Origin of the sequence: Pseudomonas sp. AP42 (genome assembly GCF_001728935.1) — a bacterium.
GTDB classification, from domain to species: domain Bacteria; phylum Pseudomonadota; class Gammaproteobacteria; order Pseudomonadales; family Pseudomonadaceae; genus Aquipseudomonas; species Aquipseudomonas lactis.
Genome location: NZ_LYSO01000024.1, coordinates 1 through 56,822 on the forward strand (window position 1 = coordinate 1; position 56,822 = coordinate 56,822).

The window sequence follows — 56,822 nt, forward strand, 5'->3', positions numbered from 1 at the left end:
GACCGTGGGCTCTTGGGCGCAAGAACTGGCTCTTCGCCGGGTCGCTACGCAGCGGAAAACGGGCGGCGGCGATCATGAGCTTGATCCAGTCTGCGCGGCTGAATGGTCATGATCCGTATGCCTATTTAAAGGATGTTCTCACGCGCCTGCCGACGCAGCGGGCGAGTGAAATCGAGCAGCTGCTTCCGCATAAGTGGCAGCCGGTTTAATCACGCAAGGCGTGATGCCCGGACGCATACGATTTTGCCCCCAAATTTCTGCAGCTTTACGATTGTAGGCAACCAACACGCCGAGCTGATCACAAAGGTACACCCCCACGGGAAGGTGTTCGATCAAGTCATGATTAAGGTGACTCGCGATTGTTGAGCCCGCTGGCACGCGTAATCTGATTTGACTCATTAAATTAGGCATTTCAGACTCAAAACGTAGGGTTGGATTCTTTGAGCCTACGCCTTTGCGCCCCGAAAGTCGTGGCACATCTCAGCGCCCGCTTTCCTACCGGAAAACAACATGCCGCCAGTCGGGTAAGCTCTGACGCGGTCATGGCGGTACTACGCTTTCGAAAATGTTGTTGTACTTGAGAATGGAGGCCATTGATGAAGCACATAAAGGTTTTCGAAATCCGCTACCGATTCAACGCCCAGCGTAAAAGGTTTTTCATGCAGATGGCTCATCTCTGCGACAGTGATGCATGTCATTTCGCCGCTCTCCATGCAGGAGTAGATTCAGTGACCGAGACCGCTTTTAGGCCTATGTGCCAAGCTAAAACACAAACGGAAAAACTCGGCATAACTGATGTGTGGTGGGGCTTAGCACGAGAATTCAGTCAGAAAAATGACAGCTCGCTTACCTAAAGCCTTAGCATTCGTGCTGTGATGATTCTAAAGCAATTATTTGACCGCTATGGCCCACACATCTTTTAGTGAGCTTCGAATTTAATAGATTCCGCATCTGTAGGATTTCTTGTCGATCAGGCATTGCCGCTAATGTCATATCTCAGTCTGCGTTAAGTTTTTTTGTAGAATTTCTACGGAAAATTTGCAGGGGGTGAGGGTTGCCCACACGATACAGTGCGATTTCGTTAACAAGCTTCTTTCATGTCCATCGCGGCAATGCGGCTCATTGGTTTTTTCTTGGGTTTTTCCTGATCACGTTGGCCGTAAGCATGGCGATCTCCCATGATTACGCTAGTCGTTTATGAGCGAAGCGGCGAGCTCTCTGTCCTCCTCTGGTCTAGCCTGATCACGTTGATTTCTGGACTCATGCTCATTGTGCGGGGACGGCCAGAGACGCCGCAGCTTAGACCTGAGACATGTACATTCTGGCGACCGCCAGTTGGGTTGTCGTCTGCTCCGTTGCCGCTTTACCGATGGTATTCGTCCACCATATCAGCTACACCGACGCGTTTTTCGAAACGATGTCGGGCATCACTACAACGTGCTCTACCATCCTCGCCGGTTTAGACACTTCCTCCTCTGGTTTGCTGATATGGCGCTCAATGCTTCATTGGTTGGGTGGTATTGGCTTTATCAGTATGGCCCTGGCGATCCTTCCATCCTTCCACTTCTGCGAGTGGGCGGCATGCGTCTGTTTGAGATTGAGTCTTCAGACGGGTCAGGGAAAGTAACGCCCGTTCCCATGTGGCTGCCATGTATATCCTATGGATATACCTTGGGCTGACTCGTGGAGTGGTCTTGGCCCTTTGGTTAGCAGGTATGACGCCGTTTGAGGCCATCGATCATGCGATGTCGTTGATCTCTACAGGTGGGTACTTGACATCAGATGCATCGCTGGCTCACTGGCCGCAACCGGCTATTCATTGGACGGCGGTGATCGTCATGATTTTGGGCAGCCTACCGTTCACGCTGTATGTCGCGACATTGCGTGGCCATAGGAGCGCGTCGATAAAAGATCAACAGGTACGAGGATTCATCAGTTTTCTCGTGATTACTTGGCTAGTTGTTGGTACCTGGTTGAGCTTTAGCAGTGACTACAATTGGTGGGACTCCGTACGTATCGTCGCCATTAACGTGACCTCTGTCGTGACCACCACAGCGTTGCATTGGGTGACTACACACTGTGGGGCAGTTTTGCCGTTCTGCTTTGTTTTACCTGACGGTTGTTGGGGGATGTTCAGGCTCTACAGCTGGTGGCCTCAAAATCTTTCGTTTTCAGGTGGCAGGAACCCTGCTGTTGAGCAGCCTAAAACAACTTATCCATCTGATTCAAAAGAAGTACGACGGTAATTCTATAGACGAGGAGATTGTCCGCTCGCTTTTGACGTTTTGCTTTTTCTTCACCGTCACGATTGCAGCAATCGCCTTAGGCCTTGCTCTCATTGGACTCGATTGGACGACGGCTTTGAGTGGCGCAGCAACTGCTGTGTGCAACGTTGGGCCGGGCCTCGGCGACATCATTGTCCCTCCAGGTAATTTCTCATTACTGCCGGATACTGCAAAGTGGCTTTTGACGATTGGGATGCTCTTGGGCCGGTTGGAAATTCTCACAGTATTGGTGCTTGACGCCGGTCTTTTGGAGATATTGAACTGAAGTAGCCACGTTTAGTCACAGGAATCAACGTTGCCGATCTTGCAGCAAATGTAGACCCCTGGTTGGTAGCTTGACCAAAGCCAACCGGCCGGACAGGCATTGCTCTCAGTTGGCGGATTGTACGAAATCGAACGCTGAGCGAGGGAGATGATCGAAGATCGCAGGCGAGTACGCTAGGGAAAAGCGGCACCGTTTAGCCTACAACACCGAGATTTCATGCGCGATCATCGAAGACGATCGGGCTGATGCATTTCAGTTTCTGACCATTGAGGACGAGGGGATGAGCAAGGTAATTTTCACAGTGGGTCATTCGACTAAGCCAATTGACGTCTTCGTCCAGATGCTGCAGAGCTTTGATGTGAACGCTGTGGTGGACATTCGGACTGTGCCACGCTCCCGAACGAATCCCCAGTACAACCTGGATGTCCTGCCAGAGCTACTGGCCCAATCCGACATCTTGCATTACCAGATTGCAGCTCTAGGTGGATTACGCAAGAAATCTAAAACCGTCCAGGATGAGGTCAATGCGTTCTGGGACAATCGAAGCTTCCATAATTACGCTGACTACGCTCTCTCGGACGAATTTGAGGAAGGGTTGCGCCAATTGTTGGAGCTGAGCGACACCAAGCGCTGCGCCATCATGTGCTCCGAGGCGGTTTGGTGGCGATGCCATCGTCGAATAGTCGCGGACTACCTGCTGATCCGAGGGGTCGAAGTGCTCCACATCATGGGCATCGGAAAATCTACGAGGGCGGCGCTTAATCCTTCTGCCGAAGCATCTGGCATAAAACTCTCATACTCTCGATCAAAATAGAAAGGCAGACTTGAGAACCTATGCAGGATCTCTAGCCTTGTACAGGAGTCGCGGACAATTTTCCGATATAGGAGTCGATTTTGAAGCAGTCCGTTGCGCCATCGCGTCTCTGCGCTATGGTTAGTTCTCTAACATCCATGACTAAAGTGTAGGAGGGCTGGGCATGCGAATTCGAGGGGGCGTATTCTGGCAATGGGCTGATCCGACGTTTCACCATCGGACACACGACGAGACGTTGGACGACGGCACCTTCATCGATGTCCAGGTGAGGCTTTCGCCCACGGGAAATACGCAGATGTTCATCGGGGTATATGCGGCAAGCGGCATGCCTCTTCATGAAGAGGCCTTCGATTCCCGGCCAGGCGAATCGATGACCCGCGCTTTGGCTTAGGGTGTGGGATGTGCAAGGCGAGTCGCCATCGGCCTCAAGCCTACTGAGAGGCACGTGGCGTAGGCTTGCTAGCTCCAGCTTGGATATGTTGGAGGGATTCATTTAAGGGATTGCAACCGGCGGCTGAAGCGGACGGCGGCCACAACAGGCTGCTCTCAGCCAACGCGGCAAAAGACCATAGATGAGTCATCAGCTGGCGAAAACGCTTCTGGATCTTTTCTACTGTTCCCCCGGCCCGGATGAATGGGATCAGGGGACAGCACATAGAGTAATTGTCGTAGCAGCTCCCGGATGGAGCTGATGTGAATTTCAATATCAAGTTGTTACTTGGCAAACAGCTTCTATATTCACCCCGTCAGGTGTCAGCACATAAGCTGCGTAATAATTGGCGTGGTAATGAGGCCTAATGCCCGGCGCTCCATTGTCTTGTCCGCCAGCAGCTATGCCAGCCGCATGGAAAGCATTGACCGCCTCACGGCTCTGCGCAATGAGTGCTACGTGCGCCCCGTGACTGGGAACGACCGCGTCATGCAACCAGAGAAATGGCTTTGTTCCAGAACCGAACCCCAGTCGGCGAGACTTCGAACGTTGAGAATCTTGCTTATTGCTCATCACCAATGTAATCCCTAATGGTCTAAGCATTGATTCATAGAAGGCTTGAGCATGCGAGATGTCACAAACACCGATACCCATATGATCTATTGTCGAACCAACGAAATTGCTCATGGGATGACTCCATAAATGCAGATTGATCGGCTGGCATAGTTTGTTATTACCATCACGTGGCTGCTCGGTGCCCGACTAGACCTGGGATGCGCCCCCGTCGGCGAATAGCTCGGCGCCGTTGATATAGCTCGATGGCGTTGTTTCCACTAATCGTTCCACCGCAGTTGACCCTGCAAGCCGCCGCTTCCAGTCCGAGCAGTCAAGTTTTCATGTTGGTCGGATTCGCGGTTTTGATACCGGTGACTCTTTTGTACAACACCTATGGCTTTAGCGTCTTTAGTGGAAAGGTTCATCCCGCTGGCGACTGACTACTTTGTTCTGAGTCGCGAAGAAATCGTGTTCACGAATCCGTCGATTGTCAAAAGTCGGGCTGAACCAAGCTCTCATCGCCCCGGCTGCGTCAAATGAATAGCAGGCCGAAATTCTCAGCGGCGCGACTGAGGTTGCTTGAGGCCTGATCGTCCCCGATTAGCTGCTGTACCGGTTGTCTTCCGGGAATCAGGCTCCCCGTTGGTGCTGATCAAGCCAGTCTTCGGCGGCCCTAATTGCTTCAGACGCAGCCTGTTGGTAATCGTCCCAAGGCCCTGCCAATTCAAAAGCAATTTCTCCCAGACCCTTGATGTCACCTTCAATAACCACTCGGGCCGCTGCTGGGATCTGATCGTTAGGTTTTTGCCAACCGAATTTCACAATAAAATTTCTCCCTCGGTAGTTGTGAACTAAGGGCAAATCCATCAGATGGGACACGACGCCTCCGATTACGCAGGGAAATAGGACGCACAGTTGTAGGCACTTCCAACCGTTTTCGCTATCGAGGCATCTAGCCATCATTGGCCTGCTCTAGCTTTAAAGCTCTTGTCATATGAGCAGCCAAACAGAGGGGGTCGCCCGCTCTGCGAGAAAAGCGTCTACAGTGAATGCGAGACTATGGAGGTAGACGTGACGGATGGGCTGGATGTTGACGTACGAAACGTCGTGGTCATTGGTGCCTCGGCAGGAGGCGTGCAGGCACTCATTTCGCTGTTTGAAAATTTGCCTTCTCATGTGCCCGCTGCGTTTCTCGTGGTACTGCATATCCCTGCATACGAGCCCAGCGTGCTTCACAAAATTCTTTCCAGATCGACCAGCATGCGAGTGGTTGCAGCGCGAGACGGCGAGCGCATCCAGCCGGGTACCGTCTATGTCGCCGTTGCTGATCGTCACCTAATGCTGATGCATGAAGGCATACGACTGACGCGCGGGCCAAAGGAGTGTCGCGTCCGGCCTGCGGTCGACGTATTGTTCCGCTCAGCGGCGGCCAGTTACGGCGCCAGGGTCATGGGCATGATCTTGTCAGGTGCTCTAGATGACGGCACTGCGGGTCTTTGGGCCGTAAAAGATCGAGGCGGTATGACCTTCGTTCAGGATCCGTCGCAAGCCATGCTCAGCTCCATGCCTGAGAGCGCAATCCAACACGTCCAGATCGATCTGATAGGTTCGATTGCGACCATCGCTCAGCAGATCGCTGAAACGGTCGGAAGTCGCGCTGACCGTTTGCCTCATAATGGGCAAACACCTCACGAGATCGAAAATACCATTTCCTTGAAAGGCAACGGTCTCGAAGCAGGCGTAATGGGGCTCGGTAAAGTGTCTCAATTCACCTGTCCGGATTGTCATGGCGTGCTGGTGCAAATCGAAGAGGGTTCCATCGTTAGATTTCGCTGCCACACGGGACATGCTTTTTCTATGAAGTCGCTCATTTGTGAAGTCAATGCCGCCATTGATATCGGACTTTGGGATACCTTGAGAGCCGTGGAAGAGAGGATTTTGCTACTGCGTCAGATGTCCGACCAGGCGACCGTCGTCGGCGCATCTCACGATGCCGCCGATTGCCTCAAACAAGCTGATGCAGCCGAGAAGCGTCTGCAGCCACTACGCGCGTTGGTGCTTGATCCAACTTTCTTCGGTCACGACGATGCGAAGTGACGTCAAGCCGCAGACCGCAAAACATCCATAAATGGCTTACTTCCAAGGACGAAAAACCTGATGATATCCACACTTGAACTCCGCCATATAATTGAGTGTGGGTTCCTGCCGCTCTCTTGCACCTGCACCTTGAATTCGGACGGCTCGCTTATGGTGAGAGTTTTTGAGGCTTCTTCGGGTCGCGTAGAGTTATTGGCCACGGGAATCTCAGTGACAAGACTTTCTTCAAGTCGTGCGATAGCAAATTTGATCGGCGAACTTCGGAGTGAAATGGTGGCTCGCCAAACAAATTTCGATAGATCTGCGAACCGATAAATAGACAAATATTTACATATAGTTCTCAACAGAGCGAACTCATATGATGGCAGTCATGGCCATCGCTCATCGAACAAGCCTCCTGCGATCATAAGCGCCGCCCGGCAGCGAGGACTGAGCCGAGACATGATGTTTGCTCAAGTGACGGAAGGATTGGTGTCTGACTGGTTTGGGTATTGGGCTGACTCAGTACCGCGATTCAGTTGTCTGCATTAATACCCTTCCTCCGTCTGTCCGTAAATTTGACTCTCAATGAAACCTTGCGCACAGATTTTTTCTCCACCTTCCTACGTACTTTATAGATATGACGAGGTGAGAAGATGAAAGCTGTCGTATTCCATGGCGTGGGGGACATCAGGCTGGATGAAGTCCCAGAGCCAACAATCCAGTCACCCACGGATGCCATCGTAAAAATTACCGCGTCGGCAATTTGCGGAACGGATCTGCATTTTATCCGGGGAAGTGCTCCGGACATGCAAACAGGCACCATCCTTGCCACGAAGGCGTAGGTATCGTCGAAACGCTTGGGGCAGACGTGCGCAATCTAAAAATAGGTGACAGGGTCTTGATCCCTTCGACCATCGCCTGCGGTAACTGCTCGTATTGTCGTGCTGGATATTTTGCCCAATGTGATATTGCGAATCCCAATGGCAAAACAGCAGGTACCTCCTTTTTTGGCGTCCCTAAAAACACTGACCCGTTCGATGACCTCCAAGCAGAGAAAGCCCGCATTCCTTTCGCCCATATAGGTTTGATCAAGCTCCCAGATGAGATCACCGATGACCAGGCGATTGCAATGTCGGACATTTTTCCGACAGCTTGGTTTGGCGCTGAAATGGCTGGGATCAAAGATGGCGATACCGTTGCTGTATTCGGTTGCGGCCCGGTGGGGCTTTTTGCAATTGTCAGCGCCAAGCTGATGGGCGCCGGCAGGGTGTTCGCCGTTGATTGCTTTGACGACCGACTCGCTCGTGCACAGGAGCTTGGTGCCGAATGCATCAATTTTGAAAAGGAAGACCCGGTCAAAACCATCGCTCGTCTGACCGCCGACATCGGCGTCGATCGGGTTATTGATGCGGTCGGTATTGATGCCAATCATGCTCACCATGGCGAGGTGCACGAGACTGCGCAGTGGCAGCCTGGCGATGAGCCCTCCCAAGCGCTGCAATGGGCCGTAGAAGCTGTGGCCAAGGCGGGTACGATATCGATTATCGGGGTATATCCTGCCGGGTTTGACGTTTTCCCAATCGGCGCTGCGATGAACAAAAACGTCCGCATCAATATGGGCAATTGTCATCACCGAAAATACATCCCCAAGCTCATCGAGATGACGCTCGCAGGACGAGTTGATCCTGCAAAAATCCTCACCCAGACCGAACCGCTGACGGATGCGATTTCCGCCTTCAAATCATTCGATAAACACCAATCGGGCTGGATCAAAGTCAAGCTCGAACCGTCTGCGTCTTCATAACAAGAACTCAGGATCAGATTTTTCGATAACCAATTGATGCGATGTTGAAGTGCATTCAATGAATGGCAGGCTGCTCATTCATGGCGTTGGCTCGGTCAAACGATGGCAGGAGGATTTCAATGAACAGTTATCCCGTGCCACCCTTCAAACCTCAGCAACAACCTATTCCCGGTGACCAAAGCAGAATGGAACCGTACCCCGATTGCGGAGAGAATAGCTATCGAGGATCAGGCCGACTTGGCAATAAAATCGCGTTGATTACCGGTGGTGATAGCGGTATTGGGCGCGCAGTCGCCACGCCTTTGCGCGTGAAGGGGCTGACGTTGCTATTGCCTATCTGGATGAACACGAGGATGCAAAGGAAACCGCACGCAGGGTAGAAGACGCTGGACGTCAATGCATTCTATGCCGGGAGAACTGGCGACCCTTACGAATTGTGCCGGGGTCGTGAACGGCACCGTGACGGAGTTCGGGCGCATCGATATCTTGGTTAACAATGCAGCATTTCAGATGACTCATGAAACGTTGGAAGAGATACCTGACGAAGAATGGTTAAAGACGTTCGACGTCAATGTCACGGCGATGTTTCGCATCTGCAACGCCGCGCTACCCAACATCGCAGCCAGCAGTTCCATCATCATCGCCAGTTCCGTCAATTCCGACGCACCAAGTCCCAGCCTGTTGGCGTATGCCATCACAAAAGGCGCCATCGCGCACTTCACCGCTAGTCTTGCCCAGATGCTTGGCAAGCGTGGTATTCGTGTTAATAGCGTCCCCCCGGGCCAGTTTGGACACCCATGATTGTGTCCACAATGTCCGAAGAGTCGGTGTAAAATTTCGGATCAACAACCCCTCTAGGTCGTCTAGGGCAACCTGTCGAGGTCGCGGCGATCTATGTCCTGCTTGCGTCAGATGAGGGCAGTTATATCTCAGGCGAACGCTACGGGGTAACCGGTGGCAAACCCATTTTGTGAGCTTCAGCGAGGGGCCTGTGAGACTTGATTGCATGCGCCGATTAGCATTTTCAGCGGGGGCAGTTAGCATAGAACGCATTCCGTTCCAAGGCCTCTAGTGCTGTACTGATGACTGCTGGCTCGCAAAACCCGCTACAGCGACGGCACTGCCATACCCATAAGTCGTCCACTCAATACCGCCGACTCGTCCATCGAAGGAACCGGAAACAGATAATGAAACACCGAAACAAAACAATGAGGGCGATGATTGAACTTCAGCGCCTACATTTTCAGCATCATTTTTCAATAATCATTCGGGTAAGTCCCGTTGGGCGTGCCACCGGGACGAAGACGCATAATACTACTCATACAAAGGAGATGGCGTGACTCCGTCTTGAGGATGTAGGTAAATACTGACCTACAATCGGCGTCGGAAGCCGGTCGTGAAAAATGACTAATTTATTCTTTGTATTGGTTAGTGACGTGGCGCAGCGCACTAACTAGAACGGATGAAAGCTCATCTATTGAATAAGGTTTTCGCAAAACCTCAAATCCAAAGCTCCCCTCTTGGGCAAGAATATCGCTGTAGCCAGACGTAAGTACGACAGGTAAAAGCGGATAAAATTTTCGAATCGCCTTGGCTAAATCTATCCCATTCATCCCTGGCATGACGACATCAGTCAGTACAATCGCGAAGCGATTCTCACAGCCGGCCAATTGCTCTAAAGCCGTCTCAGCATTCGATGCCAAGACGGGCCGGAAGCCAAGTTCTGAAAGAATATTGAGGCAAAATGCACCTACGTCGGGATTGTCCTCAACCAGGAGGATGCACGTTCCATGGTTTGCGTTCAGGCTTGCGGGTTCAGAAGTTCTGTCTAACTGCACATCTGTTTGCGCGTCCACGCGTGGAAGAAAAAGCCTGAAAGTAGTACCTTCGCCAACCTGACTTTCCACCAAAATTTCCCCCCCTGACTGCTTGGCGAACCCAAAGACTTGAGATAAGCCCAAGCCAGTGCCTTTTCCTTGCTCTTTTGTGGTAAAAAAAGGCTCAAATATAGTCTCCAAAATATCTGAAGAGATCCCGCTACCGGTATCGGTGACTGATACAACAACATAGTGACCAGTTAAAACCGGCTGTCGTCCGTCTGCGGGAATATGGTCGACGGATTCTACGCGAATACAAATTTTACCTAATCCGCCCATCGCATCACGAGCGTTAAGTACTAAATTCACAAGCGCAGTATCAAACTGATTAGCATCTGCAAAAATGAAACATGGTTTTTCTGATATTTCCATCACGATCGCGATCGTACTGCCTGATAGAGTTTCGAGCATGTCTCCTAAACCTTGGATGCTTTCACCTGCGGCGAACACCTCCGGTTTCAATGTTTGTCGCCTTGCGAATGCCAGAAGCTGTCCGGTAAGTCTTGAGGCGCGGTCGACCGTACTGGAAATAGCATCGGCGTACCGTTGGCGCTTATCTTCAGAAATTGTGGGACGCTTAAGCAAGTCACTGCAGGATTTTATTACCGTGAGAAGATTATTGAAGTCGTGGGCCACGCCGCCAGTAAGTTGTCCCACGGCTTCGAGCTTTTGCGCTTGCCGCAGGGCTGATTGAACAGCTTCAAGCTCAACCCTGGATTTGATCTCGTCAGTTACGTCGTGCGCAAAATAAAATGCGCCGATCACCCTTCCTGTTGAATCCAAGAGGGGTGTATAAGAAAAGTCGAAGCTACGTTGGTTAATCCCTTTTTCGCCAAATTCAGCAATCACGCGAAAAGTCTCTCCGTTCAAAGCACGGGCCATATGCGCATGGAGGCTGGCTCCTTGTACCGGGGACATCATATCCGGTAAAACCTCTCCATCCTTGGGTCGCACTCCATGTAACCGTTCAAATACGTCGAGATGCGCACGGTTAAACGCAACCTGGCGGAAATTAGTATCAAATACGCAAGTTGGAACCGCGTTAGCTTCAATGACGTCTCTGAACAAACGTAGCTTTGCTGTCCTTTCGGTAATTATATTTTCTAAGTTAGAATTGAGAATTCGAAGCTGTGCTTCATTTTCTAGTAGCGCCGCTTCTGCACGTTTACGGTCAGTAATATTGGAGGCCGCGCCCAACCATCCGGTGATGGCGCCGTGCTGATCGATCAACGGCACGGCACGCACATGCGCCCAGCCGACCGTTCCGTCTACTTGATTGACCGGATGCTCTATATGGTAGGTCGTTCGGGTTTGAATCGCGCGTTCGTATTCTGTGCGCACGGCATCCCGCGCATCGGCCGGAATATATTTCTCGAGCCATTTAGAGTTCGTGTCGTCGGTATTGCGAATGAAATCGCCACCGGTCAGCTGATGCAGTTGGCTCCAATCGGCGCTAATAGAGAAGCGCACCTCAGAGGACGATCTGATCAGTGCATCAAGCCTTTGCTCACTATCCATAAGAGCAAGAGTGGCTCTAACGTGATCAGTGGTGTCTTTGGCAAAACAGAGGACGCCTTTGATGGATCCGGCGTCGTCCCGGATAGGTGAGAACGAATAGCTCCACCAAGTGGTTATCTCTGCGCCACCCCTGACTGTGATGCTGGGAGTATCTGTCATTCGGTTAGCGCGGCCCGCAAGCGCTTCCGCCATTGAGTCCTGAACCGAGCTCCATACATTCTCCATTGAAACGGGGAATGGTGTTCCTACGAGATCCTGTAACCGCATTTCCTGAGCAGCACGATACGCATCATTACAAAAAAATAACAGCTTAGGCCCCCAGACAAGATACATGCTATCGCAAGAGCTGAGCATGAGTCCGAGGGCGTTACGAAGCGCACTAGGCCAACGTTCTGGAATGCCTATCGAGGTAGCAGACCAATCGTGACGGCGGATAAGCTCACCACTTTTGCCGCCTCCGATCAAAAATTGCCGTTCATGTTCTGGATTCACGTTGATCAGTCCCTTGTTGTCGAAAAAGGTCAAAGTGAGTTCTACCCATTCTAAATGCAGCGACGGACAAGCTGTAGGTTTTGCGCCGGAAGTGGGCAGGTAAAGCGGTTGCCGCCATGTTTACTACGTGACATTTTGTTTTCGCAGCTCAGGTTGCAGCGAACAAAGATGGAGCGTGTAGTCTGGCTTGGGAGAGGAGCCCGTCGCTGCCGGAATCTGTAATCTGCGCTCTTGAGTAGCCAGACTGGAAGCTTAGCTCGCCCGCCAGCTCACATCAGTTATGCCGTATCTCTCGGCCAGAGGCTTGGATATCATTTTCAACGGCGCCTTTCCTGGCTTTGGTATCGGGGTGATGCCCGCATCGCAGCTTGCCCAATGCCAAGCGTCTGCATTCTGCATCGTTTTGCTGCGGATGATGAAAGACTTGGGTTTCCCATGGAGCTTGTAGTCAATATGAAAGTTACTGGTCATAAGCTTCCGTGTTCCCCAGACGCAGATAATTAGGTCTAAATGATACGGGTCGAGCTTAGTATCAAGCGGTGATCCAAAAAATCGTCCCATCACCGTTTTAGACCATTTTCTCCGTTGCGGCTATCAGGGCATTTGGCCACTATTTTTTCTATCTGACCTTATTTTTAAATCTCATGCGCTCTTCTCTGGATGGTGGGGTGAGAAGCTAAGAGGTGCGCATAGCGGACGAGTAGGTGTAAGCAAAAGTCGTCACGAGCTCTTTTTCGGGGGCGTTCAGGTGCTGAGCTAGGACGGCGAACGTATCAGGGCAAGTTCCGTTTATGTTACCGTTGCGGATCGTCACCAAAAAGCGACTTGAGACGGAGTAAGGGTGACGCGTGGGCCGAAGCCATGCCGCGTCCGACTAGCTGTCGACGTATCGTGTCGCTAAGCTGCGGTAAAATATGCGCTACGATTATAGGTGGTAGTCTTTCAGGCGCGTTGAATACCGGCGCTGCAGGTCTGGCGGCAAGCTGAGGGAACGTGTGTCGCGGGATCTGGGCAGATGCTCAGTACAAATAATGGTGCGATCAACTAATCGATGGATTTCCGGTGGCTCCGTCTTACAGACGAAACCGACCAGAAGCAGCTAACCACATTCAAGGCCTGGGAATAGTCAAACGGGGTGCAACATAAATGCGATAGCGCCTATCAGATCTTCCATCGACCAAGGCTTATGTAGATAGATGGCCGTTGCCGGTATCGTCGCCGGGTCTATCAGATATCCTGATGTCAGAATGGCAGAAATACTAGGCCACCTTCCTTTGATCATCTCGATAAAATTCAGTACCTTGAATTTGCCCTAGCACCCTATGATCTGCAATCACAAGTCTACACTGACCATGTGCCTGCAACAGATAGGTTAACGCCTCGTCCGCCGTTTCAAACACCACTGCGCTTGCGCCCAGCTCCACCACGATATCTTTCATCAACGAGCGCAAAGTCGCATCGTCTTCGATGACAATCACCTCCCTTAGATTGGCGGTAGGCCTTCCAAATTTAGCTTCATTTGTCATTCCTCAGTCTGAGAACGAATCGGCATCTTTGATCAACGCCAGAGTCCAGGCCCTATGCTGAAAAGCCACACTCAGAACGATTCGTTTCGGTGCCTAGGTCAACGGATCCGTATTTGTTACAAGCCGAAGGTTGCCACTCATTGTTGATTTACTCGCTACGGGCCGAGGTATGCCGGGTCAAAAGGCGACTTTTCCTAAGCGTCATGCAGCGAGCCAAAATCTCAAAGGTCTCACATTTTTCATGCAATTGGTGCTCTCGTGACCGGGTAACGAAAAGATCTGCACCTTGGTCAGCCGTCTTCTTGGTCTCCTTAACGTCGTATCCAATGGTCTGGAAGATCTCAACCAGGAAGGCTTCAAACTGAAATCCATCCATGGCATCCACTAGGTACATGGTGATGAACTGGTTGGGATTGAAATGCTCCAGCTGGGATCCCAGCCGCTCGACGAGAATAGGGAGATCCATTCCGGTTGCCAATGGCAGTCCCTGATCACGCCGGTGCTGGCCACCGCGCTGGGTGTGAAAGAAGAACAGGTCACTATCCGCGCCTACATGCTGGGTGGTGGTTTCGGCCGTCGCCTTAACGATGACTACACCATTCCGGCGGCGCTGGCGTCGAAGGCGCTGGGTGGCAAACCGGTAAAAATGGTCATGAGCCGTTCACAGGATATGCAGTTCGATAGCCCGCGTTCCGCATCGGTGCAGCAGTTGAAGATGGCGTTCGATGCGGACAAGCGCGTGATTGCCACGGAACCCCACGCGACGGCGGGCTGGCCCACGCAAGTGATGGTCCCGGTCTTTATGCCCAAAGGTATCAATGGCCAACCGTTCGACCCCTTCGCCATCGCCGGTGCCGATCACTGGTACACGGTGGGCGCACAGAGGGTTCGCGCGGTATCCAACGACCTGGCCAACGCTTCGTTCCGTCCTGGCTGGCTGCGCTCGGTAAGCGCCGGCTGGACCGGCTGGGCTGTGGAAAGCTTTATGGACGAAGCGGCCCACCAAGTCGGCAAGGATCCGCTGGTATTTCGCCTGGATTTGTTGACTGCCGAAGGTCGCAATGCCGGCAGTGGTCCGATAGCCATTGGTGGTGCTTCCCGTCAGGCTGCCGTGTTGAAAAAGGCCGCTGCCATGATTGGCTGGGGGACGCAGCAGCCGACAGATACAGGGTTGGGTATTGCCTCGATCTTTGGCCAGGAAAGGGAGATGCCCACCTGGGTTGCCTGTGCCGTGCAGGTGCATGTCGATAAAGTCACTGGCCTGGTCGATGTACAGAAGCTCTATATCGTCGTGGATGCCGGTATTATCGTCGATCCCGATGGGGCCGAAGCCCAGTGTCAGGGCGCGGCACTATGGGGGCTATCGATGGCGTTGTTTGAAGGCAGCGAGTTGGTGAAAGGTAAATTCAAAGACTCCAACTTTGATACCTATACGCCGCTGCGTATGTTGCAGACGCCACCAGAGATCAAAATCGAGTTTATATCCAGCAAGGCAGCACCGTCCGGCTTGGGTGAGCCTGCCGTAACGCCGGTGGCCCCAGCCATTGCCAATGCCATTTACAACGCGGTAGGTGTACGTTTACGCAAATTGCACATGACGCCGGATGATGTGAAGGCGGCACTAAGCAAGGTGTAAACCAGTAAAGCCCGGTGATTTCATCGGGCTTTTTCATGGTGCGCCAGGCATGACGCGTAGCGCCGTGACTGGCGCTGTTCAGCTCATTATGGTGATGAGTTGGATGACTTGGAGGTGGAAGTCCTCTACACACCCGGCAAGGGGAAGTGTTAGCCGAAGGCAAGGGTGTCGCGGGCGACTGCGAATCTGAAGGAAGCCTTAGGCAAAATGCTGGCCTGACGAACAGGAAGCGGATGAGGCTGCGTAGCGGGGTGAGATGGCCATAATCATCAAAGCCCAATACTTGCACGGAACGCTACGACGTATATCCGACAGGCATAAGCAGGAAGGTCGCGCGAATTACCCTTGGAGATCTGCACGTTTGCCAGTGTGCTACCGAGCGCCGCGAGGCGACGGGATGAGCGTGCAGAAGTCAGCCGAGGCCGTGGTAAGTGGCAAGTAACTCTGCCACCAAGGGCCGCGCCAGTAGGCGTCAGAGTCTCGTCGAATACCGAAATGCAGAAATTTCTCCCAGAGAAGACTGTTACTCCGAATCCCGGACTGAATCCGAGGATGACGGCTGACAGCGCACAGGTATCGACGGCGTCTGTGACGTGGACGAACGCGGAGCCGGACACGCTGATGGAGCGGGTGCTTGCACCCGCCAACCTCAAGCGTGCCTATCACCGCGTAGTCAGCAACAAGGGCGCGCCAGATGCCGATGGCATGACGAGGGTTGGCCGGGATTCGCGCCAAATTCGCCAAAATGCAATTAAGCTTATGATTTAAAAGCTAAAACTGAATTTTGTAATCAATCGGTTTGATCTTCCGATCGAGGTCCAGGGCGTAGTCGCCAAAACGATTGATGTGGCTTGTCCGGTACGGCGATAGCGCCTTTAGGGGAGCCCGCAGAATTCTGAAAAGTGCGACACGAAGTCGCTTGCAGAAGTTGTTCCCACTTAAGTGGAGGGAACCGTCCGTGTCACCGGGTGAACCTACGGGCCTGAATCAAGAGCGGCCCGGACAATGCAACGAAGCGCCGGAAGGCGTGGGGTACCAATCGTGAGATGCGTACCTTTCTGGTAGCCATAAACTGGATGAGTGCTAGGTAGTTGGTATGGTGAAAACATTTGAACCCGCGTTAAAGATCGTGAATTCTAACAAGCGGAAATGGCTAACACGCTTGAGCCAAACGGCAATGGAGGTGGGAAGAGCGCCTTTTTCCTGCGCCTTCGTGACCCATATACCTTCCGGTCAATAGCGGGCACCTAACCCGACACACTTCAGCAGGCGGAACGTGGAAACTCCGTATCGCTCCCATGTGGGACAGCGGACCGTAAGGTCTACTTATGGCGGTGCGGAAACAGGAATGAGGACAAAGCGAATGCCGCCCTGTAGCGGGGCGGATAGGGGTTGAAACATCATCCCACGCGAAAGCGGGCCCACTTCCTTATGGTCTTTCTTCACCAGAGAATCTGTAGAACCACCTTAGCGGAAGGAAAGCAAATGAAGGCTGCATCTCGAGCTTGTGCACCCTCCGGCGTGGCCTGGGACGGCATCAATTGGCTCGAAGTCCAGCGTCAGGTAAGGCGGCTGCAGACCCGTATGGTGAAGGCTGTACAGGCCGGCAGACACAATAAGGCGAAAGCCTTGCAGTGGCTGTTGACCCACTCATTTTGCGGCAAAGCACTAGCCGTTAAACGGGTGTCTGAAAACAAAGGCAAGAACACCCCCGGAGTTGACAAGGTCACTTGGAAAACACCGGCGGCAAAGACCAATGCGATCGCGTCATTGAAGAGGCGGGATTATTCGACTCTTCCGCTTCGGAGGGTAATGATTCCGAAGAAAAACAGCAAAAAGACGAGGCCTCTCGGCATACCCGTGATGAAGTGCCGCGCCATGCAAGCATTACATCTGCTAGCTCTGGAGCCTATCGCGGAAACCACTGCAGACCTGAATTCCTATGGATTCAGGCCAAAACGCTCAACCGCTGACGCTGGAGAGCAATGTTTTACTGTTCTGGCGCAAACCGCGAGTGCGCAGTGGGTGCTGGAAGCCGATATTAGAGGCTGTTTTGACGAGATCAGTCACGACTGGATGGCCGCCAACATCCCTACGGATATGGTGGTTTTTAGGAAGTGGCTCAAGGCGGGATACGTTTATCAGAACGAGCTCTTCCCTACCGATGCCGGAACTCCGCAAGGAGGACTCATTTCACCGGTGGCAATGAACATGACATTGGATGGCCTCGAAAGGAGACTGGCGGAGAAGTTCCCGACAGTGAAACGAAAAGGAAAAGGCTTGAAAATGAACATGGTACGGTATGCGGACGACTTCATTATTACCGGCAGCTCGAAGGAATGGCTGGAGCTGGAGGTGAAGCCCGTCGTGGTGGAATTTTTGGCGGAACGTGGGCTCGACCTGTCGCCTGAAAAAACCAAAATAACGCATATCGGGGAGGGGTTTGACTTTCTCGGATGGAACTTCCGCAAGTACAACGGCAGGCTACTGATTAAGCCGTCGAAAGCAAATGTCAAAGGGCACTTAGGAAAAATCCGGGAAGTCATCAAGGCCAACAAGACGTCTAAACAGGCAAATTTGATAAGACTGCTTAATCCCATATTACGGGGATGGGTCAATTATCACTGTCACGTAGTCGCTAAGGCAACCTTCAATCGAGTTGATTCAATAGTCTGGTCAATGCTGTGGCAATGGGCATTAAGACGGCATCCGAACAAGGGAAAGCGCTGGGTCAAGAAGAAATATTTCAAGTCCCAGGGCACCCGCAACTGGGTGTTTTCTGCAACTGAAAAAGATGAAGATGGGACTAAGGGGGAGCGCAGTCCGGCGTTTTTCAAGGTAGTTGTCGCGTCCACCGTCGTGCTAAGCGACCTTTACGACCACTTTCAGCTCCCTCTCGGGGTTCAGGTACACCGTCCCGATCGGGTTCCAGTTACGTGTCTCACCTGACCATCGTTCCGGTTTTTTTTCCCGGGCCTGCCCGTAAATCATATCGCGCCGGGCCAGGATCTCCCGGTCTTTCCCCTCGTGACGTTGAGCCGGTGTCACGAAGCGGATTTTGCTATGACGATGCACGGTGTTATACCAGACCATAAAGTTTCTGACCCAGATACGCGCGTCCTCCAGGCTGCCAAACCCATCCTGCGGCCACTTCGGGCAGTACTTCAACGTCCTGAACAGCGATTCGGAGTACGGGTTGTCATTGCTGACACGCGGTCGCCCACGTGAAGGCGTGATGCCCAGGTCGTACATCTTGGTCAGCAGCGTCACTGACTTCATAGGAGCGCCGTTATCTGAGTGAAGCACCAGTGGTTGGCGCCAACACTGCTCTTGAGTCACGCTTCGTTGCAGTAACGCTGCTGCTTTTTCACCGCTCTCAGCTTTGTAAACCTCCCAGCCGACAGCCTTGCGGCTGTAGATATCCTCGATCAGGTACAGGTAGTAAAACTTCCCTCGAACCGGCGACGGCAAGTACGTAATATCCCACAACCACACCTGGTTGGCGGCTGTGGCCGCATAGGTGGTAGGCGCTTCATGACGATGCGGTCGTTTGGCCCGTGAGCGATGTTGCTGCTGACCTGCGGCATGTAATACCCGATAAAAAGTGGCCTCTGGAGGCCATGTAACAGCCCTCGTCAGCCAGCTGTGGCACGATCTGACTTGGCGGCAGATGGGCGTAGGCCTTGCTATTGCACAGCGTCACGATGTTCTGTCGCTCCAGCTCGCTCAAAGCATTTTTCGGCGTTGGCCTGACCGTTGTAGTACGTCCATCTGCCAGAATTTCCTGCGCCACACTCCAGCGCTGCAGCGTTCGTAGCGAAATGCCGACTTCCAAACAAGCAGGCGCCCTGCGGGCGCCCGCTGCGATGGCTTCATTGAGCCAACCGACGAGTAGATACCGTTCTGGCAACAAGGTCAGCTGTCCTCGTCGTCGCTCCCCCAGTAGGCATTGAGCTTTTTTCGCAGCACCAGCAAAGCCGCGGTTTCGGCCAACGCCGCATCCTTGCGACGCAACTCACGCTCAAGCTCGCGGATTCGATTTTTATCATTCTTCGACTGGCCGACGACTACATTTTTGACCTTTGTGTGCTGACTACTGCTGGCAATAAAGGCGTTGCGCCAATCAGTAATTTGCTCGGGAAATATCCCCTTGCGTCGGCAATACTCGCCCAACTCCAGCTCCGATAGGGCTGAAGCCTCGATAATGACAGCCAGCTTGGATTCGGCCGACCAATTGTCGACAGGTTGCTTGGCTTCGGACAATGGCGTACCTCTGGCAGCAGCTTGCTTGCGCCAATAATGGAGAGACATATCGCTGCAACCTTCACGGCGCGCGACCTCCGCCGCCGAAAGGCTCAGGGGCGGAAGCATCATTTTCAGCAGCGCAGCTTTACGTTCTTCTGAATAGAAAGGCATGACCATACTCTTGCCGCCCCCGGAATGCTTTTAAAAAGCGGGGGACACGACAACTACCCTGACACCGGGGGCACGAGTGGCACCTATAGGCCACTGAAAGACCCAAACCCTGGCATTTTTGCGCCATTAGAATGACCAATATTGGCATTCTTAAGTCAGCACAACGGGACGTGTGACCAAGGGGGCAGATATGAAGGAATCAGACCATGACCTGAGCCCCCAAAAGCGCGATGGTCATTGCCCAACTTTACAGCTTGGCCGAGACGATAAACCCAACGGCGAGCCTATGCATAGCTACGCCACGCACTCGACGGCTGCCAACGGCGACATCGGTTGAAGATTAGGAAGCCCTGCTGCCGTAGAGCTGCACACCAGAATCGCCCAGCCAAGCACGCAGCCGATTTTGAGGTCTCGGGGTTCATGGAGCGCTTACGTTTGAATTCATAGACAGACAGGCTATAACCAGTAGAGCAGAGCCTTTTCCCACGCTGTTTATCCATCGATTTCGACAAAAAATTATTTGAACCATCTCCCTTTAGCCAGACACTAACTCAGGTGCTTATAAATCGCACCACGCATTAAACCTTCAGGAGCACTGCTAATGAAAGCCATTATTTATAACGGGCCTCACGACGTCAGCATTCAAAACGTTCCCGATGCAAAGATTGAAAAAGCAACTGATGTACTGGTCAGAATTACCACGACCAATATTTGCGGCTCTGACTTGCACATGTACGAAGGGCGCACCAGCTTTGAAACTGGCAGAATCCTGGGCCATGAGAACATGGGTGAAGTCATCGAGGTTGGTGCAGCAGTTGATCGCGTGAAAGTGGGCGATATGGTCTGTCTGCCGTTCAACATCGGTTGTGGTTTCTGCGAAAACTGCGAACGGGGCCTGACTGGCTACTGCCTGACCGTTAACCCCGGCAGTGCGGGTGGTGCCTACGGTTTTGCGGACATGGGCCCTTACCAGGGCGGCCAGGCTGAACTGCTGCGCGTGCCTTATGCGGACTTTAATTGCCTGGTGCTCCCTGAAGACGCCAAGGAAAAAGAAGACGATTACGTTATGCTCTCGGACATTCTACCTACCGGCTGGCACGCGACTGAATTGTCCGGGCTGTTACCGGGTGAGAGCATCGCCATCTACGGTGCAGGTCCCGTTGGCCTGATGGCAGCTCATGCAGCGATGATCAAAGGCGCGTCGCAGGTATTTGTTGTCGACAGCCATCCAGACCGTTTGGCACTGGCGGCCAAGCTGGGCGCGACGCCGATCAACACCGCACAAACGCAAGCCGTGGAGCAGATCCTTAATCTGACTAACGGCAGAGGCACTGACCGTGGCTGCGAGTGCGTGGGTTATCAATGCTGCGACAAGCATGGTCATGAAGCGAATCACGAGACTATGAATAACCTGGTCGCCTCCACCAAGCCAACCGGCGGTATTGGTGTCGTGGGTGTCTTCGTGCCGCAGGATCCGAACGCCGCAACCGACTTGGCGAAAGAAGGCAAAATGGCTTTCGACTTCGGTTCTTTCTGGTTCAAGGGTCAGCAGATCCGTACTGGTCAGGCTAACGTCAAAGCGTACAACCGTCGCCTGGCCGAACTGATTCATCATGACCGTGCCAAGCCATCGCAGATCATTTCGCACAGATTGAAGTTGTCTGAAGGTCCGGAAGCGTACAAGCAATTTGATGCGCGGGCCGACGGTTGGACCAAAGTCGTACTTAAACCATCGGCGTAAGCGTCCCGCACAATCAGTTGAGGTACCTTGAAGCCGGCATCTGATCGACGCCTCGTGGGCGGTCCGTGCAAGCGAAACTCTCGCTTTTCTCCGGATTACCTCCGCGAAATTCAGGTAACGCAGGGTAGGCACACACGGGTCGCTCTTTGCTAGGCGAGCCATTCTCAGCGGGTTGGCGGGCTATCAGGACCGAAGGGGCTTTATCTCCTTCGGTCTATGCTACGAGCGTCATTAATGCATCGTTGTGCACGGCGGATGGCACATCCGCTGAAAACGGCTGGCCTATATTAGTCACACCCGGCCCACCCAAGCAGTGCCCCATGCCTGGCACAAGAAACAGTCGCACAAAATCCTTTTGCCCCTTCCGCTTCCCAGTGCTGGCCACAACTCGATCGTAGTAATTGATGCCCAGGTCGTACATCTTGATCAGCAGCGTCACTGACTTCATAGGAGCGCCGTTATCTGAGTGAAGCACCAGTGGTTGGCGCCAACACTGCTCTTGAGTCACGCTTCGTTGCAGTAACGCTGCTGCTTTTTCACCGCTCTCAGCTTCGTAAACCTCCCAGCCGACAGCCTTGCGGCTGTAGATATCCTCGATCAGGTACAGGTAGTAAAACTTCCCTCGAACCGGCGACGGCAAGTACGTAATATCCCACGACCACACCTGGTTGGCGGCTGTGGCCGCATAGGTGGTAGGCGCTTCATGACGATGCGGTCGTTTGGCCCGTGAGCGATGTTGCTGCTGACCTGCGGCATGTAATAGGTTAACACCTCATCCTGGGTCCAGGTAGCGGTGTGGTATTGGCAGCCGTCAGTGCCGGCGCGAACCAGCCTTCGATCATCGCGCCCGCGTAGCTGTCGTCAGCGGTTTTCTCGGCACCCAACAGATTGCGTGGCGTGTGGCAGGCGGCGCAATGGCTCAAACCCTCGGCGAGATAGGCACCGCGGTTCCATGCTTCGCTCTTGCCGGCGACCGGCCGATAGCTACCCTGATCCATAAACAGCAGCTTCCAGCCGGCTTGCAGGGCACGGATGTTGAACGGGAACGGCAGAGTATTCTGCTGCGCCGGCGCGCTCACCGGCTCCCGCGTCATGAGGAAGGTATAGAGCGCCCGCACATCCTCGTCGGTGACCTTGGTGAAGTGGTCGTAGGGGAATGCGGGATAAAGATGCGAACCATCGCGGGAGACGCCTTCGTGCATGGCCCGCATGAATGCCGCCTCGGACCAGCGGCCGATTCCGCTATCCGGGTCGGGCGTGATGTTGGTCGAATAGATGACGCCGAAAGGGGTAGGCATTCCATAGCCGCCGGCATAGGGCTGGCCACCCTTCATCCTGTGGCAGGTCGCGCAGTAGCCTGCGCCGGCCAAGGCTTCACCCTTGGCAACCAGCTCGGCGGGGAAGCCCGCAACCGAGCCCGGAGCGATGGGGGCGATGGTCGGCCGCCAGACCAGGGCGAAAAACAACACCGCACCCAGGACGACCAGAATTGCCAAGCCGATGGATATCCGCTTAATCAAGACCGACCTCCTTAGCCCGGAGAGCTGATCTGGCTGAGTATAGCCGTGCTCGGCTCCTGTCCATTCAGGCTGACGTGTGGCAGCTAAATCTGAGGTTGGCGCAGCGCGGTTAAATCATGAAAACCAGCGCCGAATAGAGGCATACGCCGACTAGAAAAGCCGGAAAAGAGCTTGAGCGTGCCGCCGAAAACTCCTCCTGGATGACCATCAACACCATGCTGTCGGCCACAAAGGAGAGCAGAAATGTCACGATCGGTGGTGATATCACCGTCATCAGCCCAATGGCCCAGCCAAGAGGAATCGCTGCTGAGAGGACCCAGCGACCGGTACTGAGAAAAGAGCTCTTGTGCAGCTCCAACAAGCGGTGGTCGACGACGAGAAAGTGCATGGCGATCGAGTGGGTGAAGAGCTGTGTACAGAAGTAGCCAGACTATCCATTTACGTCGACCACTAAGCGGCCACGAAGCTTGCCCTCGATGATCTTCTGCGCCGCCCCCACAACTTGGTCCAAGGGAATGGTTGCGGCGAGAGACGAAAGAGTCTCTCGGTTGAGATCGCGGTCCAGGCGTTTCCAGGCCGCGTCACGGAACTCGTGGGGGGCCATGACGCTATCAATTCCCGCAAGGGTGACGCCTCGTAGAATGAAGGGGGCGACACTGGCGGGAAACTCCATTCCTTGAACGAGTCCGCACGCGGTGACTATCCCCCGGTAGCGGGTCTGGGCGCAGGCGTTGGCCAGGGTATGCGAGCCGACCGCATCGATCACGGCTGTCCAGCGCTCCTTCTGGAGTGGCTTGCCGGGAGCAGCCAGTTCCTCGCGCTCGATAATGTCCGTGGCGCCCAACTGCTCGAGGTAGTAGCGCTCCTGAGGTTTCCCAGTGGCTGCAACCACACGGTAGCCTTGGGCCGCCAACAGCGCTATGGCGATCGAGCCGACACCGCCTGTTGCACCGGTAACCAATACTTCACCGTCCTCGGGTTGTACGCCATGCTTCTGCACGGCATCGACCGATAGCGCGGCTGTATATCCTGCCGTACCGATAGCCATGGCTGCCCAAGTGCTTAAACTGTCGGGGAGACGAATCAGCCAGTCGGCTGGTACTCGTGCACGCTGGGCCAGACAGCCCCAGTGGCGCTCGCCGGCGCCCCAGCCATTGAGTACGACGCGCTGACCGGATAGAAAGCGCGGGTCGTCGCTTTCCAGCACCAGGCCGGCGCCATCGATTCCGGGCACCATGGGCCATTGACGTACCACAGGCGAGTGATCTGTCAGGGCTAGCGCATCCTTGTAGTTGAGGGTCGAGTACTCAACGCTGATGAGCACTTCACTACCGGCCGGTAAGTCCTCATCCTCCAGCTCAGTCACACGAGCAGAGAACCCCTGCTGGTCCTTGTTAAGCAATACTGCCTTGAAACTCATGAGCAATCCCCACGGATAATGATTTGATGCCTCACCACGCCGGCTTATGCTGACATGACGAAGTCAGGTAGAACGAACTGACCGAGTTCCTCAATGACCTCACCTGCGGGGCGTTGGCCGTATTTCAAATTGATGATCACATGGTTAACGCCGATCTCCTGCAAGCTGTGCAGCAGCGGGATCAGATGATGTCGCCCCAGTTGATAGCCCAGGTGGATCGGCCGAGGTGGTGTCTGCGGGTTATCTGTCAGATCGATGTATAGCGACTGGGTGAAGGGTTTGAACAGTTCACCACATTCGGCACGAACCGCCGTGCGCCAGTCCTCGATAATCAGCTGCTGAGTCTTCGGTGCACGCGGATAGCTGATCCAGCCATGACTGCAGCGGGCGATCCACTCCAGCGTCTGGCGGCTATGGCCGGTGACGAAGAAAGGAATTTCCGCCGTGGTCGGCTTGGGAATCAGATCGGCCCCCTCAAGCATGCCGCCGGACCAGGTCAAAGGCACGAAACTGCTGCGCTGAACCTCGCGAAATACCTTGAGGTATTCGCGGAACAGGCTGTCGCGTTGCTCCGGGTCGACACCGAATGCCGGAAACTCTACTGGACGGTCACCGGAAGCCACGCCGAGTAACAGGCGGCCACCGCTGAGCTGATCGACACTAGTTGCGGCCTTGGCGGTGTGTAGGGGATTGCGGATTGGCAGGATGACCGACGCGGTGCCCAGCGCAATCGAGCGAGTGTGTGCCGCCATAAAACCCAGGTAGACCCAGGGATCGAAGACCTGGCCCGAATCACCGAAGCTGGGGTCGCGTAACGGCACGTCGCGAAACCAGAGGGCGGAGAAACCCAGCTTCTCGGCGCGTTGGGCCAGGTTCACTTGGTCGAGCATACTCGGCGTATCGCCGGTAAAGGCTTCGAGGGGGAAGAAAAGACCTAGGCTCAGGCGGCCTTGGCGGTAGGTGTGCTGAAAGCCAGGTTGTTGCTGATAGGGAATGGAATTCGGAGTTAACATCTTCTCTCCTACATATTTCAAAATATAGATTTTGAAGGGCTGAAAAAACCCCTGCGAGCAGGCATCAAATCAGCGCTTTCAAGGCCACCTGGAACGCTGCGATGTTCTGCTCATGGCGTTTGTAATAAGTCCAGGGACCGATGCGTTGTGAGGTCACCAGTTGCGCCCGCTGCAAGGCAGCGAGATACAGCGAAACGGTCGACTGCGACAGGCCTACCCGATCCTGGATGATGCTCACGCAGACACCGACCTGCTCAGGATCCACCTCCTGCTCGGGGAAATGATGACGCGGATCCTTCAGCCAACTGAGGATGTTCAGGCGGGTTGGGTTGTCTAGCGCCTTCAGCGCTTCGCTTACGTCGATACTCATAGGTCACGCACGATAACTATTTTTTGCGATATTACGATATGCCCGCTCAACCGACAATGCGCCGACCCCCGAACCGTATCGCTCGGGGGCCGGCACCTCGAGCGGACTATCCGCCATAGGTCGGATAGTCGGTGTAGCCGACAGCGGTTCCGCCGTACATGCTGGCCGGATCGACCGGGTTCAGCGGCCAGCCATTGGCAATCCGCTTGGGCAGGTCCGGGTTGGCGATGAACGGACGGCCGAAGGCGACCAGATCGCCCCAGCCCGCCTCGAGCACACGCTTGCCTCGCTCGGCGGTGTATTTGCCGGCATAGAGGATGCGCCCGCTGAAGACCTCGCGCACCGCGCTGCGGAAGCTTTCCGGCAGCTCCGGTGCGTTTTCCCAATCCGCCTCGGCCAGCGACAGATAAGCGATGCCGACTTCTTCGAGCACCTTGACCGCTTCGACATAGGTCTCGTGTGGGTTTTCTTCGACCAGGCCGAGATATACGCGGGCCTCGTCGGTGCTGGCGAACAACGGGGCGAAACGCACGCCGAGCCGGTCTTTACCGACCACCGCGGCCACCGCCTGGGTCACCTCACGGAGGAAGCGCAGACGATTTTGCAACGAGCCGCCGTACTCGTCGTCGCGCTGATTGCTGTGCGCGGAAATGAACTGGTTGATAAGATAACCGTTGGCGGAGTGGATTTCCACGCCGTCGAAACCGGCGTCGAGGGCGTTGCGAGCGGCCTGTGCATAGAGCTGTACCAGCTCCTTGACCTCGGCGGCGGTCAGTGCACGTGGCATCGAAGGCGGCGCCAGGGCGCCGGTGCCGGGACCTGTCTCGATGAATACGCTGACGCCCTCGGCCGGGATCGCCGATGGCGCCACCGGGGCTTCGCCATTGGGTTGCAACGAGGTGTGCGAGACCCGGCCGACATGCCAGAGCTGGGCGAAGATGGTGCCGCCCTCGGCGTGTACCGCATCGGTCACTTTGCGCCAGCCGAGGATCTGTTCGGCACTGTGGATGCCCGGGGTCCAGGCGTAGCCCTGGCCGCGCGGCTCGATCTGGGTGCCCTCGGTGACCATGAAGCCGGCACCGGTACGCTGGCGGTAGTAGGTCGCCATCAGGTCATTGGGAATGTTGCCTGGCTGCGAGCTACGCGAACGGGTCAGCGGCGGCAGGACGATGCGGTTTTTCAGGCTGTAGGGGCCCAACGTGGTGCTTTCGAAAAGAATGGAATCTTTCATGTGTAACTACCTATATATTTGCGTTTGTAGATAAGTAGATGCTAGTGCCTGGACAGGCACCTCTCGAGCGCTCCGTTTAGAACAGGCCGGTGGACGTTCAAGCTCAGTCGCGTCCCTGCCGCCGCAAAGCGGCAGGGACGCGACTGGAGCGCCTTGTTGGGTTTGCTTAGCCGGGTAGCTTGGCCGCCAGGACGTCAACCTTCTCGATTGACGGCGGTTTGGCAAACAGCTCGGCAGCCTTTGCCATAAGCGCCGCTGCGACCTTGCCCGAAAGATGAGCCTGCCGACCTGCTTCATCCGGGAAGACATCAAAGATGCCAAAGGTGGACGGCCCCAAGCGGATTCCGAACCACGCCGTAGTGGCTGGCTCTTCCTCCACTATTGGAAGGCCATCCAAGAGAAAGTTCTCTACCTCTTTCTCTTTCCCAGGTTTTGCTTCCAGACGAACGAACAACGCTACTTTGACCATGACGTGCCTCCTGTTGTTACGACGACATTACCGTGCGTGACGCATTCCAGTAATGCCCAACGCGATATTCGCCGATTTGCCGCCCAGCTCCAGCGTGGCGGGGATGAAGGGGCAGCGTCGAGTCATTTCCGCAGTCGCGGGAAAGGCGACTCTGCCCTCTCCTGGTCTTTCACGAACTGCCTCTACCGAGATACCGTGACGACGATCTTGCCAAACTGCTGGTTCGATTCCATGTAACGGTGCGCTTCGACGATCTGCTCGAAGGGGAAGGTCTTGGCAATGATCGGCTTCAGCTGTCCGGCCTCGAGGCCGCGCGTGATAAAAGCTTGCGCAGGCGCCAAGCGTTGCGGATCACCGGTCAGTTCGAACAGCGTGTAGCCGCGCACGCTCAGGGCCTTGTTCATCGCTGCCAAGGCCGGGAACGGCGTCTCCTGACCGCTGAGATTGCCATAGATGAAAAGCAGGCCCTGCTGACTCATCGCTTGCGCCAGTGTTTCGACTTGCGGCCCCGCGACCGGGTCGAAGGCGATGCGCGCGCCGCGGCCGTCGGTGATCCGCATTACCTCCGCGACCAGGTCCTGCTCCTCGGTGGCGATCACATGCGCCGCCCCCGCCTCGCGTAGCGCCGCCTCCTTCGCGCGCGTCCGGGTCGTCGCGATCGGAATGGCGCCGACGCTGTTGGCGATCTGGATCGCGGCCAAGCCGACGCTGCTCGAAGCCGCCGTGATGATCACCGCATCACCGCGCTTGAGTTGGGCAATCTCGATCAGTGCGCCATAGGCGGTCAGATACTGCATCCAGATCGCCGCCCCCTTCACCGCGCCGACGCCCGCCGGCCGCTTCAGAACCCCCGTGGCCGGCACGATCGCCTGCTCGGCATAGACGCCAAACTTGTTCATGGAAAAAGCCGGAATCACGCTGACCGCTTCGCCAACCTCGAAGCCGTGAACGCCGCTGCCCAGCGCCTCGACGATGCCGGAAGCTTCGTAGCCGAGCCGGGCCGGCAGCTGCGTCGGCTCCAGGTACACACCCGAGCGGAACATGGCTTCCGCGCGATTCAGGCCGATCGCCTCGACGCGGATGCGCAGCTCGCCGGAGCCCGGAGCGCCAACTTCGAGCTCTTCGATCTGCAAGACTTCGGGGCCGCCGATCTGATGAAAACGGACAACACGGGTCATTTTGGGTCACCTTCTATTGAGGGATGGGAGCAGTGAGCCAGCCCTTGGCTGGCGCAGGTTAGCCGCCCCGCGCGTTACAACGTCGCTTCGGTCTGTGTGTCCGGCGCGTGGCTACTTCACGGGTATGCAAATGCTATTCGCCATATCTAGATTTGTAAATATGTAATTTTAATAATTTTATGCCCGTCCCTGCTCCCCCTATCTACGCTGCCTATGAACTCTCCCTGTCGAAAAAAATGCTGCCATCCGCTAAGTGCGCCACGGATGGTTCGCTCTTCGCCGGTCATCTGGGTCGCCTATGTAATCATGCCGTTATTTGCGCTCGCCAATGCCGGCGTAAGCCTTGATGGCGTCAATCTGGCCAATGAAGGCTCTTTGACGGTCATGCTCGGTGTGTCGTTGGCACTGCTCATGGGCAAGCCACTCGGCGTTCTTGTCAGCAGTTGGACGTTGGTTCGCCTGGGTTGGTGCCGTCTCCCAGAGGGCATGACGTGGTCCTGGATGTGGCTGATCGGTTGCCTGGCGGGCATCGGCTTCACCATGTCCATCTTTATTGCGTCACTCGCGTTCAACGATGACAGTCTACTGAGTGCGGCCAAGCTGGGCGTGCTGCTTGCCTCGGCAGTAGCCGGAGTGATTGGCTTGGTGTTTGGACGTATTATTGTCTTGCGAATGAAAGTAGCCGAAGGTTTGCCAGGTACCCGGCCGTCCGAGTGAGGCAAACCTGCTGGGCTGGATAGCTGGCGCTCTTGCGCACATTCTGTTTCGGCGCAATTCTGACGGGCATCTTGGTGTTGAAACGGTTGGCCCGCGAAAACGAGAGTTCGATCTGAAAGTTGTTTCGAAAAGTGCCTGCTACACTGTCACTTCATCCGTGTAATACCCCTCAGGCCGCCTCAGTGCGGCCTTTTTTCATCACCCGTATCGGGTGCTAGGCTCTGTACGTAAACCCAAGAAATACGATTTTCTGTAAAATACACCGCCATTAAAGCCAGGAGGCCAAGATGGCAAAGCGGTATGAACTCCCCGACGCAGCCTGGGATCTGGTTGCAGATATCTTCACCAAAAATCAGCGCACCGGGCGCCCTCGGGCCGATGATCGCCTGATGCTAAACGGTATTCTCTGGGTGCTTTGCTCTGGCGCAGCCTGGCGAGACATGCCCGAACGATTCGGCCCTTGGTCAACGATCTATCAACGGTTCCGGGGATGGCGTGATTGCGGAGCTTTTGATCAGATGCTCAAGCGTCTTCATATCCGATTGAATGAGCAGGGTTTGATTGACTTGGAAACATGGATGATCGACTCCACTGCCGTACGAGCAACCCGGGCCTCATCAGGTGCCGGGAAAAAAGGGGATTTGAAGAACCGCAAGACCACGCGCTCGGGCGCAGCCGGGGTGGCCTGACGACCAAGATTCACATGCTGTGCGACGCCAATGGTGTGCCTCTGCGTTTCCTGTTGTCAGGCGGACAAGCCAGCGATATAGCCTATGCCCAACCGCTACTCGATCAGGCTTGCATACCCAGCCTGCGCGGTCGCCCACGCAAGCGTTGCCGCTGGTTGCTGGCTGACAAGGGTTACGACGCTGAAGCGCTGCGCCAGTATTGTGATCGTTATCGCATGCAGCCAGTCATTCCGTTGCGAAGCATGAAGCGCAAAACCAAGCCAGGATTGCCTCGACTTTTTGATCGCCCCAAATATCGGCAGCGCAACATCATCGAACGCATGTTTGGCTGGCTGAAGGAGAACCGTCGCATCGTGACGCGCTTCGACAAGCTCGCAACAAGTTTTGCGGCGATGGTCTCATTGGCCTGCGCTATGCGGTGCTTGCGACAATACTTTACGTACAGAGCCTAGGGGTCGAGTGTTCGAATCACTCCGTCCCGACCATTTAACTCCAAAAAATCCAGTCACTTAGCGGTGACTGGATTTTTTTATGCCTCAACGTTTATGAGGTAGAAGCAATTTTGCCCCACTTTTTGCCCCACCGAGAGTTTTCCCGAGTTTTGTAGTGCGCTGCTTGGCACAACCGGATGGGGCTTCATTGGGAGTCGCTCAGGGCCATAGGTGCGGATGGTCAAACAATGGAGAAATGCGATAGAAGCTTAGAGGTGAAACCCATGCAGAGCCGATGTGTGCAGGTGGCTGATGAAGGGCAGGTGTGAGCATTCATGACTCAGCCCGCACAGTCACACCGATTGCTGTAAGCCACGTCACTATGTGCTGAGTAACTGAGATCTGCGGCATCGTTCCACCCAAGATATTGCCCAGTGTGCGCGCTTTCATGACCTGGCTCCAGGGATCGTCCAGAGGAAGAGCTAAACGCATGGCGGACAAGCACTTGTAGGGCAGACGGGAAGCCTCGCTAAATGGAATCCTGTGAAAAATGGCCCTAACATGTTATGCCTAAAAACATCACATCAGCACTGTTCGGCGAATTACCCATGCCGAAATATTGGCGCCAAAATGCCTTTCAAAAAGTTAGTGGAAAATCTCCGTAAGGTCAGGTTGAATACGCCAAGGATGGCAAGTGGCCACGCGGAGTGTGTGAAAGGAAATGCCAACAAACGTAAATACCGCTTTCAATAAATTTTTCGACGAAATTGTAAATTTAGCTACGGAAGACAGCAGATCAGCTCGTACGGATCGGGACAATCTTCGTAGCCGTATCCAAGGGCTACAGTCCCAAGTGGCTTACTTCCCCGCTTTGTATACGGAAGCTGACATCAATTTCGGCTCATTTGCGCGGAAGACAAAAAAACGTCCGCTGGATGACGTCGATATGTTTTTCTGTATAAAGGGTAACGGGGCACATTACAATGAGGGGCTGGACGGCGTCATAAAAATTCACGTTACTGACTCCAGCACCAATCTTTACCAGTTCACGAATAGTGACAATGAGACCTTGAACTCGATCAAGGTTCTGAATAAGTTCAAGTCGTCTGTCGAGTCCGTATATGCCTATAGAAGCTCTGAGGTGAACAGGCGGCAGGAAGTGGTGGTGCTGAAGCTTAACAACAAAGACTGGTCATTTGACATCGCTCCCTGCTTCCTCACAGCGTCAGTGAATGATAAGAATTTTTATCTAATCCCTGATGGTGCGGGGAATTGGAAGAAAGCAGATCCGAGAGTTGACCAAGAAAGGACAACGCGGGTTAATCAGAAACATGATGGCAAAATCCTAAATATTATTAGGGTTATGAAGTACTGGAATGCGCGCGCAACCATGCCGACAATGTCTTCGTACCTCTTAGAAAATATAATTGTCAACTATTATGAAGCTGCTTACAGTTGCTCGGGGTACATTGATCTAGAACTGCCGAATGTGTTCCAAGCCGTGCGTGATGCCGTTTTCTCGACTGTACCTGATCCGAAAGGTTTCCAGAGCGATCTAAACGATCTGAGCTTTGATGATAAGCTAAAAATCTATACGCGAGCAGGGCTGGATAAGGATAAGGCTGTGGAAGCTCGACGGTTGGAAACGGTCTGCTCAACGCACAAAGAATGCATTAATAAGTGGCGGGAAATATTTGGTTCTGAATTTCCGGAGTACGGCTGATGGGAATCCGAACCAAGCAAAACGATCATTACTTTCTGGTGCGGCTCGCTGCGGCACGCAGATTGTATACTCTGGCCAAGCAAGGTCAGAATTTTTATTTTATGCTAAACGTTGTCCTGGTCAGTATTTTGGCATTCCTGTCGATTGCTTTAAATAGCGCAGTGGTGGGTGACTATTTCGATTTTGAGCCTATCGATATTTCAAAGCTCGTTGCTGTTTCATCCGTTATTGTCCTGACGCTAGATAAATTTTTGGTCACTGGGATGATAGAAAAACATAAGGAGGAAGCAGCGAAGATTCAGGACCAAGCGGACAGAAAGCTTTTCGGTTTTGAGTGGAATGCTCCTTTGGCAGGTTCTGCGCCCAATTCTGCTCTGGTAGCTAAGCATGGTGAATGGCTTCTTAAGAAGAAGGGTAAAGCGCCATTTGAAAATTGGTATGCGCTGAGGGATGACAAATTGATTCATCCCTATCAGATACTGATTTGTCAAAATGCCTGTCTCTCGTGGGATACCAACCTGCGCTCCAAAGTGAACAATGCCTTATTGATTGCAGGCCTGGTGATTTTTGGTGCAGCCCTTGGATTGAGTATTTACCTGGACCTGTCAACAGCGAACGCTTTGACGAATTTGGCGGCATTGGCAGGGCCAGTCGCTGATTTTGGCTATACAGTGTATGTCGGGAACAAGAAGACGATCGAGGATACTACACGCCTCATAGATCACCTTACAGATGCCATAGAGAGCCCAACCCATAACGAGAGTGAGCTTCTCAAGATGTGCAGAATGGTGCAGGACCAGTTGTATATCAAGCGGCGTGACAGCTGGCCTATCCCCGACAGTCTCTATCAATGGCTTCGTGATCGTGAAGAGAACGTGATGGTCAATAGCGCTGTCGACTTAGAGTCTCAGCTTCTTGCTAAACAGGTTGCGGTGAGCGGCGCGCCCGCTGCCACCACCCCATAAAGGACGCAATAAGTAAATTTTCTGCCTATGAATCATGTCGTACGTCATAAGTCATGGCATCTTGGTTAGCATAGCAACCTGTCCCGGCTCTCGCTGACCATCAGCCTAACGACCAAGAGTGTCGACTCAAGGCTTCCCCGTTCTCCATCGTGCTAAATGTCTATCCTTGTAGGTCATTATTGGTCAACGGGGATAGATACCGTTCAGTGTCACTCATTTTCCCGCACCCAGTCGGGAGTGGGCATTGGGCCTTCCATCTATTGAAAAATCCCTAAATCCTATGCGATAGCCTGCAACCGTTTTGCACCATGACGGGCTGTAATGAGAAACCGCCGGTGGCTCCCGGGGCTGCGTCACGCATTATTCTATGATTTATGAGATTAACGAGAGAAAAGGGTTATCAGCTGGGGTTACACCGGCAACGCCTACTGCTTCGCGCAATAGATAGCCGTTGAGCGAACTGGTTTTGCGTGGGCCCTTTACCTTGCAGGTCCAGATGTTCTGGCCGTTGGGCCGTTTCAGATGTATATCCAGCCGCTCAAAATGGCGTTGACATTGCCGCCAGAAATCGGTCTGGTCATCCCCATCAGCGAGCTCTGGGTGCTCGACAACGTAGCGTTGAAAAATGCCGGGAGTGACTAAGAAGTATGTACCATCGACTGTGTGAATTTTGGCCTTGCTATCGTTGACGAGCAGACGATGGCTTTGGATCCCCTCGCGTAGCCAGTCGACAAAGGCCAGCCCTGGCGCATCGCTGGGTGAAGCAGTTGAGGATTTCAGTCCTTGAGCGCTCGATTCATCCTCGTGCTCAACCGTCTCCTGCAACATGTCCATTAAGTCATCGAGATAGGCGAAGTCCTGGTTTGGAGACAAGGGCTCGGGCGTTTCCACGTTCGAGGCTGCTTGTGGCTGATCCGGGGCCGACTCGCTGGCTTCACTGGTCGGCACGGTATCGTCTAACACGAGTTCAACTGTCCCTTCAAAGCATTGCGGCCGTGTTTCATCGGCCCAGATCAGGCTCGGTTGCAGGCGGAGGAAGGTGAAGCGGTGCTGCCATCCTTCGTTTGCGACGGTAGCGCGCCATACCGCTTTGCCTTCTGGCGTTGCCTCTACCAAACCGTGCGATTGCAGTTCATCGAACATGGCAATGTTGGAGGAGGGGATGCCGTCCACTGCCTGAGCCAGCAGGTAGGTGCGAAGTTTGTCGGCCCCGGTCTTGCTGACTAGCCACAGATGATTTTCGGTGAGCCAGCCAGCAGCCCCGGGCTGGTTGAGTTTGAACTCGTTCTTGACCAGATGGCGTAAGCCAGTCAGCAGGTGATGCTGAAGCGACCGAGTGGGCGCCTGTAGTGCCTTGGTGGGATTGGCTCCGATGTTCTGCGCTGTAGATACCCGGTCAGCTTGCAGCACCAGCTCCCCCAGCGTCGCGGCGTATTCATAGTGGTTGGCCAGCAACGACAGCAGGTTGCCCCATAGAGTTGGGTAACCGCTGAGCCAGTCGAGCAGGCGCGGCGTCAGTATTTGGGTGTAGAGCAGCCCAGCGGCCGCAGCATGTAGCTGGTAGTCGCGCCCTGCCACGTAGCGGAAGCGGTAGGGCTGGTTTAGGGGGCCGTGCCACGGATGCCAGAGCTCACCATCTTGGTATTCCACCTGGAGGTCGACGGCAATCTTGCCAATGTCATGGAGCAGGGCGCCATAGGCGATGGCGGCGCTCCAGGCGTCGGTCTGCGCGGCCTGGTCTTCGGGCGCGGCGCCGCTGGGTAGCAGGTACGACTGGCGCAGTTTCAGGCTGCAGGCCATCAGTTCCAAACCGTGATCCAGCATGCCTCCCGGATAGGCGTGATGATGGCTTTCGCTAGCAGGTAGTTGCTGTACATACCTGGCGTAGCGGTGGATTGGATCGAGATAGAGCTGATCGAACTGAGGTTGGGAAAGGGCGGTGTATTGCCAGATGCGCTCGAGCAGCCGCTTTCGGTGATCGGCGGCAAGGAGCGATTCTGATGACTCAGGCAAGAAGTAACCTTCGGCGACAAGTGCTGGCGCGGGGCTGGCGGCGTTGCCTTTTTCATGTTTGAGCCACCAGCGCATCATCGCAATACCTGCTTTGTACCTGGGAGGTCCTTTTGCCTTTTCGGATAAGCCTCTTACCCTTGCAATCCCTTCCATTGACGCCATTACCCTTTACCGCCTTTGTCCTTTTCGCAAACGCGAAAATCCGAAGGCGGGCGCGTCAGGTTAGTCGGTCGATCGGGATAGCCGGTCCCTTTTACAGGGGGTAAACTGGCCGGCATCATTTTTCGGAGCAGGGGCGCTGATGACGCTTACCGATGCAGTGTTGATCGTGCTGCTGGTCGACCGGATTCATGGAACTGACGTTGCCATTCGCTCAGCTGCGAAGCGCTGCGCGAAAAAGCTGCCACGTGGTCAGCGCGATATTTTGTTCAAAATTGGCAATAGCCCTGCACCTCGGCAACTTGTGGGCCACCTGTGCCAATACTTGGCAGAGTGAAAAGTTAGGCAGATCAGTTAAATCTGGATACACGACGAGCCGCAGTGAGGATCAAGCCCTCGGTGAAGTGCGGGTCTCAGATACTATTCTCACACTTGTCTCATACCTAGGAAGAGCCCATGTCTAAGCTTGCCGAATTCAAAGCGCTGGAAGCGCAACTGGCCGCGTGACTCCAACAGCTGGATGCGATGAAAAACGATTCCGGGCTGAAGCAGGAAATCGAGTTTGAACAAAAGCTTAAGGCCTTGCTGGAAGAGTACGGCATGAACCTGCGGCAGGTGATTACTCTTCTTGATCCGTCCAAGGGGGTGAGCGTAAGTACCGCCGGCGGCTCCAGCAGCGTCCAGCGCAAGCCTCGTGAGATCAAGCGCTACAAAAACCCGCACAGCGGTGAGGTCGTGGAAACCAAGGGCGGCAACCACAAAGTCCTCAAGCAGTGGAAGCAGGAGCACGGCTCCAACACCGTCGAGAGCTGGTTGCAGTAATCAGTCGTTCAGTTTTAGCGGCGGATGACCGGCGTTGCAGGCAAAACAAAGGCCCCAGATGGGGCCTTTTTGCTGCTTGAGTGAAGTCATGCCGTTAGCCGTTCTATCATCTCGGTGCCTTGATCCGGCTGCAGTGCTAGCAGGTATTCGGAGGCCTCCCGTGCTAGGCCGCTGGCGCGGAAGATTGCACGCTTATCCTCCTTGAGTATCTTCAGCCAGGACGCCAGGTACTCTTCGTGACGTAACTCACCTTGGGTACCGGTCAGCGCACAGAGGAACGCTGCACCCATTTCCGCTACCAGCTCCTCGAAGGCGTATTCCGCGGAACCAAATGCGTGACCGCCATTAATACCATCGCGGTTGAGACGTGAAAGGTGACCCGACCAGTGCGTCAGCTCATGAAGGGCCGTCGCGTAGTAGCTGCCGACGTCTTCGAATTGACCCTTGGTAGGCAGCTGGATGAGATCCCGCACCGGCTGATAAAACGCGTGATCGCCGTAGCGATGCTCGATGCGTGCTCCGCTCGCGACCAGCAGTTGCTCGGCTGGGGCATGATCAATGAAGGCCGGCTGGTCGTCACACTCATCGTGTATTTGCTCTTCGGCAGGCAAGTCTTCGGTCTGCTCGATGTTGAACAGGCAATGCGTCCGCAGTAGCGCGAATTGCACCATTTTGATGTTGCCCTGTTCATCACGAACGACCTGACCGTCTTCGTCGTGCGCCTCCTTGCTCATCGGTTTGTATAGCACCGCGAGGGTTGATTGCTCACCCTTGCGAACATGGCCACCGGCTTTGCGCGCCTGGTTGAACGTGAGCCAGCGATCCTGGCGGAAACCACGTAGGCGCGCCTCGGCCCACAGTAGCGGAATGTTGATGCCGGCGTAGGGACGTCGGCTGATGGCGTTGATTGGGAAAGGGCAGTCAGCACTCGAGCTGGTGGTTGTCCAAGGCTTGATCCAAGGGATAACCCCTTGACTCAGGGCACTGACAATCTTGTTGGTGACGTCCAGGTAGATATCGGACATGACGTTCTCCGGTTGTGAAGGGGGAACGCTGCCCGGCCGGGAAGGGTTCCCGGTGGGGTAAAGGGGCATTCGATGTGTTGGCGGTGTCAGATGGCGGCAATGTCTACAGCGATCTCACTTGGCAGCCGGATGAGTAGAAAAGCCGGGCCACTGCGTGGAGTGATGCGAGCCAGCTGTAATAGAGATGAGTGAGCGACTACTGATGTGTCATCATTCTGCGGGTGATCGAACGGCAGATCGACTGGGAACTGCAGGACATGAGGGGCGAAAGTCAGGGCGCTGTTGAGCAGCGCTGCCAATCGCTGTGCCGAACGTCCAACGGGGGCGTTGTCTGCGTCAGGGGAAATGACGTGTCGCCACGCACCAGGGCTCAGCACAACAGCAGTGGAAAAAAGCTTCTTCCTGGACATCGGAGCCTCCGGGTAGTTGATCCCACGACACCTCTGTCGAGGATTTTGTGCGTGCATATCACTCAGCGAGACATGAAGTGTCTGTGTATTAAAACGCGCTCGAACGTGGGGTCAATCTCCCATTCAGACCACATGCAAGCACGTCTATCCAGCGCGTTCCAAGGAAGATTATTGGCCTCAGGTTCCAGATAAACGGCGATCTCCAATCGGTTAGGAAGTGCCGCGAAAAATGTTCCAGAAAGGCTCGGATAGGGAGCCCCTCTGGAAATTTGACTCACAAACAGAGGTGTTCAGGATTTTGCCGTTGGGGCAACCTCGGCAGCTAGATACAGGTGGGTGGAAGTTGCCTCAACCATCAGCGACCCTGCTGTCCGGCGAAGACTAGCCAGGACTGGATCGTCGATGTCGAAGTACTCGGCAAAATCATCGCCCCCCAATTCATCTTGTGCGCGATTCCACCAAGAATCGAAGTCGTCGACGTTTGGGTCGCAGCCGGCGGCGTAGACCACGTGTTGTCGGCCGCCTCCATCCGGTTTGGTCTCGCCGATCTCGGACATAAGGTAGACACCATGGTCCTTGACCAACATCACTCTACAGCCATTGATACCGGCCTCGGCCAACACAGCGTGGAGTGCAGAGCCTGTGAAGTGCAGCATAATGAGATCCTCCAGAGGGTGCGGAGGATTGCCACCTGTGCGGGGGAATTCCCAGCACTGGAATGAATGAGAAGGGTTGCATCGAAGACGCAGGCTCAGTGAGCCTAGATATTAGAAGGCGTTCATCACCGCGGGAGCGATGACCGTGCGAGCTGCCGAACGCGAATCGCATTTGGGGAGAACCATCACGAGAGTGACGTAGCCTTGAAGGTTATGACTACCTGGGGTGCTGGAAACCAGCAATTGCACAGTCGGTTTATCAAGCGGAACGACGTAGTGTCAATGGTGTTTTTAGGGGGGAAGGAGCTGCTTCGATCCATGCAGTCCCACTGACGATCATCAGCGCAGTCCAGGTGATCAACGGTCATGGGAATCAGCGGAAGAGGAGTAAGCTAAAGCTTGGATCCAAATTCTTGGTAACTCTTTGGCCGTGAGTGCAGAGAAGGAAGGGAGGCACTCAAATGATTACTTCAGCTTCTTCTACATCCAGCCGTACCCCATTCGGTAAGTCTTCAGTTCGTGCAGCAGTCCGTTTGGGTCGACTGGTGAATCAGCTTGAAACGGGAATTTTGCACTCCCGTGTTTTGGCTGCCGTGCCCTTTAAGTATCGGCAAATCGGCTTTCAGAGTCTTAAGGTAATGTTTGTGATTGCCGCTGCGTCTGTCGCGATTCTCTTGGCGATCGGAATGATTGCTGTGTGGGTTATCACGGCACTGCCCGATCCGGTTGATGAGGAGGAACCTGGTATTCATGAGGTGAGCCACCCTCAGCATCAAATTAAGTATCCCGAGCTGTACGACGATAATGGAACGCTCAGGTAACACGCTATTTTAACCTCCGGGCTCCAGACATGAGCTGAGAGGAACCTTTCCCAGCCTGTGTCTGAGCAGCTTCTGTTCCTCGCGTGAGGAGCGTTTGGACACCACTACCGACGTTGTATCCCGTCCAGCTCATTGCGCCGAGAAAAAACATCGGCAGCACCACAAACATCGCGCCCATCACATACTCAATGACCTGCGCGGTCACTGTTCCGTCCATGAAGCCAGCTGTTGGCAACGACAAGAGCGTCTGGTCCGTGGCAGACACCTGGTTGTACAGCGTCTCCAGCATGCTCGAGTCGATCCAGCGTGCGAGCTCCCACCAGAACGTCAGCATGTGCAGGGTGAACAGCGCGAACGTGACGGTCATCAGCGCCTTGAGCTCATAGGTGCTGATCAGCAGCACCAACGGCAAGCTGATGATCGTGCCCATGATCAGAAAGGCCTGGACCATCGGTAGTGCGGCGCGCAACGCATTCATCGCCGGGAAATTGCTGAACGAGCCCAGGGCCAGCCCGGTGTTCGTGGCCAGGTTGTTGAGTCCTTGCGTCAGTGATCCGCCACGGGCGCTGCTCCCGTAATCCTGGAACACTTGTCCTGGCGCCATGCTCAACGATTGCTGTCGCGGGCTTACCAATTCGCGAAGGGTGGCGTCTTCGATCTCGGTGGTCGTACGCCCCGTCAGCCAGCCTCGCAGACGTGAAATCAGCGACGGATCGACCTCGGAGACTAAACGATCACGCAGCCCGACCGTTGCATCGCTCCACCATTGTCTGCAGGTAGGGTAGCCAGCGCCGTTGTCGAGTTGGGGTAGGGAGGTATCCCGGGTCTCGTCGTACGGCCAATCAATCCTGGGCGTTCGCGAGCGATCGGTGTCGTAATAACCTGGCGTGTTAAGCATGTACGTCGAGCCAATCCAGGACGCGTCGTAGCTCTGCGACTCGTCCAGTTCGGGGCGATTGGTGAACAGCCGCGAGCGCGAGTAGCCGTAACAATCCCGGGTGAAGTCGGCGACTTCCTGCAGCAGGATCTGGTCGTTAATACGCGAGCTGTCGATCTCCATGCGCATCGCGCGGATGTCAGGCGCGCATGGGATCGAGGCGGTCGCGGCGGCCGTGATGCCTTTGCTCATGGCATGCACGAGAAACCACCATACCGGCACATTCGCTGATTTCTCGCCGATGGTGTCAAAAGTTATGCCCCAGGCCGTTTCGGCGGGCTTCGCGATGGAAACCCCACAGCGTTGGCTCGCCGTATCGTCAAAGGTCACGGAGGACAGATTCAAGGGGAAGAACGGCATGCAGCCAAACAAGATGACCACGTAACTGATCCACAACCGGTTCTCGACGCGAGGGATCGACAGCAAGCCCTTGTTGCCCTCGTCAGCGCCTTGTTGGCGAGCGGACAGCCATTCCTGGAGGATGATCGCACCAAAGGGCGCGGCGAACAGCCCGGTGTCTGCCAGTGTGTTCCAGATGCCGTTGTTGATGATCCAGGCCAACAGCGACAGGTAGTACTCGAGGTAGCTGTTGGTGCTCATGCTCATGATTGCACCTCACATGCGAAACAGTTCGACCAGGATGATTGAGCTGAAGCCGATCAGCCCCAGGCGTTTGAGCCGTTGCTGGTCTGCAGGCGCCGGCCGCAAGCGCAATGTCGCGGTCCAGCCTGCGAGGATCAGGGCATACAGCAGGGCACGCCAGGAGGCGAGGTAGGGCGTAGCGGTGCGCGCCTGCCCGAACCAATCAAGCTGGGCACCTGTCAGCTGCAGCGCCATCCAGGCAATCAGGAGCATCATGGCCAGGGCGCTGAGAATTAGCAGCACATGGGCAAGAGTGGACTTCACAGAAAACAGCATCATGGTGTGCTCCTCCCCTGGTCCGCGCGGTGCAGCCGGTCCGGCTCCGGATCGCGCTGATCGATGCTGCGGGAGGCGTCGGCACCGCCAGCGTGGCGATCGAGGACCAGGCTGGCGGTGTTGGTGGCCAGCGACTGGCGTACCTGCAGCTCCGTTTGCAGCAGGCGGATCTCACGTTCCAACGTTTCGACGTTGCCATTGAGGGCGGTGGTGGCGGGCTGCGCCGACGCGACATTGGGCTCATGACTGCCGGCCAGGAGCGTGCGCTGTAGCAGCATCGCCTTGTAGATCACGCTCGACAGCGCGGTCTCGCTGGCCAGGCGCCGGGCCAGCAGGTTCTGGTCGGGATCGTCGCGCAGGCCCTCGATGACGCCTCGTGAGACCTGCAGCAAGGGACTGGAGACTTTGCGAAGGTTCTCCGGCGTGGGTTGCTCGGCGCCCGACAACATTCGTTGCAGACCCTCGAGGTGTTCTGTGTAGGTTTCCTGGATCAGCGGCGAGAGGCCTGCCCCGGCGGTAACGCGCAAAGTCTCGCAGTCATCGCAGGTTGCCACCTCGGTTTCACCAAGCACACGGGTGGCCCATTCTGAGGCCTCCTCGGGGCTCGACCAGGCCTGGCAGATGGCGCCATTCTGGCAACCGGAACCGACGGCCGACGTATCCTCGATCGCGCGGTTGTGCAGTAGGTTGTAGCCCGCTTTAACGACGTCCGAGGTCACCCGGATGAGTTCCTGACCGTTACCACCGGCTTTCTGCCCACCGACCCAGCTGACGCCGTTGTTGCCGTTGTTCGATTCGGTGTCCTTCACCGCCATCACAGCATCACCGTCGGACTGTTCGAGGTTGTGCTGCATCTCCTGGTTCTGCGCCAGTGCGCCCCAACCGGCCTGGTCGACCTTGTCGGCCATTTTCGCCGCCATCGCCTGGCAGGTGAGCTTTGAGCGGTCAAAGTCGATGCGCCCCTGCAGTACGCCGTTGCTCATCAGCTCATACAGACCGGGATTGGCGCGCTGAATGATCATCGCCGGCAGAGACATCACAGCCTGTGTGGCATTCTCGATCACATTGCCCATGATCTGCTGGAAGCCTTGGGTGGCGCCATTGAGCTGATTCTGCAGAGTGTTGGAGAGGTTCATGTTTCCGCACATCATGTTCGCGCGCCAGGACATGCCCACGCCAAGGCCATTGGGGCGGTAGAGCGAGGAGGGGGACCCCGTCGCCGATCCGCCGCCAATGGTGTACATCACGCGGTCATCTAGGACCTGGGCCTGGTCACCTAGGTGGTAGCCGTTTTCTGCGGCATGGCCGACGGCACTTACGAGGGCGCACACCAACCCGAGCGAGAGGGTATTCATCATTGGCCTCCATCAAAGTCGATGCTGTACAGCAAGGTCTGGCCCATCCGCTGGCAGCAGCGGTAAGGGCGCCATAGCGACCAGGCATAGGCGCCGTCGGCGCTCTGGATCGTCGGGGTGGGGAAGATGGCACAGGTGGTCTGGATCACCGGGGCGAGTAATTGCCAGCGGTGGTTGGTGACGTCGTTCTCCATCACCGGCTGCGGCGGCCAATAGCCGGGAGATGGCATCGGCTGCAGCGGCAGGTAGACATGCGGCTGGCCGACGCGCGTGATGAAGTCGCTGGCACGCTGGGCCATGACGGCGGATGCTTTGAAGTCGTCCGGCTGCACCAGAAATCCGTGTCGCGGGTAGACATTGCCCCACATGTTCCCAAGTGCCTGGCCGCCAATCTCGCGCATGCCCGGAATGAGCGCTTGTGGGTAGACGGACTCGGGAACGGCCTGACGCCAGGCCAGCGGATCGAGTGTGCTGAGATAGTACGGCGCAAGGGGAGTCGCTCCACTCGGGCACGCATAGCCGAAGCCATGCGCAAGGGCCTTCAGCGCCGAACCGCCGGGATGCCCGATACCGTCGACATTCTTGAAGCGGGGCAGGTTATCGCGCTGCGACGAAGGCGTGATCAGGTTACCACCCCCTTGTGACACCGGCGTGGACATCGACAGTGCGGACATCTCGCCCCAAGGATTGCCGCCAGTGTCGGAATAGCTCGACACCACCAACTCGGGAATAAAGTGGCGGACCTTGGGGGAAGTCTTCACCGTGCAGCCAAACGGTGTACAGAGCAGCCAGAAGCAGATCCCGACGACCCGGTACTCCAGGCACTGCAGCGAAGTGACGGAGGCGATGATGGCGGGGGTAGTCAGTGCCGCGCACTGCCCGGCCGCGACGAGCAGTGCAGCCGCGGTGAAGGCTCGGCCACGGCCAGTCTTCCTGGACTTTGGTGATCTGCATCGGGTGGTGGCGGTCACGATCATGGGCAGCGCTCGACATGTGGCAGCGGTGTGCATCCGTGCGCCAAGCTTCAGCATCAAGGATCCGACCGAAGAGGACGGCGGACAAACCGAGGCCGGAGTGATCGGTTTTGTCAGTCACCGGGTTGAGGGCCGAGAATTGTGCAAAATCACCGAAGGAGTACAAATGTACTCATGCCGATTTTTGTTGATTGAAAGGATTTTGAAAGTCGCCGGCGCTCGGGTGTTCACGACATGCCGCGCAACCGATCGATCTCCGCCGCGATCTGGAGGGCGGCGTCCAGCTCGGACTGTTGGTGCTGTTCCATCAGTCGCCAGCGCTGAGCTTTCTCCTCGGGCTCGGTCATGGCCAGGGCGAGGTACAGGCTCGGCGGCACCGCGCGAAACAACGTCTCCAGGTTCTTCGACAGGACCACGCCCTCGGTGTATTTGCCCGAAGCCTTGCTCGCGGAAAGCAGTAAGGCCTTCTGAGCGGATGTGAGCTTTTTAAAGCGGGCAATCTCTTCAATTTCTGCCGGTGGCATGTTCAGACAGATCCACCACTCGATCATGTTGAGCATGGTCTGGGCTGCATCGGGGAAGTCGGCCAGGTTCTGCGTCGCCATCCAGAACCACGCGCCGAGTTTGCGCCACATCTTGGTGCCCTTGACCACAAACGGCGCCAGCAGCGGGTTCTTGGTGATGATGTGGCCTTCGTCGGTGACCATGATGATCGGGCGACCGAGGTACTGATCGCGTTCGGCGAGGTTGTTCACCGTGTTCATCAGGCTGATGTAACTGATCGACATCTGCGCCTCGTAGCCCTCACGGGCATAGGTGGCGAGGTCGACGATCGTCACATCGCTTTCTGGCCAGGGTGTGCCTGGCCGGTCGAAGAGGGCACCCTCGAAGCCTTGGCAGAACAGGTCGATGGACTCGGCCATCTCCTGTGCCCGCTCGCGACGCTTGTCGGGCAGATGGGCGTCGCTGGCGACCTTGCGCAGTGCATCGCGAACGTGGCGTGTCATGACCTGCTGCTCGGTGGCCGCGCAGTGTCTGGCGGCATCCAAGATGCACTCGCGGATCAGGCTGCGGTCTGCCCGGGTCAGCCGCGCCTCTTCCTTGGCTTCGCCGCCGGTGATCATTAGGCGGGCAGTGATTTCCAGCTCGCCCAGCACATCGCGTTGCTCATCACTGTCCGTCACGGTTTCATCCAGGTCCTCGGTCAACAGGCTGGCCACCTGATCGGGGTGTTCGATCAGACGGCGAGCATCGGCGAAAGGCGCCAAGCTCAAGCCACTGCCGGGTTTGAGCTGAACCTTGTTGACGGAAAGCCCTAGGGTGGCGAAGTAATCGCCTTGCAAACCGAAGGAATTACCCGCTTCGACAATGAACAGCCGCGGTCGATACACGGCCATGACCTGCATCAATATTGAAACCAAGGTGGCCGACTTGCCGGCGCCGGTCGGACCGAACAACAGCAGGTGGCCATTCATGGAGCGGTCGAAACGCGACAGCGGGTCGAACGACAGCGGCGCACCACCACGGTTGAAAAAAGTGAGGCCCGGATTGCCGGTGCCGATGCTGCGTCCCCACAGGGGCAGCAAGTTGGCGACATGCTGAGCAAACAGTAGTCGGGTGTACCAGTTGCGCGTGTCTCGAGCCGGGTTGTAGGCCATGGGCAACCAGCGCAGGTAGCTGTTGCACGCCGCGACTTCGTCGCCCTCGCGCACCGGCTGCAGGCCGGCGCCGAGCAGCACGTTGGCGGCCTGGGTCGAGCACTGGCGCAGTTGCTGTTCATCGGCACCGCGCAGGTACAGCGCCAAGGTGCCGCGGTACAGCTTGTGCTGTCGGCCGATCAGCGCGCGGGCCTCTTCCACGTCCTGACGGGTTTGGGTCGAGGCGAGGTTCTCGCCGATGGCTTTGCGCGCCAATCGGTTGAGCTGCTCCTCGAGCACATCCTGAGGCGTGATTACCAAAGTCAAACACATGACGGCCTGCTCGGGTAACTGATCGAACAAGGCGTTCAATGCCTCGCCCTTACGCGTTTCGCCGGTCAGCTGACCGATATGGGGCGGTCTGCGCAGCTTGTCGACCACCATCACGGCATGCGGTTGCTGATCGAAGTACCACAGGCCCTGGTCGCTATCCGAGCGTGGTTCCTGAAAGAACAGTCGCTCGGCAAAATTGTGGTCGAACGGCAGCGGCAGTCCATCGCCGTCATCCTCCTCGGGGTAGGGCACTTGACGATAAAACGCTGCGGGTGATTCGCCGGTGAGGGCAGGGGCCGGGTTGAACCAGGGCAACAACCAGGTGTAGAAGTCGCGCCCGGTCAGACGTCGCGGGCTGACCCCGCAGGCCTGCAACGAGGCCACCAGACGGTCACACGTCCGGCTCAACAGCTGAGCCGGGCTCTGCGTATCGTCGTCACCTTGATCCCCCAGCCAGCGATAGACCACTAGCCGAATCCGCCGATTGCTGCCGCGCCAGGGCAGGTGAGAAATGATATGGTCGTCGAACAGTCCGCCCGGTTTGGCGATGGCGTCGAGGTGACGTTGCATCGACGCGAGGAAAGCCTCGGTGAACGGCGTGCCTTGTGCCCGTGGCGCGATGTAGCGCTCCAGGCGTTCGAGGTACGGGGAAAAGTCACTGTCGTCCTGGCAGTAGAACTGCACCACCCAGGGCGCCTGGTCGAGCTCGTCGAAGCTGTCCTGCAGTGCGTCTTCCAGGGCGTCGCGCGCCGCCAACAGCCACTCGGGTTCACGGCCCTCAGTGCCGATCGGCTGCAGCTCAAACACGGCGCCCACCGAGCGATTGTCATCGAGGAGAAAACACTGCTCGTCCTCAAGGTATTCGACCCAGGGCAAGTGGTCGGTGAAACTGGGATTGTGTGCGTACTGGGCAGCCTCATCGGCAAGCGTGGCGCGCCGACGCTGCGCCGCGCGCCAGGGTTTCCAACGCGGCGGCTCGCGACTCGTGTCATCGGCCATCACAGATCTTCCAGGCGCTCGCCGGGCAGCGCGTACTGAACCTTCTCGTACAGCGGGAACACGGTCGAATAGCCAGGCACCGGCGTCTGCTGGGTGCCAGCAAGGTGCGGGTAGACGTACATCACCAGGTCGGGGTTGGGTAGGCGCGGGAACTGGTTGTGGATCTCGTTGGCGGCCGTGCGGGTATAGGCACTCTGATCGCTGATCAGCCGCTCCGGATCGAGAACCGGCCTGCGCAGTTCGCTGCGGGCCTCCTGCAACTGTTGCTGAGTGCCGACCGAACCACTGCCATTCCAGATGTCCAGCATGGTTTGATCGCCATGAGGCAGCATTTCATCTTTGCTAGTGGAGCAACCAGCCAAGTGCAGGCTGAGCAGCAGGCTAATCCAGATCCAGTACCGAAATGGATGGGTTTTCATGATTCACTCTCCGGCCTTTGGGTTCGTAGTCGATGCTGATTTCATGGTCCAGGTGCAAGGCCACCTTGGCCCCGGGTGGGACGTAAATGGCCGCAAAGGCTTCACCGTAGAGCTTGTTGATCCAATCACGGATGTCGCCAATGCCACCGCTGATGACCGAGTTCAACGCGCTGTTGCCGCTGTTCTGGGTCAGGCCCAGGTTGCCGCTAGCCGAGTTGATGAATGAGGTATTGGTCTGTTCACTGCCCAATGCCGCGGCGAAGCCGGCACCGGCTGCAGTGATCAAGCTCTGGCTCCCCAGGTACTGCTGGGCATTGGAGCGGCGCTCGCCAGAGATGCACGGGATGCCGTAGGGATCAGAGATGTAGCCCAAGCCGCCCCAGATCTTCTCGGTGTCCGATGTCTGGGTGCTGGTGCGATTGCGGCTGACGACCTTCTGTGGCTGCGGCACCGTGCGAACGGTGCCGTCGCTAAAGACAAAGGTAATCGACTCGACCTGGCCACGTACGCAGGACAATGTCCAGTCGCCCGCGGCGGTGCCGCTCATGACTGCGCCGACGACGTCCGGCAGGTCGATGCCGTTCGCCGTGAGGTTGTCCGGTCCCACCAACACTTTGAACGGATAGGGATCGTTCACCGTGCCATCCACCGGCACCCGGCCAATCAGGGCGGTCATGGCGATGGAACCCATTAAGGTCGAGTTTTCGGGGATGGTGTAGACGGGCTTGGCACCTTCGGTGCGGTCTTGGGCGCCTTCCAGGTCGCGCTCGCCCTTGGCAACGGCACGTAAGTGGTCCTGGCCACGATCGATCGCGTTGTTGTCCAGACCGTGCAAGTCCTTGAATTTCGAGGTCAGTGTCGACAGCGGCCCACCGGATTTCGTGGTGTCCTGTTGGCTGGCGCGCGCATTTGACGGTTCGATCCACTGCACCACGCCAGCCGATGCTTGCGCGCCTGAAAATTGCTGCTCGTCACCTGGCTCGAGGCCAAAGCCCACGGGCACGTCGGACTTCGTTGTAGGCTTGTCGGTGAGCTGGTCCTTGAGCCTGGACAGCAGCCCTTGGGTTTCGCGGTGCTGTTGCTCCGCCTTCTGCCGGGCGTCGTTGGCCTGCTGGCGCTGCTCGGTGACCTGTTGGGTGACGCTGCTCAACGTGCTCTGGATGCGGGTGTCGATATTGCCTTCGCGCGTGCGTAACCGAGTGTTCTCGGTCTGCAGCGTATCGTTGCCTTTCTTCAACGACAGCATCTCGCTGCGCATCGCCTTGACTTGTCCGATCAACGTGGCCACGGTGTCGCGCGGGGTGTCACCAGCGATGCCCAGGGCCTTTGCCTGTTCCGGGCTGAGCGTTGCCTTGTCGGGATCGTGAGCGGGCTGGCCATCAGGCGCGGCCACCCAGGATTTGCCGATGATCAGTACGATCCCCAGAAGGACGCCGGGTACGAGCCACTTCAATAGGCTGTTAGCTTTCATGATCGGCAGCCTCCGGTGCTGGTGGAGGCAGCAGCAGAGCGTGCTTCAGGTCGCCACCGCGGGTGACGAGATAGGCCACGGTGGTGTCTTCAGGCGTGCCGGTATGACCGAGGTACACATGCTGGAACGTAGCGGCGTACAACGTGGCTTGCAGGTGGCGCGGGTCGAGCGAGACTTTGCCGGGTCCGCGATTCACTATCTTCACCGCCGTCACCCAGTAGTCGCCCAGGCGCCAGGCCGCCAACCCCTTAATCGAAACCCGTTCGGTAGGCAGCAATGTGCTGAGGGCGATGGAGTCGCTCAGCGGCACCCGACGTACACCGGGCAGTGGCGCCACCGTACGTAGAGGCGCATACAAGTTCTGCGCCGCATAGCGAGTGAGCACCACCGATACCGGGGTCGCTGCAGGTGCTGAGCCCCGCGCGATTTCCTCCTCCGGCGCCCGGGTCTGGGCGACGATCTTGACTGGTTCCAGCGACTCACTACCGTCGAGCGCTTCGATGTCGATCAGGATGATGTCCCCCGACTTCACCGACTGCAGTTGCAGTCGGGTAGGGGGAAGGGTTTCCGCGGCGCGCAGGTACACGGTTCCGCCGACGGACTGCACGCGCAGTTTGCTGGCGATCGCACTTGGCAGGCCGACACGGACATCTTCATCCAGCATCAGAATGCGCTCCCGGCCAACGGTGAGCGGGACGGCTAGCGGCAGGCGGTCCCAGTATTTGATCTCAACGGCGCCCGCGGTTGAGCACCAGCCTGCAACCGACACCAGAATCAGGATCAGGACACGCATCATTACCCACCTCCGGGCAGCGCCAACTTCTGCGGTGTGCCTTCGTAGCAGTCCAGGGCCAGGCCCCACTTGTTGTGTTCGGGGTCGACATCGAAGCGCACCACCCGCAGCGGATAGCGAACGACCACGCGCTTCACCGGCTCGGCGGCGTAGTATTCGTCAGCATTGAGGTCGAGCTTGACCAGCCAGCTGTGTGTATCCAGCTGCTTCACCCGCAAGTCGGGATCGTCGCTGTAGCCACGGCCCAGCACTTCGTACACACCGCGCACCCGGCCGCGCAGTTCACCTGCCGCCTTACGGAACTCGAAGTCGCCGTCGAAGAAGGTCTTGCACGCCGGGGTGAGGTAGGGTTGCAGGGCGAAGATGGCGCGGTGGTAATCGACTTCGCCGTCGGTGGGCCAGCGGTTGAGCTGGCCGAAGATGTACAGGGTGAAGGCATAGATGTTTTCGGGCGGCACGTCCCACCATTTTCGCGTGCTGCCGGAACGCAGATCGGGCGGCACGTGTATGGTCAGTTTAGAAGGGGCGGACTGCCAGCCGCACCAGAGTCCGGCGCACAGCACTGCCAGGACCGCCACGGCCAGGCGCAGGCTGAGGATATGCGCCTGCTGCGCATCTACCTTATTGCGGAAGCGGCTCATGTGGTGGCCCCCACATGCCGATGCGTACGCCGGACGGTCCAGGGGCCGGAATGCAGGATCAGTTGGCTGGTACCGATGCCCCAGTGCACCGCCAGTTGCCACTGCAAGCGCCGGTATACCCACGTTTCGGGGCGGGCACGCTTGGCCCGGCGCAGCAGTTGGCCGCCGCCGAGCAACACCAACGTCATGCACAGGAACATGCAGGTGGGGAGGGTGGCGAGGGAGGCGGTGGCTACCGCCAGCGGCGCACCGAGGATCACGCCCAGCGTGGCGCCGACGATCAGCGCGACCCACATCTCGTCGTTGGTGAGGCCACGGAGGACGGCCGGATCACGGTTGAGGCGCTCCGGCAGGAAGGTCAACGTGCCGTCAGGCAGGGTGGTAGGGGTGTCGGACATGGTGACCTCACAGAATCGTGGCGGCTTTGGTCAGAAACCACAGGATCACCACCACCAGCAGTGCGCCGACACCGACCACGGCGCCGAGGTCTTTCCAGGTTTTGCGCTGGTTCTGCACGTCGGCGTAGACGGTGAGCGAATGCCAAGCCACGCCCAGGAACGCGAGGGTGGCGATCAGCAGCCCGAGTAGGATGCCGCCGTCGTAGGCGTAGTTCTTGATGGTATCGATCAGCCCCGAACCTTCGCCGCGGGAGGGCGCTTCCATGGTCGGCAGGTCAGCCCAGACTAGGGTCGAGCCCAGCAGCACCATAGCGTCGAGCAGGGCTTTCGAACACGTATCCCGCAGCATGGCGAGCTGGCGGTGGCAACGGCGGGAGAAGTTCATGGCAAGGTCTCCTGATTTACGACAGCATGAAAAACATCAGCACGATCAAGACGAGGGCGAGGCGCAAAGTGCTGCCGCCAAGCGCGCCGAAATTAGTGTTGCCGGCCGCCCAGCCGCGGTAGCCGCTCCACAGCGCCCAGGCGCACCAGAGCAACGCCAGCACCAGAACCGAGGAGCGCCACAGCACCGAACTGAGCTGGGGGGTAAACCCGGCTACTGCGGAGAACGCGGTGAGTTGGGCGTCAGTCATGCTCATCGGGCGAGCTCGGGTGAGGCGCTTCAGCGCGATAGTCACTGGTCAGCTCGGCTAGATCGGTCGGCTGCGCTCGGGAGGGCGACAGGTACTTGCTGATGCCGCGGCGCATATGCTCGAGGTCGGCTACGAACCTCGGGTAGTCGAAGCGATAGCGAGCCCCACCGGCATCAGCTTGGCTACTGCGCGCGCGGTCGGCCAACTGTTCGATGACAGTGATCTGTCGCTGCAAAAGGCCCAAGTCCGAGCGCTCGCGAACGTCTTGAGCCGCGGCGGTGAGCGTTACCAAGTAGGCAAGTAGCAGGGGGTAGGACAAAGGTGTCATGGTGAAATCCAGCCAGGTATCTGGCATTCACCTTGATGAAACGGGCAGTTTTTGGCGTGTAATAAAGGGATCTTCGAGCCTTCGCTTTAGAAAATCAGAGCAGTACTGAGATTGGGTTGGAGGGGACGGTGCTGGTCTTGGAGGCTAACTCTACGCAGGCGGTCGTGCCGTCCAAAATTCGGCTCGGTGCGGCTGTAACTGCCCATGGCGTTCTCTCTAAGCGACTACCGATCAAGGGGTAACCTACTCAATGGCTGGGGCCGGCTTTTCAAGATCGGTTTGAGTCGCTACTTCATAGTGGTTTAGGTAGGCGACTTGGTGTTCAGTGCCGTGTGATCGAACAAACCTCTGCATCGCGTCCGACATTGGTGGTTCGATGAAAAAATCCCCGTACCGCTCAATGAATCCAGGCCAGTGTGCAGTCAGCAGCCCTTGGCTGCGGAATTTGGGGGCGACCCACACCCATGCAAGCGTCCACTGTTCGTCGCGCGGCCCCGGCTGTACCTTCGAAAATGCACATGCGCCGGCGATGGTACCGTCTGGACCGGCTGGCAACAGGTAACCATGCCAGCCACTTTTTACTGGGTTTACATCGTCCCCAGCCCACTGAACAAAGTCATAGCGGAAGTCGCGCTTGAATTTGACAGCCCGCCGGTACACCTCCTTTTGCATCCACATGGGCGCCTGGGTGTCGATAGCGATGAGCTGGCCCGTTTTCTCCAGGCGTTTGGCAAGTCGGGCGTTCGGAACAGGATCCAACAGTTGTGCTGCACGCCGATGGACTTGCCTATGCGCCCTGGTCTCTGACGGTGTGTTGGACAGATATGACAATCCGCAATAGCCACATTCGATATTTTCCTGCTTAAGCTCCCGGTGCCTGGGACCTCTCACTTCCAAAGAGCGCGCCTGCCCGGCCTGCCTGACCAACTTGTAGCGGTAGCCCGCAGGGCTTCGGAACGTATGCTCCGACTTTGCACCCGGTTCGGGTTTTGCCGTTGAGCGTAGGACCATACAGCGCCTGCCGGCCCACAGTTTGTAGGTCAAAATTGAATGTTCGGATGCAGTCAGCAGTGTGCGCGACTCGAGCCCTGGCAAAAGCGCATTCACCAGCAGCTCGGCGGAAACCATGATTCCGAGGTGTTCCATGTAAATAAGCAGGCCGACTGCGTCCGTTAGCTGAAAACCGACAAAACCAAAGGTGTCATCCCCAAGGTGCTGCGGCCGGAACAACAAGCTTCTGGCGGGGATCTCCGCCTGCTCGGCCAGCCACTCGATACAGTGTTCGATCTGGCCATAGTGGCGGCCCGGTCAGCAGCGCGTAGTCCCCAAAATCAGTGATTGTCACGCCTTGGTCACGGAGCATTTTCGTCTCGTAACTCGACAGCCTGGGCCTGGGTGTCAGCGCTGGCCGAATTTCCGTGAGCAGTTTGAACAGTCCCTCCAGCATCTCGCTCGAATTTTCGCCGGTCATAAAACCTCCTCGGCACTGTCAGCGTGCCGTGTTAGCAAGCACACAGTCAGTGTTGTCGATTGAAGTTTTGAGTCTTGCTCGATCATTGACGCGCTCCAAGCACAAGTTCAATCCGATCCTAATCGGGTCGTTGGAATCTAGCCCGAAATCGATCGATGGGTGAAGCATTCTCGAGCGTCCACTGGGGCGATGAGCTGCCAATCAAAGATATTTTTTGAACGTCGCAGCAGTGATCGCCACCATGCACCCCAGCAACGTGGCGCAAGGCAGCAAGACCCAATTGGGGTTGAGTGACCAAGGCAGAGAAAGGTAGATCAGCCACGGGCTCACCATCAGCGGCAGCAATGTCCGCTTCGCGCGGTGGTAGACAAAGCTGCTCTCCCGGCCCGCCCCAAACTTGCGAAGGTCGCGTCGCATCAACCCGTCCACGGCACCGGTGATCACCGCGAGCAGGAACAGGGGCGTAGCCAGAGCGAGGACAGCCAGGCGCACCACGAAAGTGAGGACCGTGAACAACGCTGCCAGCAGATAGTCCTGTACCACGACGTAGACTTGGGCAAACTGCCCTTGCAGTGACGGCTCACGACTGAGCAGCTTCAGTTGGGTGTCGGATTGTGCCCATCCGGACCGGACCACGACCCACTCATTGAGGTGTTGAAGTACTTTGGCGGTTGCTTGTGCCGGTTCTTGTACGAGCAGTGAGCTCTTGAAATGGTCGCTGAGCCAGACCAGTTCACTCAGCCACATGGCATGGCTATGATGCCAGCCCTGTTCCGGCCAGAACCACAGCATGCCCACGAACTCCAGGACGATGGAGAACAGCAGTGAGGCGAACAGCAGGCCGAGTAACTTTAGGCACAGCTCGACCGTGCCGAATATGAACCTCGAACTTCGTTGAACAGGTGGTTGGCTGGTTGCAGTGGTGGGCATATGAACTCCAGCGCTATGGGGTTGTTGTCGGAACACTTATGGTGTGCGTCTACGCCCAGGCGGTGGCATTTCGGGATCGAAGTCGACTGTCGGCGCACCTTCTGCGCTGGTCCACCAATTACCCGCGTTGGCGTTGTACGTGTCGCGCATGCACGCGGCCAGGGTCTGCAGATCCGCTGGCATCGCATCGTCGCTGGCCGGTGTGGGCAGCGGCATGCGCACCTTCCACAATTGCCCGCCTTCTTGGAATGAGAACATCTGCCCCTTGGGCAGGGCGATGATGTGTGCGGGCTCGATCAGGGGGACGGCGGTGGTAGTGACACGGTCCTGCGAGGAGGAGGTGAAGTCCGTACGTGCTTCGGGGTCTGCGGTGTCCGTCGCCCCAGAGACCAGCGTGCGGGTCTGCACGTTGACCTTGGGCAGTTGATTGGTCAGCAGTTCCGCGGTCGCGGTTTCCCGTACACGGAGCATCTGCAGGGTGTTGAAGTTGCCGATGACCTGGCCGGCTTTGGCCCGGCTGCCGATGCGCGCCTCGATGTCACTCAAGGTCTGGGTGTAGGCAGTAACTTGGATACCCGCACCGCCGCCCTTGTTGATCAGCGGGATGAACTCATCGCCCATGAGCTCGTTGAACTCGTCGGCGTGCAGGTTGATTGGCACTTTTTCCGCCGCGCTGAAGGAACCCGGCAGGCCGTGATCGATGCCATGCTTGTAGATGTGCCCGGCCACGGAGACCAGGTCGGCAAACATCGAGTTGCCAACGGCGGCGGCGACTTCGGCATCCGACAATGCATCCAGACCGACGTAGACGATGCCACGCTTGCGAATGATCTGCAGCCAATCGAAGATCGGCCGCGGATCGTCCAGGTCGGCGTAGTTGGGGGCCAACAGTTGCGCCGTCTTGCCACTGGTGAGCTTTTCCAACAGGGGCAGTAACGAGGCGACGATCTTGTCGAAGTAGGTGCGGTCATAACGCACGGCCGAGCGCAGACCATCCATCACCGGGTTAAAGATGCGCTTCGCAGCCAGGTACTGCTCGATGGCGACCACTCGCTTTTCCCGGCCAATCATGTGCCTTGGCACATTTTTCTCGTTGAGGCGACCTTCTATTTGCACGATCGATTCCCAGGCCTGCGCGTCGTGGTGGGCGAAGAAATGTTGAGCATATTCGATGAACAGCGCGTCGATGTTCACCACATGGCGCTGGATCTGCAGGTAGTCTGGACGCCGGCCCAGTTCGATCAGCGCCCGGGCAATGATGTTCACAAAACGCCAAGCGAACTCGCGAAATGCTGCGGAGTTGCCTTCGCCGCTTAACTGTCCGGCGATACGGGTAGCCACTTCCGAGATGCGACCGAAGCGGCCGATGGCGTTGTAGCGTGCGGAGATTTCCGGCCACCCGAGGTGAAAGACGTAAAATTCGTGTTCGCGGCCGGCGCGCCGTGCCTCCACGTACATGCGCTTGAGCAGGTCGGCGTCGCCCTTGGGGTCGAAGACAATCACCACCTCTTGAGTTGGCCGGTGGATGTCCTGGGTGATGTAGACCTCCGCCAGACGCGTCTTGCCGACCCGGGTGGTGCCCAACACCAAGGTGTGCCCAACACGCTCACCCAGCGGCAAGGTAGCTTCCTGCTCACTCGGCTCGACGCCGTGCAGCAGCGGCGAGCCCCCAACCGGTGGCAGCGGGCGTACCGGATTGAGTGGGTTGTCCCAGGCGGTCAGGCGGGGCAACAGCGAGAGCCCTGAAGGCGCCTTTTCCAACAGACGCTCTAGGCGCCTGGCCCACCGATAGGCAACCGATTGGTTCACATAGCAGGCCAGCGCCGGGTCCTGAGCCTCGAGCAGGCGCTGGGTGTGCAGGCGAGTCCAGCGGAAACCACGCCCCATGAACAGACGCTTGCGGCTCACCGGAATCTGTCGACTGGTCAGCGAGTAGCGCGGCAGGCGACGGATGTTGTGTCGATAGCGCAGGACAATCCGGGCCTCGTTGAGCCGCTTGATGCCGAACGCGGTGTAGGCCAGGGCCATGCCCATCCCCACCTCGGGCGACAGTGCCACCGCCCAGGGCGAGTGTAAGCAGAGAGCGCCGGCACCGGCGCAGATGCCCACGGTGTACAGCTCAACTGCAGGGCGCAGCAGTGACTCCATCGCATGGTCGCCCATGATGATCCCTCATTGTTCCAGGCCAGTGGGCGTGATGAGCACCGGGTAGTGCCCCAGTTCCAGCCGTTCGGCGATGTCGTCGCCACTCACCGGCCAGATGTTCAACCCGGGGGCCGCCGCCTGGATGCGGCGCAGGCCCTGAGCGTCTGCGACCTCGACCGCCAGACCGCTGGCGCGCAGGTCCTGCAGGGCCTGCGCGTGCCGCGACAACCAGTCCAAAGAGGCGGGATCCTGCCCGACCAAGAACAGTGGAGTGATGCCCGGCAGGTCCAACGTTCTATGTGGCACGGTGCCCGGTGTGAGGCGCGCGCTGTGCACCGGCAGCACCCAGTTCAGCGCGCGTGGATCTGGGGCTTTGTCGGGGGCGGGCAACTCCAAGACGGCATCGGGCAGGGGATTGGCGGGGGCATCGAACGCGGTGAGGGACAGCCACTGACAAATGGCCAGCGCCGCCAAACGCGAGAGACTCATGGCTGTGACCCTCCGCGAAGGGACGCGATCGCTTGGATGCGCTGCCAGTGCCGACTGAACTGTGTACGGTAGCGCGCCGCGGGCGCACCGCCGGCCGGTCGGTGATAGCGCCCAGCAGCCACGACCCAGTCACCCACCTCGGCATAGTGCGCACGCAGCAGCTCGGCGGTGACGGCCAAGTTCGCCCGTGGATCGAGTGCACTGCAGGCGCTGGGGTAGCGGTCCGGGTGGTAGCCAAGGTTGGTCTGCCCCAGACCGACATCGATGCGCTTGGGGTCATAGCGTGTGAGTTCCAGGCTGAGTGCAGCACAGGCCTCATCGCGACTGGCAAAACGCTGCGGTGTGCCGGCGACATTCAAGGTCCAAGGCCAGGGCATGATACGCCCGCGTAGCGGGGTGCCGCTCTCCTGCAGGGCGATGGCGAACAGCACCGAGGCGGGGATGCCAGCCCGCGCGGCGGCCAACTGGTACGCGGGCGGAGGCAGGGCGTCCGCCTGGGCGACGGCTACGCTGATCAAGGCCAGCGCGAGGATCAGTCGATACGCTGCCATTTCCCGTCCACCTGCTGAAAGCGCGCCGGCAACGGGCGGGTGGCGCCCAGGGCGAACCACCGGCCGCGGTCGTGGTTTAGGGTGACCTGACCGCTGCTAACCTGGGCTGGAGTAATGCCAGCGCCACGCGCCCAGTTTCTGAGATTCGCGTCGTCACCCTGGCTGCCGACCAGGTACACGTCCAGGCGGGCGCCGGCACGGAGCCACTGCTGGGTGTTGGTCGCGCAGGCCGGGCAGCGTTCTTCCACGAACAGGGCATAGCGGGTGTTGCTCGACGTTGCAGACTCATCGGCCAGACCCTGCACCGGCAGCATTCCCGGAAACAGTC

Annotated in this window: 52 protein-coding genes and 8 pseudogenes (1 of these 60 running past the window's edge); 21 read left to right on the top strand and 39 right to left on the bottom strand. The window is 56.8% G+C overall.

Annotated elements, in window-relative coordinates; all coding sequences use genetic code 11:
- From A7K61_RS11740 to A7K61_RS33680, 5 genes and pseudogenes are all read left to right on the top strand, one after another.
- The coding region (locus A7K61_RS11740; RefSeq protein WP_139129481.1) for a transposase domain-containing protein at nucleotides 1–209 on the top strand (209 nt) is incomplete at its 5' end.
- A gap of 387 nt (nucleotides 210–596) precedes the next feature.
- Nucleotides 597–854, top strand: coding sequence for a DUF6555 family protein (locus A7K61_RS11745; RefSeq protein ID WP_069557582.1), 258 nt, complete (start codon nucleotides 597–599; stop codon nucleotides 852–854).
- A 243-nt stretch (nucleotides 855–1,097) separates the two neighbouring features.
- Nucleotides 1,098–2,545: pseudogene (locus A7K61_RS11750) on the top strand (TrkH family potassium uptake protein).
- 285 nt (nucleotides 2,546–2,830) lie between these two features.
- Nucleotides 2,831–3,364, top strand: a complete 534-nt coding sequence (locus A7K61_RS11755; protein WP_069557583.1) for a DUF488 family protein — start codon at nucleotides 2,831–2,833, stop codon at nucleotides 3,362–3,364.
- A 163-nt stretch (nucleotides 3,365–3,527) separates the two neighbouring features.
- Nucleotides 3,528–3,818 (top strand): annotated as a pseudogene (locus A7K61_RS33680) (hypothetical protein).
- A gap of 252 nt (nucleotides 3,819–4,070) precedes the next feature.
- Here the strand turns inward: A7K61_RS33680 and A7K61_RS31265 are convergent.
- On the bottom strand, nucleotides 4,071–4,481 hold the full coding sequence (locus A7K61_RS31265) for a VOC family protein (RefSeq protein ID WP_083263077.1): 411 nt from the start codon (nucleotides 4,479–4,481) through the stop codon (nucleotides 4,071–4,073).
- Between the two features lie 131 nt (nucleotides 4,482–4,612).
- Between A7K61_RS31265 and A7K61_RS32390 the strand changes: the two genes are divergently transcribed.
- The gene (locus tag A7K61_RS32390) at nucleotides 4,613–4,789 is read left to right on the top strand and encodes a cytochrome d ubiquinol oxidase subunit II (protein ID WP_256557789.1); all 177 of its coding nucleotides are present in this window, start codon (nucleotides 4,613–4,615) and stop codon (nucleotides 4,787–4,789) included.
- Nucleotides 4,790–4,979: 190 nt separating this feature from the next.
- On the opposite strand, the gene A7K61_RS11765 is transcribed toward A7K61_RS32390, so the two are convergent.
- A complete protein-coding gene (locus A7K61_RS11765) occupies nucleotides 4,980–5,228 on the bottom strand; it encodes a hypothetical protein (protein WP_069557634.1) in 249 nt (82 codons plus the stop codon).
- Nucleotides 5,229–5,420: 192 nt separating this feature from the next.
- On the opposite strand from A7K61_RS11765, the gene A7K61_RS11770 reads away from it, so the two are divergent.
- The 4 genes and pseudogenes from A7K61_RS11770 (at nucleotide 5,421) to A7K61_RS11780 (ending at nucleotide 9,206) form a co-directional block, all read left to right on the top strand.
- Nucleotides 5,421–6,446: a chemotaxis protein CheB gene (locus A7K61_RS11770; protein WP_256557790.1), complete on the top strand. Its 1,026-nt coding sequence runs from the start codon at nucleotides 5,421–5,423 to the stop codon at nucleotides 6,444–6,446.
- Between the two features lie 60 nt (nucleotides 6,447–6,506).
- Nucleotides 6,507–6,761 carry a DUF1652 domain-containing protein gene (locus A7K61_RS31270; protein ID WP_083263078.1) on the top strand — a complete coding sequence of 85 codons (255 nt, stop codon included), beginning with the start codon at nucleotides 6,507–6,509 and terminating at the stop codon, nucleotides 6,759–6,761.
- A gap of 320 nt (nucleotides 6,762–7,081) precedes the next feature.
- Nucleotides 7,082–8,232, top strand: a pseudogene (locus tag A7K61_RS11775) (zinc-dependent alcohol dehydrogenase).
- A 119-nt stretch (nucleotides 8,233–8,351) separates the two neighbouring features.
- Nucleotides 8,352–9,206: pseudogene (locus A7K61_RS11780) on the top strand (SDR family oxidoreductase).
- A gap of 438 nt (nucleotides 9,207–9,644) precedes the next feature.
- Here the strand turns inward: A7K61_RS11780 and A7K61_RS11785 are convergent.
- From A7K61_RS11785 to A7K61_RS31280, 4 genes and pseudogenes are all read right to left on the bottom strand, one after another.
- A complete protein-coding gene (locus A7K61_RS11785; protein ID WP_083263079.1) occupies nucleotides 9,645–12,152 on the bottom strand; it encodes a PAS domain-containing protein in 2,508 nt (835 codons plus the stop codon).
- A gap of 219 nt (nucleotides 12,153–12,371) precedes the next feature.
- Complete coding sequence (locus A7K61_RS33685; protein ID WP_083263080.1) at nucleotides 12,372–12,590, bottom strand: DUF6555 family protein; 219 nt, start codon at nucleotides 12,588–12,590, stop codon at nucleotides 12,372–12,374.
- Nucleotides 12,591–13,378: 788 nt separating this feature from the next.
- Nucleotides 13,379–13,645 carry a hypothetical protein gene (locus A7K61_RS11790; RefSeq protein WP_256557791.1) on the bottom strand — a complete coding sequence of 89 codons (267 nt, stop codon included), beginning with the start codon at nucleotides 13,643–13,645 and terminating at the stop codon, nucleotides 13,379–13,381.
- A gap of 262 nt (nucleotides 13,646–13,907) precedes the next feature.
- Nucleotides 13,908–14,102, bottom strand: a pseudogene (locus tag A7K61_RS31280) (restriction endonuclease); the annotation flags it as partial.
- On the opposite strand from A7K61_RS31280, the gene A7K61_RS11800 reads away from it, so the two are divergent.
- From A7K61_RS11800 to ltrA, 3 genes and pseudogenes are all read left to right on the top strand, one after another.
- Nucleotides 14,064–15,281 (top strand): xanthine dehydrogenase family protein molybdopterin-binding subunit, encoded by a 1,218-nt coding sequence (locus A7K61_RS11800; protein ID WP_213554580.1) that lies wholly within the window; start codon nucleotides 14,064–14,066, stop codon nucleotides 15,279–15,281. The pseudogene A7K61_RS31280 and the gene A7K61_RS11800 sit on opposite strands and share 39 nt — an antisense overlap.
- A gap of 495 nt (nucleotides 15,282–15,776) precedes the next feature.
- A pseudogene (locus tag A7K61_RS11805) lies at nucleotides 15,777–15,992 on the top strand (group II intron reverse transcriptase/maturase); the annotation flags it as partial.
- Between the two features lie 774 nt (nucleotides 15,993–16,766).
- The gene (ltrA, locus tag A7K61_RS11810) at nucleotides 16,767–18,230 is read left to right on the top strand and encodes a group II intron reverse transcriptase/maturase (RefSeq protein ID WP_083263081.1); all 1,464 of its coding nucleotides are present in this window, start codon (nucleotides 16,767–16,769) and stop codon (nucleotides 18,228–18,230) included.
- Here the strand turns inward: ltrA and A7K61_RS31285 are convergent.
- Nucleotides 18,144–19,697: pseudogene (locus A7K61_RS31285) on the bottom strand (IS3 family transposase). The gene ltrA and the pseudogene A7K61_RS31285 sit on opposite strands and share 87 nt — an antisense overlap.
- A 601-nt stretch (nucleotides 19,698–20,298) precedes the next feature.
- On the opposite strand from A7K61_RS31285, the gene A7K61_RS11820 reads away from it, so the two are divergent.
- Complete coding sequence (locus A7K61_RS11820; protein ID WP_069557589.1) at nucleotides 20,299–21,438, top strand: glutathione-independent formaldehyde dehydrogenase; 1,140 nt, start codon at nucleotides 20,299–20,301, stop codon at nucleotides 21,436–21,438.
- A 403-nt stretch (nucleotides 21,439–21,841) separates the two neighbouring features.
- Here A7K61_RS11820 and A7K61_RS31290 read toward each other — a convergent pair.
- The 9 genes and pseudogenes from A7K61_RS31290 to A7K61_RS11865 all read right to left on the bottom strand — a co-directional run.
- Nucleotides 21,842–22,201 (bottom strand): annotated as a pseudogene (locus tag A7K61_RS31290) (DDE-type integrase/transposase/recombinase); the annotation flags it as partial.
- Between the two features lies 1 nt (nucleotide 22,202).
- Nucleotides 22,203–22,958 (bottom strand): cytochrome c, encoded by a 756-nt coding sequence (locus A7K61_RS11830; protein WP_069557590.1) that lies wholly within the window; start codon nucleotides 22,956–22,958, stop codon nucleotides 22,203–22,205.
- Nucleotides 22,959–23,067: 109 nt separating this feature from the next.
- A complete protein-coding gene (locus tag A7K61_RS11835) occupies nucleotides 23,068–23,346 on the bottom strand; it encodes a hypothetical protein (RefSeq protein ID WP_069557591.1) in 279 nt (92 codons plus the stop codon).
- Nucleotides 23,347–23,388: 42 nt separating this feature from the next.
- Nucleotides 23,389–24,378, bottom strand: a complete 990-nt coding sequence (locus tag A7K61_RS11840) for an MDR family oxidoreductase (protein WP_069557592.1) — start codon at nucleotides 24,376–24,378, stop codon at nucleotides 23,389–23,391.
- Nucleotides 24,379–24,422: 44 nt separating this feature from the next.
- Complete coding sequence (locus A7K61_RS11845; RefSeq protein ID WP_069557593.1) at nucleotides 24,423–25,391, bottom strand: LLM class oxidoreductase; 969 nt, start codon at nucleotides 25,389–25,391, stop codon at nucleotides 24,423–24,425.
- A 64-nt stretch (nucleotides 25,392–25,455) separates the two neighbouring features.
- Nucleotides 25,456–25,761 (bottom strand): helix-turn-helix transcriptional regulator, encoded by a 306-nt coding sequence (locus A7K61_RS11850; protein WP_017735055.1) that lies wholly within the window; start codon nucleotides 25,759–25,761, stop codon nucleotides 25,456–25,458.
- 106 nt (nucleotides 25,762–25,867) lie between these two features.
- On the bottom strand, nucleotides 25,868–26,992 hold the full coding sequence (locus A7K61_RS11855) for an alkene reductase (RefSeq protein ID WP_044275549.1): 1,125 nt from the start codon (nucleotides 26,990–26,992) through the stop codon (nucleotides 25,868–25,870).
- 166 nt (nucleotides 26,993–27,158) lie between these two features.
- Nucleotides 27,159–27,461: a putative quinol monooxygenase gene (locus A7K61_RS11860; protein WP_069557594.1), complete on the bottom strand. Its 303-nt coding sequence runs from the start codon at nucleotides 27,459–27,461 to the stop codon at nucleotides 27,159–27,161.
- 182 nt (nucleotides 27,462–27,643) lie between these two features.
- Nucleotides 27,644–28,639 (bottom strand): zinc-dependent alcohol dehydrogenase family protein, encoded by a 996-nt coding sequence (locus tag A7K61_RS11865; RefSeq protein WP_069557595.1) that lies wholly within the window; start codon nucleotides 28,637–28,639, stop codon nucleotides 27,644–27,646.
- Between the two features lie 264 nt (nucleotides 28,640–28,903).
- Here A7K61_RS11865 and A7K61_RS11870 point away from each other — a divergent pair, with 264 nt between their 5' ends.
- From A7K61_RS11870 to A7K61_RS11890, 4 genes are all read left to right on the top strand, one after another.
- Nucleotides 28,904–29,356, top strand: coding sequence for a Na+/H+ antiporter NhaA (locus A7K61_RS11870; protein WP_069557596.1), 453 nt, complete (start codon nucleotides 28,904–28,906; stop codon nucleotides 29,354–29,356).
- A gap of 287 nt (nucleotides 29,357–29,643) precedes the next feature.
- Nucleotides 29,644–30,497, top strand: a protein-coding gene (locus tag A7K61_RS31295; protein ID WP_086005488.1) for an IS5 family transposase whose coding sequence is annotated in 2 segments (ribosomal slippage) — nucleotides 29,644–29,985 and nucleotides 29,988–30,497 — 852 coding nt in all. Because the reading frame shifts where the segments join, the coding sequence is not laid out codon by codon here.
- 700 nt (nucleotides 30,498–31,197) lie between these two features.
- Nucleotides 31,198–32,199, top strand: coding sequence for a hypothetical protein (locus tag A7K61_RS11885; RefSeq protein ID WP_069557597.1), 1,002 nt, complete (start codon nucleotides 31,198–31,200; stop codon nucleotides 32,197–32,199).
- Nucleotides 32,199–33,164, top strand: coding sequence for an S-4TM family putative pore-forming effector (locus A7K61_RS11890; protein ID WP_069557598.1), 966 nt, complete (start codon nucleotides 32,199–32,201; stop codon nucleotides 33,162–33,164). Before A7K61_RS11885 ends, A7K61_RS11890 begins: the two co-directional genes overlap by 1 nt.
- 372 nt (nucleotides 33,165–33,536) lie before the next feature.
- On the opposite strand, the gene mobH is transcribed toward A7K61_RS11890, so the two are convergent.
- Nucleotides 33,537–35,255 (bottom strand): MobH family relaxase, encoded by a 1,719-nt coding sequence (gene mobH, locus A7K61_RS11895; protein WP_069557599.1) that lies wholly within the window; start codon nucleotides 35,253–35,255, stop codon nucleotides 33,537–33,539.
- Nucleotides 35,256–35,478: 223 nt separating this feature from the next.
- Between mobH and A7K61_RS11900 the strand changes: the two genes are divergently transcribed.
- Nucleotides 35,479–35,673: a hypothetical protein gene (locus A7K61_RS11900; protein ID WP_069557600.1), complete on the top strand. Its 195-nt coding sequence runs from the start codon at nucleotides 35,479–35,481 to the stop codon at nucleotides 35,671–35,673.
- Between the two features lie 179 nt (nucleotides 35,674–35,852).
- A complete protein-coding gene (locus A7K61_RS11905) occupies nucleotides 35,853–36,158 on the top strand; it encodes a histone-like nucleoid-structuring protein, MvaT/MvaU family (protein WP_256557797.1) in 306 nt (101 codons plus the stop codon).
- Between the two features lie 86 nt (nucleotides 36,159–36,244).
- Here A7K61_RS11905 and A7K61_RS11910 read toward each other — a convergent pair whose 3' ends face one another.
- The 3 genes from A7K61_RS11910 to A7K61_RS11920 form a co-directional block, all read right to left on the bottom strand.
- Nucleotides 36,245–37,183, bottom strand: a complete 939-nt coding sequence (locus A7K61_RS11910; RefSeq protein WP_069557601.1) for an ArdC family protein — start codon at nucleotides 37,181–37,183, stop codon at nucleotides 36,245–36,247.
- 86 nt (nucleotides 37,184–37,269) lie between these two features.
- On the bottom strand, nucleotides 37,270–37,593 hold the full coding sequence (locus tag A7K61_RS11915) for a hypothetical protein (RefSeq protein ID WP_069557602.1): 324 nt from the start codon (nucleotides 37,591–37,593) through the stop codon (nucleotides 37,270–37,272).
- Nucleotides 37,594–37,883: 290 nt separating this feature from the next.
- Nucleotides 37,884–38,249: a DUF3085 domain-containing protein gene (locus A7K61_RS11920; protein WP_083263084.1), complete on the bottom strand. Its 366-nt coding sequence runs from the start codon at nucleotides 38,247–38,249 to the stop codon at nucleotides 37,884–37,886.
- Nucleotides 38,250–38,710: 461 nt separating this feature from the next.
- Here A7K61_RS11920 and A7K61_RS11925 point away from each other — a divergent pair, with 461 nt between their 5' ends.
- On the top strand, nucleotides 38,711–39,070 hold the full coding sequence (locus A7K61_RS11925; RefSeq protein WP_069557604.1) for a hypothetical protein: 360 nt from the start codon (nucleotides 38,711–38,713) through the stop codon (nucleotides 39,068–39,070).
- Between the two features lie 4 nt (nucleotides 39,071–39,074).
- On the opposite strand, the gene A7K61_RS11930 is transcribed toward A7K61_RS11925, so the two are convergent.
- The 19 genes from A7K61_RS11930 to A7K61_RS12020 all read right to left on the bottom strand — a co-directional run.
- Nucleotides 39,075–40,613, bottom strand: a complete 1,539-nt coding sequence (locus A7K61_RS11930; protein ID WP_069557605.1) for a conjugal transfer protein TraG N-terminal domain-containing protein — start codon at nucleotides 40,611–40,613, stop codon at nucleotides 39,075–39,077.
- A gap of 9 nt (nucleotides 40,614–40,622) precedes the next feature.
- Nucleotides 40,623–40,928 carry a hypothetical protein gene (locus A7K61_RS11935; RefSeq protein WP_069557606.1) on the bottom strand — a complete coding sequence of 102 codons (306 nt, stop codon included), beginning with the start codon at nucleotides 40,926–40,928 and terminating at the stop codon, nucleotides 40,623–40,625.
- A complete protein-coding gene (locus A7K61_RS11940) occupies nucleotides 40,925–42,280 on the bottom strand; it encodes an integrating conjugative element protein (protein ID WP_069557607.1) in 1,356 nt (451 codons plus the stop codon). Before A7K61_RS11940 ends, A7K61_RS11935 begins: the two co-directional genes overlap by 4 nt.
- Nucleotides 42,280–43,257 carry a TIGR03756 family integrating conjugative element protein gene (locus A7K61_RS11945; RefSeq protein ID WP_069557608.1) on the bottom strand — a complete coding sequence of 326 codons (978 nt, stop codon included), beginning with the start codon at nucleotides 43,255–43,257 and terminating at the stop codon, nucleotides 42,280–42,282. The genes A7K61_RS11940 and A7K61_RS11945 overlap by 1 nt, the downstream gene beginning before the upstream one ends.
- A 224-nt stretch (nucleotides 43,258–43,481) precedes the next feature.
- Complete coding sequence (locus A7K61_RS11950) at nucleotides 43,482–46,223, bottom strand: conjugative transfer ATPase (RefSeq protein WP_069557609.1); 2,742 nt, start codon at nucleotides 46,221–46,223, stop codon at nucleotides 43,482–43,484.
- Entirely contained in the window at nucleotides 46,223–46,642 is a 420-nt protein-coding gene (locus A7K61_RS11955) for a TIGR03751 family conjugal transfer lipoprotein (RefSeq protein WP_069557610.1), read from the bottom strand. Before A7K61_RS11955 ends, A7K61_RS11950 begins: the two co-directional genes overlap by 1 nt.
- Nucleotides 46,605–48,113 carry a TIGR03752 family integrating conjugative element protein gene (locus A7K61_RS11960; protein WP_069557611.1) on the bottom strand — a complete coding sequence of 503 codons (1,509 nt, stop codon included), beginning with the start codon at nucleotides 48,111–48,113 and terminating at the stop codon, nucleotides 46,605–46,607. Before A7K61_RS11960 ends, A7K61_RS11955 begins: the two co-directional genes overlap by 38 nt.
- A complete protein-coding gene (locus tag A7K61_RS11965; RefSeq protein ID WP_069557612.1) occupies nucleotides 48,103–48,909 on the bottom strand; it encodes a TIGR03749 family integrating conjugative element protein in 807 nt (268 codons plus the stop codon). The genes A7K61_RS11960 and A7K61_RS11965 overlap by 11 nt, the downstream gene beginning before the upstream one ends.
- Complete coding sequence (locus A7K61_RS11970) at nucleotides 48,909–49,547, bottom strand: PFL_4703 family integrating conjugative element protein (RefSeq protein ID WP_069557613.1); 639 nt, start codon at nucleotides 49,545–49,547, stop codon at nucleotides 48,909–48,911. The genes A7K61_RS11965 and A7K61_RS11970 overlap by 1 nt, the downstream gene beginning before the upstream one ends.
- A complete protein-coding gene (locus A7K61_RS11975) occupies nucleotides 49,544–49,945 on the bottom strand; it encodes a TIGR03750 family conjugal transfer protein (protein ID WP_069557614.1) in 402 nt (133 codons plus the stop codon). The genes A7K61_RS11970 and A7K61_RS11975 overlap by 4 nt, the downstream gene beginning before the upstream one ends.
- A gap of 7 nt (nucleotides 49,946–49,952) precedes the next feature.
- Entirely contained in the window at nucleotides 49,953–50,255 is a 303-nt protein-coding gene (locus A7K61_RS11980) for a TIGR03745 family integrating conjugative element membrane protein (protein WP_371914723.1), read from the bottom strand.
- Nucleotides 50,256–50,346: 91 nt separating this feature from the next.
- Nucleotides 50,347–50,586: a TIGR03758 family integrating conjugative element protein gene (locus A7K61_RS11985; RefSeq protein WP_069557615.1), complete on the bottom strand. Its 240-nt coding sequence runs from the start codon at nucleotides 50,584–50,586 to the stop codon at nucleotides 50,347–50,349.
- On the bottom strand, nucleotides 50,573–50,908 hold the full coding sequence (locus A7K61_RS11990; RefSeq protein ID WP_069557637.1) for an RAQPRD family integrative conjugative element protein: 336 nt from the start codon (nucleotides 50,906–50,908) through the stop codon (nucleotides 50,573–50,575). The genes A7K61_RS11985 and A7K61_RS11990 overlap by 14 nt, the downstream gene beginning before the upstream one ends.
- Before the next feature lie 243 nt (nucleotides 50,909–51,151).
- Nucleotides 51,152–52,138 (bottom strand): hypothetical protein, encoded by a 987-nt coding sequence (locus A7K61_RS11995; RefSeq protein WP_139129482.1) that lies wholly within the window; start codon nucleotides 52,136–52,138, stop codon nucleotides 51,152–51,154.
- Nucleotides 52,139–52,580: 442 nt separating this feature from the next.
- Nucleotides 52,581–53,309, bottom strand: coding sequence for a TIGR03747 family integrating conjugative element membrane protein (locus A7K61_RS12000; RefSeq protein WP_069557616.1), 729 nt, complete (start codon nucleotides 53,307–53,309; stop codon nucleotides 52,581–52,583).
- Between the two features lie 36 nt (nucleotides 53,310–53,345).
- Nucleotides 53,346–55,472 carry a type IV conjugative transfer system coupling protein TraD gene (gene traD / locus A7K61_RS12005; RefSeq protein ID WP_069557617.1) on the bottom strand — a complete coding sequence of 709 codons (2,127 nt, stop codon included), beginning with the start codon at nucleotides 55,470–55,472 and terminating at the stop codon, nucleotides 53,346–53,348.
- A gap of 9 nt (nucleotides 55,473–55,481) precedes the next feature.
- Nucleotides 55,482–55,943, bottom strand: coding sequence for an integrating conjugative element protein (locus tag A7K61_RS12010; RefSeq protein ID WP_240635695.1), 462 nt, complete (start codon nucleotides 55,941–55,943; stop codon nucleotides 55,482–55,484).
- Nucleotides 55,940–56,494, bottom strand: a complete 555-nt coding sequence (locus A7K61_RS12015) for a glucosaminidase domain-containing protein (protein WP_069557618.1) — start codon at nucleotides 56,492–56,494, stop codon at nucleotides 55,940–55,942. Before A7K61_RS12015 ends, A7K61_RS12010 begins: the two co-directional genes overlap by 4 nt.
- Nucleotides 56,476–56,822: the end of a TIGR03759 family integrating conjugative element protein gene (locus tag A7K61_RS12020; protein WP_069557619.1), read on the bottom strand. The gene runs 373 nt beyond the window's last position; only the last 347 of its 720 coding nucleotides appear in the window; its start codon lies off the right edge, out of view; it ends in the stop codon at nucleotides 56,476–56,478. Before A7K61_RS12020 ends, A7K61_RS12015 begins: the two co-directional genes overlap by 19 nt.

Coding starts and splice junctions, on each gene's coding strand:
- A7K61_RS11745 (WP_069557582.1), top strand. CDS start 597: ATGAAGCACATAAAGGTTTTCGAAATCCGCTACCGATTCAACGCCCAG.
- A7K61_RS11755 (WP_069557583.1), top strand. CDS start 2,831: ATGAGCAAGGTAATTTTCACAGTGGGTCATTCGACTAAGCCAATTGAC.
- A7K61_RS31265 (WP_083263077.1), bottom strand. CDS start 4,481: ATGAGCAATTTCGTTGGTTCGACAATAGATCATATGGGTATCGGTGTT.
- A7K61_RS32390 (WP_256557789.1), top strand. CDS start 4,613: ATGGCGTTGTTTCCACTAATCGTTCCACCGCAGTTGACCCTGCAAGCC.
- A7K61_RS31270 (WP_083263078.1), top strand. CDS start 6,507: ATGATATCCACACTTGAACTCCGCCATATAATTGAGTGTGGGTTCCTG.
- A7K61_RS33685 (WP_083263080.1), bottom strand. CDS start 12,590: ATGACCAGTAACTTTCATATTGACTACAAGCTCCATGGGAAACCCAAG.
- A7K61_RS11790 (WP_256557791.1), bottom strand. CDS start 13,645: ATGACAAATGAAGCTAAATTTGGAAGGCCTACCGCCAATCTAAGGGAG.
- A7K61_RS11800 (WP_213554580.1), top strand. CDS start 14,064: ATGCTCCAGCTGGGATCCCAGCCGCTCGACGAGAATAGGGAGATCCAT.
- ltrA (WP_083263081.1), top strand. CDS start 16,767: ATGAAGGCTGCATCTCGAGCTTGTGCACCCTCCGGCGTGGCCTGGGAC.
- A7K61_RS11820 (WP_069557589.1), top strand. CDS start 20,299: ATGAAAGCCATTATTTATAACGGGCCTCACGACGTCAGCATTCAAAAC.
- A7K61_RS11835 (WP_069557591.1), bottom strand. CDS start 23,346: ATGCACTTTCTCGTCGTCGACCACCGCTTGTTGGAGCTGCACAAGAGC.
- A7K61_RS11840 (WP_069557592.1), bottom strand. CDS start 24,378: ATGAGTTTCAAGGCAGTATTGCTTAACAAGGACCAGCAGGGGTTCTCT.
- A7K61_RS11845 (WP_069557593.1), bottom strand. CDS start 25,391: ATGTTAACTCCGAATTCCATTCCCTATCAGCAACAACCTGGCTTTCAG.
- A7K61_RS11850 (WP_017735055.1), bottom strand. CDS start 25,761: ATGAGTATCGACGTAAGCGAAGCGCTGAAGGCGCTAGACAACCCAACC.
- A7K61_RS11855 (WP_044275549.1), bottom strand. CDS start 26,992: ATGAAAGATTCCATTCTTTTCGAAAGCACCACGTTGGGCCCCTACAGC.
- A7K61_RS11860 (WP_069557594.1), bottom strand. CDS start 27,461: ATGGTCAAAGTAGCGTTGTTCGTTCGTCTGGAAGCAAAACCTGGGAAA.
- A7K61_RS11865 (WP_069557595.1), bottom strand. CDS start 28,639: ATGACCCGTGTTGTCCGTTTTCATCAGATCGGCGGCCCCGAAGTCTTG.
- A7K61_RS11870 (WP_069557596.1), top strand. CDS start 28,904: ATGGTTCGCTCTTCGCCGGTCATCTGGGTCGCCTATGTAATCATGCCG.
- A7K61_RS11885 (WP_069557597.1), top strand. CDS start 31,198: ATGCCAACAAACGTAAATACCGCTTTCAATAAATTTTTCGACGAAATT.
- A7K61_RS11890 (WP_069557598.1), top strand. CDS start 32,199: ATGGGAATCCGAACCAAGCAAAACGATCATTACTTTCTGGTGCGGCTC.
- mobH (WP_069557599.1), bottom strand. CDS start 35,255: ATGATGCGCTGGTGGCTCAAACATGAAAAAGGCAACGCCGCCAGCCCC.
- A7K61_RS11900 (WP_069557600.1), top strand. CDS start 35,479: ATGACGCTTACCGATGCAGTGTTGATCGTGCTGCTGGTCGACCGGATT.
- A7K61_RS11910 (WP_069557601.1), bottom strand. CDS start 37,183: ATGTCCGATATCTACCTGGACGTCACCAACAAGATTGTCAGTGCCCTG.
- A7K61_RS11915 (WP_069557602.1), bottom strand. CDS start 37,593: ATGTCCAGGAAGAAGCTTTTTTCCACTGCTGTTGTGCTGAGCCCTGGT.
- A7K61_RS11920 (WP_083263084.1), bottom strand. CDS start 38,249: ATGCTGCACTTCACAGGCTCTGCACTCCACGCTGTGTTGGCCGAGGCC.
- A7K61_RS11925 (WP_069557604.1), top strand. CDS start 38,711: ATGATTACTTCAGCTTCTTCTACATCCAGCCGTACCCCATTCGGTAAG.
- A7K61_RS11930 (WP_069557605.1), bottom strand. CDS start 40,613: ATGAGCATGAGCACCAACAGCTACCTCGAGTACTACCTGTCGCTGTTG.
- A7K61_RS11935 (WP_069557606.1), bottom strand. CDS start 40,928: ATGATGCTGTTTTCTGTGAAGTCCACTCTTGCCCATGTGCTGCTAATT.
- A7K61_RS11940 (WP_069557607.1), bottom strand. CDS start 42,280: ATGAATACCCTCTCGCTCGGGTTGGTGTGCGCCCTCGTAAGTGCCGTC.
- A7K61_RS11945 (WP_069557608.1), bottom strand. CDS start 43,257: ATGATCGTGACCGCCACCACCCGATGCAGATCACCAAAGTCCAGGAAG.
- A7K61_RS11950 (WP_069557609.1), bottom strand. CDS start 46,223: ATGGCCGATGACACGAGTCGCGAGCCGCCGCGTTGGAAACCCTGGCGC.
- A7K61_RS11955 (WP_069557610.1), bottom strand. CDS start 46,642: ATGAAAACCCATCCATTTCGGTACTGGATCTGGATTAGCCTGCTGCTC.
- A7K61_RS11960 (WP_069557611.1), bottom strand. CDS start 48,113: ATGAAAGCTAACAGCCTATTGAAGTGGCTCGTACCCGGCGTCCTTCTG.
- A7K61_RS11965 (WP_069557612.1), bottom strand. CDS start 48,909: ATGATGCGTGTCCTGATCCTGATTCTGGTGTCGGTTGCAGGCTGGTGC.
- A7K61_RS11970 (WP_069557613.1), bottom strand. CDS start 49,547: ATGAGCCGCTTCCGCAATAAGGTAGATGCGCAGCAGGCGCATATCCTC.
- A7K61_RS11975 (WP_069557614.1), bottom strand. CDS start 49,945: ATGTCCGACACCCCTACCACCCTGCCTGACGGCACGTTGACCTTCCTG.
- A7K61_RS11980 (WP_371914723.1), bottom strand. CDS start 50,255: ATGGTGCTGCTGGGCTCGACCCTAGTCTGGGCTGACCTGCCGACCATG.
- A7K61_RS11985 (WP_069557615.1), bottom strand. CDS start 50,586: ATGAGCATGACTGACGCCCAACTCACCGCGTTCTCCGCAGTAGCCGGG.
- A7K61_RS11990 (WP_069557637.1), bottom strand. CDS start 50,908: ATGACACCTTTGTCCTACCCCCTGCTACTTGCCTACTTGGTAACGCTC.
- A7K61_RS12000 (WP_069557616.1), bottom strand. CDS start 53,309: ATGCCCACCACTGCAACCAGCCAACCACCTGTTCAACGAAGTTCGAGG.
- traD (WP_069557617.1), bottom strand. CDS start 55,472: ATGGGCGACCATGCGATGGAGTCACTGCTGCGCCCTGCAGTTGAGCTG.
- A7K61_RS12010 (WP_240635695.1), bottom strand. CDS start 55,943: ATGAGTCTCTCGCGTTTGGCGGCGCTGGCCATTTGTCAGTGGCTGTCC.
- A7K61_RS12015 (WP_069557618.1), bottom strand. CDS start 56,494: ATGGCAGCGTATCGACTGATCCTCGCGCTGGCCTTGATCAGCGTAGCC.